This window comes from Variovorax paradoxus, assembly GCF_030811855.1.
Classification (GTDB): domain Bacteria; phylum Pseudomonadota; class Gammaproteobacteria; order Burkholderiales; family Burkholderiaceae_C; genus Variovorax; species Variovorax paradoxus_L.
Genome location: NZ_JAUSRN010000012.1, coordinates 111,128 through 164,661, shown reverse-complemented (window position 1 = coordinate 164,661; position 53,534 = coordinate 111,128). Strand labels below are relative to the sequence as shown.

Here is a 53,534-nt window from a genome sequence, read left to right as displayed (position 1 = left end):
CCCCGATCAAGCCGAAGTTCCCGCGTGACGCGCGGAACGCGTCGTCGCCTTCATCCAGGACCGTGACGTTCTTGCCGAGCTGGCCCAGCCCATAGGCCACTGCGGTGCCGACCAGGCCGCCACCGACCACGATCACATCGCTCGCGAGCATCGATGCTAGAACTCAGCGACCTTGCCCCATGCCGAGCCACTGAACCGCTCCGGCCGGTACGGCACGGGATCGACGATCGGTTCGCCGCCGCTGGCAATGTCCGCAATGAGGTGGCCGGCGCCGGGCCCGATGCCAAAGCCGTGGCCGGAAAAGCCCGCGGCCAGGATGAAGCCCGGCAGACCCGGCACCTCGCCGATGCCGGGAACACCGTCCGGCGTGCTGTCGATATAGCCAGCCCACGCGTGCGTGATCTTGGCGTCGCGAAGCTGGGGCAGCAGTTCGATCGCGCGGCGGTGGGTGTCCTTGATGCTCACGGGATCGGGCTTCGGATCGAGGATGCGCACGCGTTCCATGGGCGTTGGCGCATCGAGCCGCCATCGTGCCAGCGTTTCATGGCCACTCCGAATGGCTTCCAAACCGCCCGGACGCAGGTTGCGCCAGCGCTTGGCGAACATCGGCACGAACTGCGGGGCGAAGCGCAGGAACTGACCTGTCGGATCCACGCGCGCGCGGCCGCTGATGGCCAGTGCGTAGCGTCCGTCGTTGCGGCGCGTGGCGGACACGCCCGCGCTCACTACGGCATCCGGCAAGCGATGCTCCACGGCGGACACGCTCAGAATGGATTGACGGATCGAGGCCTGCGGAAAACGGATGCCCAGCTGCCGGCAGAACGATGAGGCCCAGGCGCCACCCGCCATCACGACCGTCCGGGTCTTGATGACGCCGGCTTCGGTCACGACAGCGCTGACCCGACCGCCTTCGGTCTCGATGCCGCGCGCGGCGCAGTTCTGATGGACGCTGCCCCCGAGCTTGATGAGCGCAGCGGCTACGGCCGGCGCGGCCTTGCCAGGATCGGCCGTGCCATCGCTGGGCGAGAAGACGCCGCCTTTCCAGGCGCGGCCGGTCGCTTGTCCGCGCTCGGCGGCCTCGCGGCTGCTCAGCATGTGGGTCGTCACGCCGGCGGTCTTCGCAAAATCGCGCCAGCTGGCCCAGCGGGAAATCTCGGCCTCGTCATTGCTGAGATACAGCAGGCCGCAGCGATGAAAGCCTGTGTCTTCACCGCTTTCCGCCGCAAATTCTTCCCACAGGTCGAGGCTCTTGCTCGCCAACGGAAGTTCGCGGGCGTCGCGGTTCTGCTGCCGGCACCAGCCCCAGTTGCGGCTCGATTGCTCGGCGCCGATCCTGCCCTTTTCCACCAGCGCCACCGAAAGGCCGCGTTTGGCGAGGTAGTAGGCGGTGAAGACACCGATGATGCCGCCGCCGATCACGACGACGTCCGCCGAAGCCGGTGGTTTGGGAGAGGTGTTGATGTGTTGCAGCGGAGGCGACATGATGAATCTCGCTCGCCTGTTCAAGCCGGGACGGTCTGGCACACGTAGAACTTCGCCACGCGATCGCTGCTTTCCCATCCGATCGGCGCGCCCTGCGGCACGAAAAGCGAATCGCCCGTGCCAACGGACAGCACGCCGCCGTCAGGGGCTGCGAAGCGCACGCTGCCTGCCACGAGATGCATGAACTCGTTCATGCGATGCGCGCGAACGATCCGGTGGTAGGGGGTCGAGTCCCAGACGCCCGCAAGGTACTGCGCGGCGTCATCGGTGAAGACCTTGTCGCTGCGGCACTCCGGCACGGGGCCCAGCAGCACTTCGGCGGGCAGCGTGCCGGTGGGCGTGAAGTTCGCATCGGCCTGCAGCGGGAAGACGCCGCGCTGGGTTGGTTTCTCGCAGGCGGCCGCGCAAAACACGAAGCGCACACGTGATCCGGCCTGGATACGAAGCGAGGTGCCGCATCCGATGATGGCACCCGCTTGCGGACCGACCACCAGCGGGGCCGCGCCTTCGGCCGTCAGGGTCAGCTCGCCCTCGACCACTACGATGGTTTCGATGTGCGGATAGCTTGCGACATCGAGCTCACCGATGAAGCTGGTGCGACCCGCGCTCATCTCGCCCGGTCCTTCCCACGCGATCTCGCGATGCCGCGCAAAGGGATCGTCCTTGCCGAACGGCGCTCTGCGGAAAGCGGTTGAAACGGGCGCGCCATCGGCGCGATGAAGTACTAGGGCCACGGTCATGATTGCTCCTGCGCGATGCGCGATGTCTTCACTGAAAGTCGGTCAGTTGTTGCTGGGTTCCGAGGCATCCTGAAAGCCGAGAATGGCCTTCGTTTCAAGGTACTCCTCGAAACCTTCGATGCCGTATTCGCGGCCATTGCCCGAGCGCTTGTAGCCACCGAACGGGGCGTTGGGGTTCCACGCCGGATAGTTGATGTGCACCTGCCCCGAGCGGATGCGCGCCGCCACGGCACGCGCCGCGGTCAGGTCCTGGCCTTGCACATGGGCACCCAGGCCATAGACGGTGTCGTTGGCGATCTCCACCGCCTCGTCCACGCTGTCGTAGGGAATGATTGCGAGCACCGGCCCGAAGATCTCCTCCTGCGCGATCTGCATCTGAGAATGCACCGCGCTGAAGATGGTCGGGCGGCAGTAGAAGCCGCGCTCCAGGCCCTCGGGCCGCCCGGGGCCGCCGCACAGGAGCCGCGCGCCTTCGGCCATGCCGATGCCGATCATTTCCTGCACCCGGTTGAACTGCGCGCGATTGGCCACCGGGCCGTGCGTGGTCTGCTGCGAACGCGGATCGCCCACCACGATGCTGGCGGCCGCTTCGAGCGCGAGCCGTTCCACCTCTTGCAAACGCGCGCGGGGGACGATCATGCGTGTCGGTGCGCTGCACGATTGGCCGACGTTGCGGAAGGCGGATGCCACGCCTTTGGGGACGGCCACAGAGAGGTCCGCATCCGGCAGCACGAGGTTGGGCGATTTGCCGCCGAGTTCCTGGGCCACGCGCTTGACCGTCGGGGCGGCCGCCTGGGCCACCAGGACGCCGGCGCGGGTCGAGCCGGTGAACGAGATCATGTCCACATCGGGATGTTCGGCCAGGGCGGCGCCGACTTCCGCGCCGCTGCCGTTCACCAGGTTGAACACCCCCGGCGGAACGCCCGCGTCGTGCATCACCTCGGCAAAGAGCAGGGCGCTCAGGGGCGACAGCTCGCTGGGCTTCAGGACCACCGTGCAGCCGGCCGCCAGCGCGGCGCCGACCTTGGCGGTGATCTGGTAGAGCGGCCAGTTCCAGGGGGTGATCAGGCCGCACACGCCGATGGCCTCGCGCACCAGGGCCATGTCGCCGCGATGGGTGACGAACGCATAGCTGCTCGCGTTGCCGCGGGCCACGCGGATGTGCTCGGCCGCGGAGGGCACCTGGGTAAGGCGCGCAAAGCCGATGGCTGCGCCCATCTCCAGCGAGATCGCCTGAGCGAACAGTTCGGCGCGCTCCAGGATCAGGGCGTGGACGCGATCCAGCAGCAAGGCGCGGCTTTGGGCGGAACTCACGGACCAGGTGGCGAAGGCGCGCCGTGCGGCCACCACGGCCGCGGCGACATCTCTGGCGCTGCCCAGCGCGATCTCGGCGACAGGCTCCTCGGTGGAGGGGTCGATGACGGCGCTGCGCGCCTGCGTGTCGGGCAGGACCCATTCGCCGTCGACGAAGATGCGGTCCAGGTGGCCAGTGCGCCTGAGATGCTCGGCGATGGAGGAGTTCATGGAGTGGGCCTTTTCGAAACGAGGTCAGGGTTGTTCACTGCCATCCATGAAGCGTGGCTAGGAATGTTGGGCAATGCGGCGGTGTGCGACATGAAGGGGCTGAGGTCGGGCCTTTGGATGCCTAAAAGTTTAGGCCGCGGTTCCCTCGCGCCGATGCTGCAATGAGGGTCTTGCACGAAGCAGGCTGCGGTTGTGCGCGTGGCTACAAGCAGATCCTGCCGTCGCGCATGGGTCAGAGGCCTTCGCATCGGACGCACTCCACCTGTTGCGGCGAACAGGCGGCGTTGACGCCGCCATCGGCCGAGGCATAGCATCTGTCTGCACGGCAATTTCCAATGCGCCCGGCCGTGCGGAGGGATTGCCATGAGCACCACTTCTTCGACCTTCGTCGCCACCGACGGCGAGGGCTATGAACGGTTGATGGGCCGATGGAGCCGCCTCCTCGCGCTGCCTTTTCTAGACTTCACCGGGACTGCGGACGGCGACCGCATCCTCGACGTTGGATGCGGCACCGGACACCTGGCCTTTGCCGTGGCGCGACGCACCGGCGCCGGCGAAGTGCGGGGCGTGGACCTCGCGCAGCCCTACATCGAACATGCCAGGCACCACAACGAGGACGCGCGCATCGCGTTCGAGGTGGCCGACGCCTGCGCGCTGCCGTACGCGGCGCAGAGCTTCGACCGCGTGCTCTCGCTGCTGGTGCTGCACTTCGTTCCGGAGCCGGGCAAGGCCATTGCCGAGATGCGGCGCGTCGCGAAGCCCGGCGCCGTGGTCGCCGCGGCGGTGTGGGACGTGAGGGGCGGCTGGGTCTCCAACCGCATGTTCTTCGACACCGCCGCGATGCTCGATCCCGAGGCCGGTGCGCGACGCGCCCGCAACTACACGCGGCCCATGACGCGGCCCGGCGAACTCGCCAAGGCGTGGCGCGAGGCCGGGTTCAAGGGCGTGGAAGAAACGACGCTCACGATCCGGATGGAGTTCGCCTCGTTCGCGGACTATTGGGGACCCTACGAGGGCAGGGACGGTCCCGGCGCGGAATATGTCGCCACGCTGGATGACGATGCGCGCGGGCGGTTGCGCGAGGCTGTGCAGGCGGCTTATCTCGACGGCGAAGCAGATGGCCCGCGTTCGTATGCGGCGCTGGCCTGGGCCGTCAAGGGCAGGGCGCCCGCGTAGTCGACCGCGCGCGCTAGTCAGGCAAGCGCACGTGCTCGTCCGTGTGGCCGCCTGCAGCCGGACTTGGGATCGCCGTGAGCGCTCGCCGCTGCAGGAGGTAGAGCCGGCCGCCGGCGAACGCCCACTCGATGTCGTGGCTCCCACCGAACACCTCGTCGCAGCGGAGCGCCAGCGCATGAAGCGCGGCGAGCTGTGCATCGTCGATGCAGAGCACCCGGGTGAGCCCTTCGGGAACGTGTGTGCTGCTTGTGCCGCCTTCCGGGTCGATGCGTATGGCGACGTCCTTCAGTCCCGCGATTCGCTCGGCGACGGTACCATTACGCCTCAAAGTGAACCGATCTGGGATGACGAGACCGGCAACGACCGACTCCCCGAGCCCCCAGGCCGCCTCGATCACGAGCTCGTCCGAACCGTTGACGGGGTTGCGGCTGAAGAGCACGCCGGCGGAGTCCGCATCGACGAGCTCCTGGATGACGACGCCCATTCTCGGTTCACTGGGCAGCTGCAGGCGCTCGCGGTAGGCGAATGCTGAAGGCGAGCGCGCCGAGCGCCAGATGGCGGACACGGCATCAACGAGTTCGGGCTCGGAGCAAAGGTTCAGCTGCGTCAGATGCTGTCCTGCGAAGCTCGCCTGCTCGGAGTCCTCACCCACTGCGGACGAGCGCGCCACGAGCGGGGCACCGAGCGTGCGAAAGACTGCAGCCAGCTGCTGCTTCGCGTCGCGTTCGTCAGCAGCGACTGCATCCACAAACTCGTACGGAAGCGCGACACCCGCGGGAACCGGCAGGCCCGCACGCATGGCGGCGGCCAGCTGCGCGGCCTTGCCGCCGAACAGGCTCTCCTCGAGTTCCTCGGTAAGCGCCGCCGGTTTCATGGTCGCCTGCTTCCGTCATGCGACGAGCTCGACCTCGCCCGCGGTGCCATCGACGATGATCTTCGCACCGTCCAGGAGCACGGAGGTCGCATCGGTGCACCCGACGACCGCTGGCAGTCCGTACTCGCGCGCGACGATCGCGGCGTGCGAGAGCAGCCCGCCCCGGTCGGTCACGATCGCGCCGAGGAGCGGCAGCACGATGTTGAATGCCGTCGTTGTGGAGTTCGTGACGAGGATGTCGCCTCGCTCGATGCGACCAAACTCCTCGGTGCCGCGAATCACCCGTGCGGTGCCCTCGTAGTGGCCCGGGCTGACGCCCAGACCATGAACCTTTCGCTCCTCGGTGCGCGGCTTCGGCGCGGCGAAGATCGCCTGCACGGCCGCACCGATCGCGCGCTCCAGCCTTGCCGCCGACGGAGGCAGCCACTCGGGCGGCAGCGGATCGCCCGGCTCGCCGCCGAGAAACGCCGGCGCATCCGCGTAGCGCGCCTTGAGCCGGTAGCGCGCACGCTCTGCCAGTTCCTCGCCAGATGGGCCGTCGCCGGACGCGACAAGGCTTCGCAGCTCCGCGTAGCCAGCCTCGACGAGATGGCCGGGATCGGCGAGCCGTCCCGCCGCCCTAAGCCGTTGGCCGGCCGCCAGGATCGCGCGCCGCATGATCCCGATCGCCCAGAGGTCGGCGTAAATGCCCCGCTCGTCGCGCAGCCGGTAGGTCGCCCGAGCCTCCTCGAGCAGCGCGTCGAAAGCGTCGCGATGCCGAGCGGGCACTGCGTCGCGCAACGCAGAGGTCTTTCGGTCCAGGTCGTTCGCCGGTGGAGTCTCGAGGCGATCGAATGCTGTGTGGATCGCTCCGACGATCAGCTCGGGAAGCTCGTGCACCGACGGGTCGCCCACGTCCTCGCCGTTGACCGGCCGCCAGGCGACACGATCGACGTAGGCCGAAGCGAGCCGGCCCGTGTCGCCGGACAGCGAGCGAAGCGCGGCGATCACCTCGCCCGGCTCTCCGGCCGACGTGAGCAAGGCCGTCGCCGTCGCATCCAGTCGGAGCGCGCCGACCAGTCGCTCGAGCTCATCGTCTGCACCGAGCGGGTCGGGGTTCGCGCCCTGGAGGAGACCGAGCAACTGGGCCGGCGAGCGGCCTGTCCACTCTTGCGCGTGCACGAGGAAGTCGCCCACTGGCAGGAGCGCCGGCACGTTGAAGAGGTGATGGATGTACGCGCCATGGATCTGGTTCTCGCGGCAGCGATCGATGTATGCGAGGAGCGCAGGCGTGTCGAGCGCCGCCGGGTCAACCGCGAGCAGCGCGAGGTGGGCCCGGATTGCCGCGGGCTTCACCTCCCGGTCCCAGCGCTCGAGGTCCTCACGCCAGAGCTTGCGCTCGAACACGGTCGCGCTTGTCTCGAGCCGGCGCTGAATCATTGGGTGACTGCGCGCGAGCTCGTCCCACGCCTCTTTCGGCGGGTGACCGACCGCCTCCCTCGGCGCGCCGACGGCGCGTGCGCAGTAGTACGGAAAACCGTTGACGAAGCCCGCCTCCAAGTACTCGAGCAGCGATCCGTAGCGGCGGAGGCTCTCGCCGAAGCCGCGCTGGAACGCGTCGGGAAAGATCTCCGCGTGGAAGCGGGTCACCGGCCGCGTCCAGTGAGTCGGGTCGAGGAACCACGATCCCGGACCGGGTGGGGCGAAGGTCTGCTCAGCGACGAGTGTCATCATGATCAATCTCCTTCATGCTTGCCGGATTGCGGCGAAGTTCGTCCGTCAGCACGCGTACGGCCCAGGCGGCGGCCTTGCCGGCCTCCTGGCCCTCGAGCCCCCACTGGTCGCGCATTGCCTGCCAAGCGGGCGCGCTCACGAGCAGATAGATCACCGCAAGGGCGCGTTGGCGCTCGGCCGGCCCGAGCCCGTCGGTGACCTCCCGCATTGCCTTCTCGAACGTCGCCAGTCGCCGGCGCCGCGTGCGAGCCCGGATCTCCTGGCCGCGCTTCGATAGGAGGGCGCGGATCAGCGGGGCTCGCTCGTCGTACATGCGATAGAGCGCAGGCGCCATCTCGCGGACGCCCTCGAGCGTGTCCGGGTAGGAAAGGAGGACGACCCGAAGATGCTCCTCCGCCCACTCACCGAACTCGTCGAAGAGCGCCTCCTTGGTCGGGAAGTGCCGGTAGACGGTACGGACCGACACGCGGGCGCGCACGGCGACAAGCGGAACCGTGACCTCGTTGACCTCCTCGTCCGCCAGCACATCCGCCGTCGCCTCCAGTATCCGAAGGCGCGTCTGCTCCATCTGTTCTGCGCGGAGCGGGCTCTCATACGTGGACGTGGTCGTGCTCATGACGGCAGAATAATAATGTCACGTTGTCGTGTCAAGAAGGCATGCTTACATGTCGTGAATTGCCGTACCCATGCACCTTGGTCGTCGTCGAAAGGCTCGATCCCCTATTTGCGCGCGTTCGATTTCCTGGCAAAAAGCCGCTCGCACAAACCACGCAACCAGCGATTCGCCGGGTCCTGGTTGTAGCGCGCATGCCAGTGCTGCTTGACGGTGAACGGCGGCACGGGCACCGGGCAATCAAAGACAGCGAGTCCGTTGGTGCGGGCCAGTGTCTCGCCGATCTGGCGGGGCACCGTGGCCACGAGGTCGGTGGTCGACACGATGGCGGCCAGTCCCAGGAAGCCGGGTAGCTCCAGCAAGATGCGCCGTTCGACGCGGTGCCGCAGCAGCGCCGCCTCCAGCAGTTGAACGCCCGTACCACCGACGATGCCGATGTGTGCTTCGGCCTTGAAGTCGCGCAAGCCCATGCCTTTTGCGGTGATCCGAGGGTGCCGGGCGTTGACCAGGCACACCCAGTTTTGCGGATACAGCACCTGTTGATAGAAGCCTGACTCGAGCCACGGCACCAGTCCGATCGCAAGGTCGGCCTGGCCGGACTGCAGCGCCTGTCCGGTTTCCTCATCGATGCGCGCAGCCTCCAGGCGGATGCCGGGGCCCACGGCGCGCACGTGCGCGAGCAGTTGCGGCAGCAGCGTGATGTGGCTGGCATCCGTCATGCAGATGCGGAAGCGCCGCCTTGAGCTCGACGGATCGAACGCTTCCGGTGGCGCGGCCACACGGCGCAGCGCCGCCAGTGCCTCGCGCGCCGGAACGATCAGCTCTTCTGCGCGCGGCGTCGGCTGCATGCCTGCCGCTGTGCGCACGAACAGTTCGTCGCCCAGATGCCTGCGCAGCCGGCCCAGCCAGTTGCTCACCGTCGGCTGGCTTTGACCGAGCTGGTCGGCTGCGCGCGTAACGCTCTGCGTGGTGTAGATCAGGTCGAACAGGCGCAGCAGCTTGAGGCTGAGCAAGCCCGCGCAATCGAGGTTGTCGTCGTCTGCGTTCATTTCAAAACGGAATGTAGACCATTCGCCCCATGTCATGGACGAAATGTTCATCGAAACCTATCTTCAAGGCATTCCTTCGAGACACCCCTTCGAAGCATCCCTTCGAGAGACAGGCATGAAAATCTACTTCCTTGGCGCTGGCGCCCTCGGCTGTGCCATCGGCGGCACGCTCGCGGCCGGCGGGTCGGACGTCACGCTCATCGATCCGTTCCAGGCGCACGTCGACGCTATCCATCGCGACGGCCTCCTCATAAAAGACGGCGACTCGGAACGCCGCGTCAAGGTGCGCGCATCGACAAGCGTCGAGGGCCTGGCGCCCGCCGACCTGGTGATCGTGCTGGTCAAGTCCTTCCACACGCGCGCCGCCATCAAAGGCGCGTTGTCAATCATCGGGCCCGACACCGCGCTGATGTCGCTGCAGAACGGCATGGGCCACGAGGAGATCCTGGCCGACGTCGCCGGCCGCGCGCACGTGCTGGCCGGCAAGACCTACGTTGGCGGCGTTCTGCTCGGCCCGGGCCACATCATTGCCGGCACCCGTGGCAAGCGCACGGTGATCGGCGAGCTCGACGGCAACGTGAGCGAACGCGCCAGGGCCATCGCAGCCGAGTTCGAGCGCGCCGGGCTGCCTTGCGAGGTCAGCGACAACATCATGGGCGTGATGTGGGACAAGCTGCTCATCAACGTCTCGACCGGCGCACTGAGCGGCATCACGGGCCAGGTGTACGGCAGCCTCTACGCGGTGCCCGAGATCGAGGCGACGGCCATCGCGGCCGTGACCGAGGCGATGGCCGTCGCGCAGGCGATCGGCGTGAAGCTGTCGATCAAGTCCCCGCGCGATGCATGGGTGATGGCCGCCGAAGGCCTGCCCTACGAATTCAAGACCTCGATGCTGCAGAGCCTGGAGAAAGGCTCCATCACCGAGATCGATTTCATCAACGGCTCGGTGGTGCGCGCCGGGCTCAAGCACAACGTGCCGACACCGGTGAACCAGACGCTGGTGGCGGCCATCAAGGGCATTGAACGCCGGCTGGAGGCGAAATGAGCACGCCGCGCGCTTATGTGGAACACGTCGCCATCTGGGTGAAAGACATCCATTGGCACATCAAGTTCTTCCACGACGTTTGCGCCATGACGATGCGCGAGGTACAGGGCACGCTAGAAGACCCGGTCCAGTACTGGACCCTCGGCGGCATGCAGTTCATGGCCAAACCGGACTACGCAGGGCCTGAAGGCCGCCTTGGCCATCTCGGCGTGATGTGCGAAGACCTCGAAGCCGCTCTCGCCGCAGCGCAGGCCTTCGATGTGACCGAAATGCCGCAGGGCCGCAACTGGCTGCGCCTGCCGGACGGACTGGCCGTCGAATTCATCCAGGCCAGTGCTGGCGCCGTGGCGCGCGCGCTCGCCATCGATCCCCGCGCCTGAAGAACCGTCGCCCGACGCATAGAGAGACACCATGACCGCCTTGACCATCGAAGACAAGTACTGGGACGACGCCGTCGTCGGCCAGGAGTGCATCAGCCCGCCCTACGAAGTGACAGAAGCCCGCGTGATGGCGTACGCCGACCTCACCGGCGACCACACCCCTGTTCACACCGACGAAGCTTATGCGCGCACCACACCGTTCGGCACCCGCGTGGCGCACGGGCTGTTCGGCCTCTCGGTGGCCGACGGGCTCAAGACCAAGAGCGACATGCGCTTCATGCCGGGCATGTCCCTCGGCTGGGAATGGAGCTTCGTCGGCCCCATCAAGCTCGGCGATACGGTGCGCGTGAAATTCCACGTCGGCAGCAAGCGCGAATCGAAGAGCAAGCCGGGCTGGGGCATCCTCGTGCTGCCGTCCGAACTCATCAACCAGCGCGACGAGGTCGTGCAAAAAGGCGAGCACCGCGTGATGGTGCCGAGGAAGCCGGTATGAGCACGTCGCAAAAGCAAGCGCTGCCGCTGGCCGGCTTCCGCGTGATCGACTACAGCCACTTCCTGGCCGGCCCCTATGTTGGGCGCTGCCTCGCCGCGCTCGGTGCGGAGGTCATCAAGGTCGAGCGCCCCGGCACGGGCGATGCCGGGCGTCAGCATGCGTGGTTCGTCGGCGATCACAGCGGCTACTTCCTGCAGCAGAACATGGGCAAGAAGGGGCTCAGCGTGAACACGAAAGATCCGCGCGGCCGCGCGTTGATGAAGAAGCTGGTCGACAGTGCCGACGTGTTCGTCGAGAACTACCGCCCCGGTGCGCTCGACAAGCTCGGCCTGGGCTATGCCGAACTCGCGGAAACCAACCCCGGACTCGTGTACTGCTCGATCTCGGCTTACGGCCACACCGGCCCCGACTCGCACCGCGCTGGCTTCGGCCTCATCGCCGAGGCCAAGAGCGGCATCATGCAGATGGTCGGCAACCCTGGCGAGGCGCCGCCATTGCTGCGCATCTCGCTGGGCGACATGTACACCGGCATCCATGCGGTCGCCGCGATCAATGCCGCGCTGCTGGGGCGCGTGAAGTCCGGCCGCGGGCAACACATCGACATGGCGCTGTACGACACGCTGGTGTCCATGCACGAGTACGCGGTGCAGTGCTACACGCTTTCCAACGGACAGGAAGTGCCGGTGCAGACCGGGCACGACATGCCCAATTCCACGCTCTACGGCGTGTTCCGCGCGCAGGACGGTGACCTCGTGATCGCCGCACAGGTGGACGACGCATGGAAGCGCTTTGCCGCGCTTGTCGAAAAGAATGGTGGCCCTGCGGGGTTCGGCGGCGACACGCGGCTGCACGCTTCGGCCGGGCGCAATGCCCATCGCGCGGAGATCCTCGAAGTGGTGAAGCCGTGGGTTGCGGCGCAGCCGGTCGCCCAAGTGCTGAAGATGCTGGACGGCATCGACGTGCCTGCCGCCAAGGTCCAGCGCATCGACGAAGTGCTGGCCGATCCGCAGATCCGTGCGCGCGGCATGGTGGTCGAGCAGGACCACCCGGTGCTCGGCAAGATCCGCCTGCCGAACCTGCCTTTTCGCATGTCGGGCTGCGACACCTCGATCACGCAGGTGGCGCCCGAACTGGGCGAGCACAACGCGGAAATCGCAGCCAGCCTCGGTTTCGATGCGGCACAGATCGCCGACATGCAGGCCGACGGCGTGCTCTACAGCAAGCAAGGAGACAAGTCATGACCGACAGGTACGCCGTGATCGGCAATCCGATAGGACACACCAAGTCGCCGATGATCCACGGCAGCTTCGCGCAAGCGACCGGCCAGGACATCGACTACAGCGCGATCGAGGGCTCGCTCGACCGCTTCGCCGACGACGTGCACGCATTTCGCAAGGCAGGCGGGCGAGGAATGAACGTCACGGCCCCCTTCAAGCTGCAGGCCTACGCGTTGGCCACCGAACGGCTCGAACGCGCCGAACTCGCCGGCGCCACCAATGCGCTCAAGTTCGAGGGCGACCGCATCATTGCCGACAACTTCGACGGCGTGGGCCTGACCAACGACATCCAGCACAACCTGGGCTTCGCGCTCAAGGGTGCGCGCATGCTGGTGATCGGCGCTGGCGGTGCGGTGCGTGGCGCACTGCTGCCCTTTCTCGCGCAACAACCGAACGAGGTCGTATTGGCGAACCGCACGGAAACCAAGGCCACAGACCTTGCAAAGCAGTTCGCCGGACACGGTCATGTGCAAGGCTGCGGCTATGGCGATCTGGCAGGAGAGCGATTCGACATCGTCATCAACGGCACCTCGGCCAGCCTCAAGGGTGAACTGCCGCCCCTGCCTGCCGAGACGCTTCAGGGTGCGAAGCTCGCCTACGAGCTCGCCTATGGCAAGGGTCTTACGCCCTTCCTGCGCCTGGCGCAGCACGCCGGCGTGCCCACGCTGGCCGACGGCGTCGGCATGCTCGTGGAACAGGCAGCGGAGGCCTTCTTGTGGTGGCGCGGCGTGCGGCCCGATACGCGAGGCGTCATCGACCGCATGACCATCCCTTTGGTCTGACGCGACGAGACGCAGACAACCCCATGAAGATACTCATGCTGCACGGCATCAACCACAACATGTTCGGCAAGCGCGACCCGAAGCAATACGGCACGATAACGCTGGCCGAGATCGACGCGCAATTGCAGGCACTCGGAAAGGAACTCGGCGCCGAGGTCGAGAGCTTTCAAACCAACAGCGAAGGCGCGATGTGCGAGCGCATCCACCGCGGCTTCGTCGAGGGCGTGGATGCGGTGCTCATCAACGCCGGCGCCTGGACGCACTACAGCTACGGCATCCGTGACGCGCTGGCGATCCTTACGGTACCGGTCGTCGAACTGCACATGTCGAACATTCATGCGCGCGAGAAATTCCGCCACCACTCGGTGTTCGCGGAAATTGTGAATGGACAGATTTGCGGATTTGGCGTCGACAGCTACCTGCTCGGTCTGCGTGCCGCGGTATCGGCCGCCGCGCAGGCGCAATGATGTTCATGTCGAGGTCGCTGCACGTTAAGCTCGCAGCTTTGATGTTCTTTCGTACTCCATGCTGTCTGCCGCCCGCCATCTCGCCTTCCACGGTGCCATCGTCTTGTTGTTCGGATTGCTGCTGGGCGCCCCCTATGCGCGAGCGATCAAGCGCAATGCAGCTGCTCACGTTGTGAACTCCTGGCGAGTCGCTCACTTGAGCCTGCCCATCGGTGCAACCTTGATGTTCGCGGTTGCGGCATGGCTGCCATCGGTCTCTGCTCCGGCGCCTCTTGCGTGGATCGTTGCCACCGCACTCATCGTGTCAGCATATGGATTCTGTGTCTCTACGCCGCTGGCCGCGTTGACTGGGCGTCGCGGGCTTTCGGCCGGCGAGGGAGTCGAACGCGTCGTTTATCTCGGCAATATGCTTGGCGCGGTCGCCTCAATCGTTGGCGGTGTGGCTTTGGTGGTGGCGGCGTTCATTTCTCTGTAGGCATGCCACGGAGCCGACCGGCTATTCCTGGCCATCACTTGCCCTTTGGCTTCATCGTTGTGACTTTGTACACCGCACCGTGCTTATCGTAGGTCGTCCATGTTCCTACTTGGGCTCCAAGCTCGAAATAGCCCGAGCGCATTCGAACGCCATCCTTGCGGAACCATTCCCAGTAGCCGCTCAACAGGCCATCGAGCATCTGACCGCGTGCGCGGACCGTACCGTCCTTGAAGTATTCAACTCGCTCTTCCGGTATTGTCATCGGGCCTCCTATCGGTCTCTATTCGGCATGCCCATTGGCAATGGGCAAGCACTGGTCTGCAGCGGTCTCTCGATTCGCCCGTGGGCAGCCTGTCGGTAGCAGCTAAGCAGGACATGCTGCATCCTGCAAGATCAACAACTGCAGTTTGACCTGGTGCCTCGCTTGCAACTCTTGTTGGAACTGCATGATTTTTGTCGGCTGCGTGGTCGTGCAAGCAACGAGCAGAACCTTGCTCGGCTTCATCCGAACCACTTCATCGACGGCCGGCGTGGCCAACGCAGTTCTAATCTCGCCTACCTGATACGCATCGTTCGTAACGCGCACTTCGAGGGGTTTCGCCGCGAAGCACCCGGCAAGCGCGACTACTGACATTGCGAGCAGGGCCCAGCGAATCATTGTTCTCTCCGCAAACGTATCGACCGTCAATGAGGTAATCCGCGTTTCGGACCGCCACAAAGCGAATGTTATCTTTCGGGAAAAGACCGTCGAACGGTGAGTATGCATGCCGGCTGGATGGCACATGCCGCAAGTGGGCTGGTGTCTTCTTGGTCCAGTCGCTGAACTCCACAAACTAACCCGTTCCGTTGGTGTCTAAATCGCCGGCGTTGGTGCATGAAGGCGGACTGGCATCTGCGGCACTTCACCTTGGAGTGGCGACGTTCGAACGCCCAGTATTCACTTGTCCACCTCTGCCACCCCGCCTTTCACCAGTGGCGAGTCTTGAAACGCATCGACCAGAAAGTCGACCATCACCCGCACCTTCGCGCTGAGATGCCGACGGCTTGCATAGATCGCCAGGATGTCGACGGGTGGCATGTGATAACCAGGCATGACCTCGACCAATCGACCAGCCCGCACATCCTCGCCAATCACGAAGCTCGGTTGCCAAATGACGCCGGCACCAGCGAGCGCTGCGGCGCGGGCTGTTTCGCCATTGTTGGCGCGCAAGGCCCAGCGTACGCGCACGGATTCCAGGGTTCCGCCAGGGCCGGCAAACTGCCATTCGTCCGAGGTCGCACCGTACGTGTAGCCCAGGCACGGATGCCGCGAAAGGTCCGCCGGCATCTCGGGCATGCCGTGGGCCGCAAGGTAGTGGGGCGAGGCACAGACCAGGTTCTGCGAGCTGCCCAGGCGGCGCGCGATATGGTTGCCCGAAGCGGTGCGCGAGATGCGGATGGCCAGGTCGTAGCCCTCTTCGACGATGTCGACCACACGATCAATGAGCGCGATGTCGAGCTCGACGTCGGGATACTTCGCCATGAACTTCGGCCACAACGGCGCCAGCACGAGACTGCCGAAGCTCAGCGGCGCGTTGATGCGCAGGCGCCCCCGCGGCTGCAATGACGCGGTGGTCGCCAGGGCCTCGGTCTCCGCCACTTCTTCGAGGATCGATTTCGCCCGGTCGAAGAGCGCTTCGCCGCCTTCGGTGAGCGACAGGCGGCGCGATGTGCGGTTCATGAGTCGCGTGCGCAGGTGGGCTTCCAGCTCGTTGACGTAGCGCGTTACGTTGGCCGGCGAGGTGTCCAGCGCGTCAGCCGCCTTCGTGAAACTGCCCCGCGCCACCACGGTGACAAACACCTCGTACGCACGCAGTCGGTCCATGGGTTCACCTCCAATCATTCATAAAAGCTGAATGAGTAAACCACTTTTGAGCTCTTTCTAGAAGTGAAGCTGAATCATAAATTCACCTCACCCGGAAACCAAACGAAAGGAAGTTCAACATGACCGAGATCGATTTCACCCCCGCCGCCCTCGCTATTCCCACCCGCCGTGCCCTGCTTGGCGGCGCAGTCGCCGTCGGCGCCGCGCTGACCATGGGTCGCGCCGCACACGCGGCACCCGCCGCCGATGCGGTGCCGGGCTTCCGCTCGGGCAGCGCGGAGGTGAACGGCACCCGCATCCACTACCGCATCGGCGGCAGCGGGCCGACCGTCGTGCTGCTGCACGGCTATGCCGAGACCGGGCACATGTGGAACCCGCTGATGCCGCTTCTGGCCAAGACGCACACCGTGGTCGTGCCCGATCTTCGGGGGGCTGGCGATTCCTCGAAGCCCCAGACGGGCTATGGCAAGAAGAACATGGCTGTCGACATTCACGAGCTTGTGCGCTCGCTCGGCATTCGCCGCGTCAGCATCGTCGGCCACGACATCGGCCTGATGGTGGCCTACGCATATGCCGCGCAGTTTCCTTCGGAGACCGACAAGGTGGTGCTCATGGACGCTTTCCTGCCCGGGGTCGGCGCATGGCAAAACGTCTGGCTCCTGCGCGACCTGTGGCATTTCCATTTCCACGGTGCGACGCCGCTGGCGCTCGTGAAAGGACGCGAGCGCATTTATTTCGAGCACTTCTGAAACGACTTTGCGGCCGATCCCAAGCACTCGGTGCCCGAAGCCGACCGCCAGTTCTACGCAAGGGCCTACGCGCAACCCGGTGGCATGCGTGCAGGGTTTGAATATTTCAAGGCTTTCGAGCAGGATGCAGCCGAGTTCGCCGAGCTGGGCAGAACGATGCTGCCCATGCCGATGCTGGTGCTCTCCGGTGAAAAGGCCGGCGGTACCTTTCTGATCGAGCAGGGAAAGATGGTTGGGACCACCGTGCAGGGCGTCATCGTCAAAGGCTCCGGGCATTGGTTGATGGAAGAGGCGCCAGAGCAGGTCATTCCGGCATTGGTCACCTTCCTGGGCTAACGGGAAGCTGGCGCGACATGGGAGCAGCATGGGCGCGAGAGGGACCTCGCCACCCTGTGGTGTCGCGAACTGCAGCTCAACGAACATGAACGTCAAACCACCACAGGAGAACCCAGATGGACCTGCAACTCGATGGAAAGCTCGCCCTGGTGAGCGGAAGCACCGCCGGCATCGGCTTCGCAATTGCGCGCACGTTGGCCCAGGAGGGCGCAAGCGTGATCGTGAACGGCAGATCGCAGGCGGCGGTCGACGAGGCGGTGGACCGCATCCGCTCGGAAACGCAACGCAGGGTGCTCGGTTATGCCGGGGACCTCAGCCGGGCCGACGCTGCCGAGGAAGCCGTGCGTCGCCACTCCGGCATTGGCATCCTCGTGAACAACCTGGGCATCTTCGAGGCCAAGGCTTTCGAAGATATTCCCGATGAAGACTGGCAGCGATTCTTCGACGTCAACGTTCTGAGCGGCGTTCGCCTTGCGCGCTTGGTACTGCCGGAAATGAAGCGGGTGAATTGGGGAAGAATCATTTTCATATCGAGTGAGAGCGCCGTGCAGATACCGACCGAGATGATTCATTACGGCATGACAAAGACCGCGCAACTCGCCGTGTCACGCGGGCTGGCGGAATCGGTCGCCGGTACCAACATCACAGTGAACAGCGTACTTCCTGGCCCGACGAAATCGCGCGGCGTCGGCGACTTCGTGGAAGGCATGGCGCGCTCGAGCGACAAGAGCTTCGAGCAGGTCGAGGCGGAGTTCTTCGACCACGTTCGCCCGACCTCGCTGATCAAGCGCTTCGCTTCGCCGCAGGAGGTTGCCTCGCTCGTGGCCTACGTGGCAAGTCCGCTCGCCTCGGCGACCACGGGTGCGGCCCTTCGCGTCGACGGCGGTGTCGTCAAGAGCGCCTTCTGACGAACACTTGATCGATACTCGAACTTCATGACACCAGCCAGTTGCTCACAGCGACCGCATCGCCGCAAAAGCGGCCGCCCGCCGCGACCATAAACGAGCAGCCGGACCAGCCGCGGTCAGTGCATCTCTGCCAAGGCTTCCTTGACGCCTTGTTCCTGCAGCGGTGTGTCAGCGCCTTCCAGATGTAGCGCCGCGTGCGAGGGCACAGGCGTGGCGCAGTCCTTGTGGATCACGCCATCTTTCATCACCAGTTGAACCTTGGCCGGATCCGTCAACAGCGAAAGATCCTTAAGTGGGTCGCCGTCGACGAGCACGATGTCCGCTAGAAAGCCCGCCTTCAACTGCCCCAGTTCATCGGGTCGCAACATAATCTGCCCGCCCAGGCGCGTCGCCGCCATCAGCGCCTCCTTTGGCGTCATGCCGATGTAGTCGACAAAGTATTGAAGGTCATTGGCATTGGTGCCGTGCGGCATCCACGCAAAGCCGTAGTCACCGCCCGGCAGGATGCGAATGCCGCGCTTGTGCATCTCGCGCAATGAGGCCGACGCAACCTCCAGTTCGCGCTTGTAGCCCATCTGCGTCGCCACGGCCTCGGTGATGCCGTATTCGGCCGCGTTGTATGTCGTGCGGATCAGCCAGCCGATGCCGGGCGCGACAAAGTGCTGGGCCTTGGCCGCCTCCAGCATGTCCAGCGCTTCCGAATCGGCAAAGCTCGCGTGGTAGACCATCTCGATGCCGTGGCGTACGCACTGCTTGACCGACTCACTCGAGCGCGCATGTGCGGCCATGCGCTTGCCGTAGCGCTTGGCTTCTTGCGCCAGCATGGCGACTTCGTCTTCCGCAAACGGCGACATCTCGGCCGGCAGGCCGGCGATGTACTCGCCCGAAAGGTTGATCTTCAGGTGGTCGACCCCGTACTTGATGAAGGTGCGGGCCGACTTGCGGATTTCTTCAGGGCCGCTGCATACGCTGCCGAAGCTCAGTTCCTCGAACTTCATGTGCGGTAGCGTGTTGTCGCCCAGCGCGCCGATGGTGGTGATCTCCTGGCTACCCGCCAGGTAGCGTGGGCCGGGGAATTCTCCCGCGTCGATGGCGTTGCGCAAGACCACGTCCAGCCGTGGCTTGGCCGCTGCCGCGCCGATCGCCGAGGTCCATCCCATGTCGAGGTACCGCTTGGCCACGCGCACGCACCAGAGCATGTGCTCTTCAGGCGGCATGAGCTGGATGGCCGCGAGGGAGGGTTGGTCGTTCCAAGAGAAGTGCGTGTGGGCCTCGGTCATGCCCGGCATGAGAAAGCGGCCCTTGCCGTCGATCACGCGCGCGTCGTCGGTGCTCACGCGCTTGGGAAAGCGAGCGACTTCTACGATGCGCTTTCCTTCGACGAGAAGATCGCCGGTGTACGGGTCTTCGCCCGAGCCATCGAAGATGCGGACATTGGTAAATGCAATACGGGTCATCGTTGTCTCCTCCGGCTTGTGCCGCCGGCCATGGGTTGTCGAAAGGGGGAACTGGCGCCGTCTCAGCGGAGCGCCGCGTAGAAGGTTTCGAGTTCTTTTATGCAACGCTGCGGCTGCTCGAAAGTCGTCCAGTGGCCGCATCCGTCGAGCACGACGAGGCGGCTGCCGACGATGCGTTCCTGCATGGCGCGAACGTTGGCCACTGGGGCTACGGCGTCTTGGTCGCCGGTGACCAACAGCGTCGGAACGTCAACGCGTTCGAGCGCGGCCGCCTCTGCATCGGCGAGCGCCGCACAGCTCTGCGCGTAGCCTTCGGGCGACTGGCGCATGACGCTCTCGCGCACCAGCGCGAGCACTGCTGGTTGCTGTTCCCTCGTCCGCGTACTCGTCGCGGCCTTCACGATCGCATCGGCGATCTCCTGCATGGCCGCCACACCGCCACGTGCCGCGTTGGCCCGGTCCGCGATGTTGGAGCGCGCGGCATCCGGAGGCGCAGCCAGCGGGCCGAAGAGCGCCAGCGATTTCACCGTACCAGGGCTACGCAGTGCCAAGTGCTGAGCGACGATCGTGCCCATCGAGTGCGCCATCACATGCACCGACCCGACGTCGAGCGCCGAGAGCAGCCGCGCCATCGCGTCCACGTAGCGCTCGATCGACAAGGCCTTGCCGTCATCCGGCAGAGGTGATCTTGCGCTGCCTGGCAGATCGGGCCTGATGCGGCGAAAACTGCCGAGCGCCGGCAGCACGGGCGTCCAGTTGTTCGACGAGCCGCCCAGCCCGTGGATGCACAGCAGTGCCTCGCCGTCGCCGTCGATTTCGACGGTCAAATTATTCAGAACTTGAGTCGTCATGCGAAGCCCTTCAGACGAACTTGTTCTCGATGGCGCCGAGCCGGTCGATCTCCACGCGCACCACGTCGCCGGCGCACAGGTAGCGCGGCGGGCTCATGCCCATGCCTACGCCGGCAGGCGTGCCCGTGGCGATGACGTCTCCCGGATAGAGCGTGATGCCGCGCGAGATAGTCTCGATCAGCGTGGGGATGTCGAAGATCATGTTCTCGGTCGGGCCGTCCTGGCGCAGCTCGCCATTGACCCAGCAGCGCACGCGCGTCTTGGTGCCGTCGAACTCGTCGGCCGTAACGATCCACGGGCCCATGGGGCAGAAAGTGTCGAAAGACTTGCCCAGGTCCCATTGCCCATGGCGCATCTGTACATCGCGCGCGGTCACATCGTTGACGACCGTGTAGCCGAACACATGCGACATCGCAGCGGCGCGTGTGATGTTCTTGCCGCCCTTGCCGATGACGACGGCCAGTTCGGCCTCGTAGTCGATCTGCGTGGACACTTCGGACGGCACGAGTACGTCGTCATGCGGGCCCACGACGCACTCGGGCACCTTGGTGAAGACAATGGGCCAGTCGTCGGTCTTGGCCGCGTTGTCCTTGAACACGGAGGCAGCCAGTTCCTTGGCGTGCGCGTGGTAGTTGCGGCCCACGCACCAGAGGTTGCGACGCGGCTTGGGCAATGGCGCATCGAGCACCACGTCGATCAGGTTGACGGGGGGACCGGCAGCCTCCGGAAGCGAGCCGCCCTCGGCCAGGGATTCGATCAGCGTCAGCACGCCGCTGTCGGCTTGGCCCTGCGTGAGCTCCAGTGGGGTGACGGTCTTCCCGTCTGCAGAGACGAGGCCGACCTTGCGGTGGCCTTCGCTCGTGAAAGTGGCGATTCGCATGAAGGTTTACTCCTGTGTTTTAGCGATGCGCCAACTTTAGAAATTGCGAGCCGAGGGCGCTTATCGGCCGATCCGGCGGCGTATCAAATCGTCTGGTGTGCTTCTAAGGACTTACCCGAGGCGCTGCGCCGGTCAGGGGTGCGGGGAGGAACAATCGCCGCAAACGACCTTGATGAAGCACGCAGATGCAGGAAGCCTATGCACTCCACGAAGGCGCGTTCGGCACGGCGATCGTCCTGGAGGCGAGCGCCAATCTGGTGTCGCACGCGCACTCGGAAACGCAGCTCGCCCTTTGGCTGGGCGGAGCACGCGCGTGCGCGCACGTCGGTACGGAAATCGTCCCCTACAGCGAAAGCGTGGCGCTGGGCGTGAACGCGTTCGAGGCGCACGACATGGTGCGCTTGGACGACAGTGGATCGAGCCTGTTCATCGTCTTCATGATCAAGAAGGATTGGCTGGACGAACTCAGCCAGGCGAAGGACCGCAGCTTCCGGTTTCCCTCGCCGCGCGTGCCTATTGGTGACGCATTGCGCCGTTCGTGCTGGCGCGTACTGGACCTGATGATCTCCGCCGGCAGCGGACGCGAGCAGATCGACAACGAGGTGGAGCGCTTGCTGGAGGCCGCCATCGCAGCCTCCACGACGGGCGGCGATGCCACCGCTATTGCGGGTGGCATTGGCGTTATGCTGGACCATCGCCTGCGCGCCGCCATCGCCCATATGCGTGCTCATGTGTCGGAAAAAACGACCATCGACGAGATCGCGGCCAAGGTTGGCCTGTCGCGCGCGCACTTCTTCGCGCTGTTCCGCGACCAGCTGCACACGACGCCGCAGGTGTTTTGGAGCGGGGTGAGAGTCGAGGAAGCAATGCGGCGCGTCAGTGAGGGCGGCGAGCTCACAGACGTGGCGCTCGATCTGGGGTTTTCAGCGCCCGGCAACTTCTCGCGCTTCTTCAAAGAGCACACAGGGATCTCGCCGTCGATCTTCAAGCGAGCCACACGTGCACCTTCGCCTGTCACTGTCACGGGAATACCGCGGGAAGGCCAGTCTGAGCGGGAATGAAGGGCTCAGCTCGGTGACACCAACGCGAGGTGCCCCCGGTCAGCTGATGAATGTGCCGTACCGCAAGGTTGCTTCACAGACGCCTCTTGAATTTTTTGCCGCCTGGTTGGAGGAACTCGCTCGTCGGCTCGCGCTCATACGGGAAAATGCCGCCGACATCAGGAGCCCCCGCAATGACGATCATCGTGTCTGCCGACAGGCGCAACGAAAGCATGTCCGCCGTGGCAGCTCGGCTGGCGCCCTATCTTGGCATTGCCTTCGCCGTTGTGCTGCTGGACCAGGCGTCGAAGTCGCTCGCCACGCGATTCCTCGGCGGGGGCGAAGTCCTTCCCATTACGCCTTTTGCCGACTTCGTCCTGGCGCACAACCGGGGTGTTGCCTTCTCCTTCTTGGCCGACGCCTCGGGCTGGCAGCGATGGCTGTTTACGGCGCTTGCCATCGCGGCGGCTGCGTTCATCCTCAAACTGCTGGTGCAGCCCAGCGGAACGCTGCTGTTCAGAGCGGCCTTGGCACTTGTGCTCGGCGGCGCGCTGGGAAATGCGATCGACCGCTCGTGGGAAGGGCACGTGGTCGACTTCATCCATTTGTATTGGCGCGACGTCTACGACTTCGCCATCTTCAACGTGGCCGATTGCGCCATCACTGCGGGCGCGGCGCTTCTGGTCCTGGCTGAAATCAGGCGGTCGCGAGCCGCTTGAAGCAGATCTTGCTATCGAGTCATAGAACCTCGGACGCGACGCCCGCCGTCGTCTCGCGCAATGCTTCGCGCTACTTCTCGACGAAGGCGCGCTCGATCACGTAGTCGCCCAGTTCGCCCTGGCGCGGGCTGATCTGGAAGCCGCGCGTATCGAGCAACTTGCAGCTGTCGGCCAGCATGGCGGCGCTGCCGCAGATCATGGCGCGGTCCACCGCGGGATCGAGCGGCGGCAGACCGGTGTCGTCGAACAGCCGGCCCGATTCGATGACCTCGGTGAGGCGGCCCTGGTTGCGGAACGGCTCGCGCGTGACGGTGGGGTAGTAGACCAGCCGCTCGCGCACCAGCTCGCCGATGTATTCGTTGTTGGGCAGGTCGTGCTCGATGAACCGCGCATAGGCCAGTTCGCTGACCTGCCGCACGCCGTGGATCAGCACCACCTTCTCGAAGCGCTCGTAGGTCTCGGGGTCCTGGATGATGCTGATGAAGGGGGCGAGCCCGGTGCCGGTGGACAGCAGGTACAGGTGCCGGCCGGGCCGCAGGTCGTCGAGCACGAGGCTGCCGACCGGTTTGCGCCCGACGATCACCTCATCGCCCGGCTGCAGGTGCTGCAGGCGCGAAGTCAACGGGCCGTTCGACACCTTGATGCTGAAGAACTCGAGGTGCTCGTCATGGTTGGCGCTCGCAACGCTGTAGGCCCGCATCAGCGGCTTGCCTTCGACCGGCAGGCCGAGCATCACGAAGTGGCCGTTGCGAAAGCGCAGGGCCGGATCGCGTGTGGTGCGGAATGAAAACAGCGTGTCGTTCCAGTGGTGCACATGCAGCACGCGTTCGGTGGCGAGTTGAGACATGGTGAGGATCGTGCGTGGATGGGTCAGGAGGTGATGGACAGGCCAAGCCCGCGCAGGTAGGCCCATGGAAAGATGCCGCGGCCGTGCCCGTCGGAGAACACCAGGTTCAGCCCCTTGTCGGACACCAGGTTGATCGCCACGAGCCGGACCGATGCCTGGGGCTCGGGATGGCTGCCGCGCTCGCGAAGGGCCTGCTCGCACGCGGCGCAGCGGCAGCGCGCGCGCAGCAGCCCGTGTGCGAGCCGGCTGGTGCTGCCGTCTTGCCAGCACAGCTCGAGCACCCCGCTCGCCTGGTGGTCGACGATGTCGACGGGGAACTCATGCAGCTCTTGCAACGCAGGTGGAAGCGTCGTGGCGTTCATGTCAGCGCCTTCATGCCGTCGCGGGCAAATTGGTGGTCCATGCCCTGCAGCCCGCCGCTGTGGAGCTCGCCGCCCATCGCGGCCAGGCTCTCCTCGCGGATCAGCGCCTTGAGCTGGCGCACCAGCGCCTGGAAGGTGGGCGAGGCCGTCATCTCGGGCGTGCGCGGGCGCGGCAGCGGAATCGGCACCTCGGCCTTGATGCGTCCCGGCCGCGCGGTCATCACGTAGACCTTTTCCGAAAGAAAGATGGCTTCCTCGATGTCGTGCGTGATGAACAGCACCGACAGCTGCAGCTGCTGCCACATGTTGGTAAGAATCTCCTGCATCACCGCACGGGTCTGCGAGTCAAGCGCGCCGAAGGGCTCGTCCATCAGCATCACCTGCGGGCTCGTGGCCAGCGCGCGCACGATGCCAACGCGCTGCTTCATGCCGCCGGAGAGTTGGTCTGGGTAGTGGTTCTCGAACGAGAGCAGACCGGTCATGCCAAGCAGCGTGCGCGCGGCCGACTCGCGCTGGTTGCGCCCGAGGCCCTGCATCTTCAGGCCGAACTCGACGTTGCGCCGCACCGTCATCCATGGGAAGAGCGAGTACTGCTGGAACACCACGCCGCGGTCCGCGCCGGGCCCGCCGATGGGCTTGCCATCGAGCAGCGCCTCGCCCTCGCTCGGTTTGAGAAAGCCCGCCACGATGTTCAGCAGCGTCGACTTGCCGCAGCCCGACGGGCCGATGATGCTGACGAATTCGCCGGGCTTCACCTCGAGCGACACCCGGCTCGCGGCCTCGGTCGTCTGGCCCTTGGTGCCAAAGCGCACCGACACGTCGCGGATCTGCACATGCCCCTTGCGCGGGGTGCCCGGTGTGGCGCTCATGGGTTGCTCCCGGCGCGTGCGCCATAGGTCAGCCAAGGCATCATCGCCTTGCCGATGAAACGGATCAGGCCGCTGCACATGAGGCCCAGCACGCCGATGGTGATCATGCCGAGCACGATCTCAGGGTAAGAGATCAGCGAGTAGGCCTCCCACGTGAAATAGCCGATGCCGAACTGCCCCGAGATCATCTCGGCCGCGATCAGCGACACCCAGGCCACGCCCATGCCCACAGCCAGTCCGGTGAAAATTTGCGGCGCCGCGCCCGGCAGCACCACGTACCACATGATCTGCCGCTCCCGCGCGCCCAGGCACTGGCTCGCGCGCAGCAGCACGCCGTCCACCGCCTGCACGCCGCTGACGGTGTTCAGCAGGATCGGGAAGAACGCGCCAATGAAGGTGATGAAGACGATGCTCACCTCGTTGTCGGGCCACAGCATGATCGAGATCGGCACCCAGGCAATGGCCGGGATCGGTCGGAACACCTCCATCGCCGGAAACAGGAAGCCGCGCGTCAGGCGGTAGCGGCCGATGAGCATGCCCAGCGCCACGCCCAGCACTGTTGCAATCGCAAAGCCGATGAAGATGCGCCGCAGGCTCATGCCGACGTTCTTGATGAACTTGGGCGAGCCGTTGACCTCGATCACCTTCGACAGCACCTCCAGCGGCGTCGGGATGTTGGCGAAGCGGATGTAGAAGTCCAGCCGGTAGGTGGTGGCCAGGTGCCAGAAGAGCACGATGCCCAAAAGAGAACAGGTTCCCATCAGGTAGGCCGGCGCCTGCTGGCGCAGCGCCTGCCAAGCGCGTTCGGCCGTGCCCACGGCCAACGGTGGAGGCGCAGGTGTGGGCAGCAGCGGCGCGCGCAGCACTTCCTCGGGGCGGGCCAGCCCGCGCGTTGGCGCTGCGGCCTCGTCGGGCTCGCCATGCTCGGGCACTTCGTGGAACAGGCGTTGCGTGGCGGTGGACATCGCGGCTCCTGGGTGTCAGAGGCCGGCCGCGGCCAGTGCCTCGGGGTAGGTGGCCAGCTTGCCGCCGATGGCCGCGGCCTCTGCCTGCGCGTCCTTCTTCAGCAGGAAGGGCACGATCTGCGGCTTGCGCGGATCGCTCGCGTTCACCGCGTAGAAGGCCTTGTCGGCAAACAGCTTGATGCCCAGCGTCTTGTCGTTGAGGTAGGCGACCTTGACCCTCTTGTTCTCGCCCTGTGCCTTGTGGATCGCGGCCAGCGTGCAGGCGGGCGACGAATAGGCCGCAATGGGCGCGCCTTCGAGCCAGACCTCGCCGGCCTCCTTGGGCCGAGTGATCGGCGTCTTGCACAGCGCATCATTGCCGCTCACGTCGTAGTTGGCGAGCGTCTGCTTCTGCGCGTCGTAGTCGAGCTTGAGTTCCTTGTAGGCCTGGCGCACGTAGCTCTCGTTGACCCAGGCATTGATGTCGAGCGGCTTCACGCGGTTCAATCGCGTGAGCACTTCATGCCCGGTCTTGATGGTGTCGAGCCAGCGTGGCTTGATGGTGGGGTCGAGGGTGTGGATGCCGCCCGGGCCGAGGTACAGGTAGGCCACTTCCTTCTCGATCTTCGTCCACTCCTCGATCTTGGCGCTGGCCGCCGCCGGGTTGGTGCGCACCCAGGTATTGGCCTCGACCAGTGCCTTGATGTAGGCCACCACCACTTCGGGGTATTCGGCCGCGAAGTCCTTGCGCACGACCACGCCGTGGAAGGTCGGCACCTTGGTCTCGGCGCCGTCGAAGATCTTGCGCGCAAAGCCGCGGTAGGGCAGCAGGTCGGCAAAGGGAACGAAGTCGGCGTGCGCCTCGATCTTCTTTTCCTGCAAGTTGGTGGTGCCCACCTCGGGACTCTGGCTCACCAGGTTCCAGTAGTCGTCTTTCCAGCCGCGCGATTGCATGGCCTGCAGCACCATGCCGTGCGCGGCCGAGCCGAAGGGCACCGAGATCAGCTTGCCCTTGAGATCGGCCAGCTCGTAATAGGGCGAGTCCTTGTGCACCACCACGCCGTTGCCCGAGCCGAAGGCGTTGTACGCGATGATGGCCACCAGTTGCGTCTCGTTGCCCGGCTGCGCCTGGCCTGTGGCGCCGTTCACCAGCAGCGGGTAGTCGCCCATCATGCCGATCTGCAGCTTCTTGGCCATCATGCCGTTGGTGATCGGCGGGCCCGAGGTGAAGTTCTGCCAGTCCAGCTTGAAGTCGATGTCCTTGTACTTGCCGGTGGTGGGCAGGTACTTCTCGATGAGCTTCATTTCCTTGAGCACCACGCCGCCGGTGACGGTGTTCGTGGTCGTGTTCTGCGTGCCGATGCCGATGACCACTTCCTGCCGCGCCAGGGCTGGCGGAACAGAGGCCAACGCGAGCGCCAGGACCGCGCCGATTCGCAAGATGATGTGCTTCATGGACTGGTTCTCCGTGGGATTTGGAAAAAGGGCGTGGGGTGGCGGCTCAGGCGGGTTCCGCCAGATCGAGGTGCTCGAGCTTCCCGTTCACCGAAGCCCATTCCTCGGCGTCGGGCAACGGCGCTTGCGCCTGGCTGATCACGGGCCACTGCGTGGCATAGCGGGCGTTCAGTTCGACGAAGTGCTCCTGCCCCGCGGGCACCTCGGTGTCGGGCACGATCGCGCCGACCGGGCATTCCGGCGCGCATACGGCGCAGTCGATGCACACGTCGGGATCGATCACGAGGAAGTTCGGCCCCTCATGAAAGCAGTCGACCGGGCACACGCTCACGCAGTCGGTGTACTTGCAGCGAATGCAGGCTTCGGTGACGACGAAGGTCATGGCGCGGCCCCTTCGCGCTTCGCCTTCTGCGCGAGGCCGATGCCGGTCAGCGCCAGGCGCGCCAGCTTGCGCACGTCGGGGTCCGGGTCGGACAGCGCGGTTTCGAGCGGTGCAATGGCGCGCGTGTCGCCGATCTCGCCGAGCGCAATCACCGCTTCCTTGCGCAGGTTGCTGATGGTGTGCGTGAGCGAGGCAACAAGCGACGGCAGGCCGGCCTCGGCCTTGAGCAGGCCCAGGCTGCGCGCGGCCTTCACGCGCACCTGCCAGTAGTCGTCCTGCATCGCATGCACGAGGTCGGGAATGGCGACCGACAGCCGAAGCTTGCCGACGGTCTGCGCCGCTTCCTCGCGCACCATCCAGCCGCTGTCGCCGAGCGCGCGCGTGAGCGCCGGCAGCACGCTGACGGAGGTCGCGTAGCCGAGCGCACCGATCGCGATGCGCCGCACCTCGGAGTCGGGGTCGTTGGCCGCCACTTCGGCCAGGTCGCCGATGGCCGCCGGGTCCTTCAGGTAGCCGAGCACGCCGACGGCTTCGCGCCGCACCGCCGCATCGGGATCACGCAGCGACAGCATCGCGGGCTCGAAGGCCTTGGGCGAGCGCAGCGCGCGAATGGCATGGAAGGCGAGGGCGCGCACTTCGGCGGCACCCTCGAGCAGCAGCGGCAGAAGCGGCGCGGCCGATGTGGCTTCCTTTAACTCGGCCAGAACTTCCCCGGCGGCCTTGCGCACGTCGGGCTCGGAATCGAGCAGCATCGGCGCGAGCGCCTGCACCACCTCGGGTTCCTCGAAGCCTTCGAGGGCGCGAATGGCTTCGGTGCGCACCTGCGCATCGCTGTCGGCAAGGCGCGGCAGCAGCAGCGGCACGATGTCGTCCTCGTCGCTGTAGGGCAGGTCGATCACCGCAAGGCGGCGCACGGTGGCGTCGGCATCGGCCAGCCGCTCGGCGAATGTCTGGAGTCCGGTGTCCATGGTGGTCCCTCTCAGCGCAGCAGGTAGGGGATGTCGACGGTGACGGCGCCGGTCGGGCAGTCCTGCTCGCAGGGCAGGCAATACCAGCACTCGTCGAACTTCATGTAGGCCTTCTTGGTCAGCATGTCGATCGCGAGCACGTCCAGAGGGCACACGTCGACGCAGACGGTGCAGCCCTTCTCGGCGATGCACTTGGACTCGTCCACGCGCACGGGGACCTGGGTGATGGTGGCGGCAATGGTCATTCGGAACTCCTTGGTTCAGGCGGCCTCGGCGCTGCTCGCGACCCGCAGGCGTTGGTAGGCGGTTCGTTCTTCGTCGTCGACCGGCACGATGTAGGGCTCGATCGCCTTCTTGCGCATGGCCATGCGGCCTTGCGCGTCGCGGCTCAGCAGCGAGTGGCAGAACCAGTTCTCGTCGTCGCGCTCGGGGTGGTCGACGTAGTTGTGGTACAGGCCCCAGCGGCTCTCGGTGCGGAACATCGAGGCGTGCGCGGCCATTTCGGCGCAATCCAGAATGGAGTGCGCTTCCATCGCGCGCATGAGCTCGTGCGCATTGCCGGCCGACATCGACTCGGTGTCCTCGCGGATCTCCGCGAAGCGGCGCAGGCCGATCTCGTACTTGCTCGTGATCTTGGGCGGCTGCAGGTAGTCGTTGACCAGGCGGCGCGTCTTGTATTCGATCTGGTAGGGCGTGAGGCCGCCGCTGCGCGAGAGCGGCGCGAGGATGCGTTCGCGCTCGGCCGCCGCGGCTTCGGCGTCCGGCGTGGCCTGGCCCACTTCGGCGCAGTAGGCCGCGGCGTTCTCCCCGCAGAGCTTGCCGTAGACGAAGGCGCCGAGCATGTAGTTGTGCGGCACGCTGGCGCAGTCTCCCGCGGCGTACAGGCCCTTGACGGATGTTTCGCCGCGCGCGTTGATGTGGATGCCCGAGGCGCTATGGCCGCTGCAGAAGCCGATTTCCGAGATGTGCATCTCGACCATCTGCTTGCGGTAATCGTTGCCGCGCTTCTCGTGAAAGCGCCCGCGGCTCGGGCGCTCGTTGCTATGCAGGATGGTTTCGATCTCCTGGATCGTTTCTTCCGCGAGGTGGTCGAGCTTCAGGAAGACCGGGCCATTGCCGCTCAGCAGTTCGTTGTAGAACTCCTGCATCATCGCGCCGCTCCAGTAGTCGCATTCGATGAAGCGCTCGCCCTTCGAGTTGGCCGTGTAGCCTCCCAAAGGACCCGTGACATAGGCGCAGGCCGGCCCGTTGTAGTCCTTGATCAGCGGATTGATCTGGAAGCACTCCAGGTTGGCCAGGTCGGCGCCCGCGTGGTAGGCCATCGCATGGCCGTCGCCGCAGTTGGTCGGGTTCTCATAGGTGCCCATGAGGTAGCCCGAGGCCGGCAGGCCCAGGCGCCCCGCCGCGCCGGTGCAGATCACCGCGGCCTTGGTGCGGATCATGTAGAGCTCGGCGGTGCGGCAGTCGAAGCCCATCACTGCCGCCACCTCGCCGTCGGCTCCGGTCAGCACGCGCGTGACGACCACGCGGTTGGTGATCTCGACCCGAGCACGCTTGAGCTGCCGGTAGAGAATGCGCTTCATGTGGTGCCCCTCGGGCATCGGCAGCACGTAGGCGCCCAGGTGATGGACCTTGCGCACCGAGTAGTCGCCGGTCTCGTCCTTCTCGAACTTGACGCCCCAGCGGTCCAGCTCCTGGATCATGTCGAAGCTGCCCGCGGCGTAGGCCATCACGGCCTCCTGGTCGACGATGCCGTCGTTGGCCACCGTGATCTCCTTCACGTACTGCTCGGGCGTGGCGTGGCCCGGGATGACGGCATTGTTCAGGCCGTCCATGCCCATCGAGATCGCGCCGCTGCGCTTCACGTTGGCCTTGTCGATCAGCAGCACGCGCAGCTTGGGGTTGCGCTCCTTGGCCTTCACCGCGGCCATCGGCCCGCCGGTACCGCCGCCGATGACGACGAGGTCGAATTCCATGTCGATAGTTTTCATGCTTCAGCTCCTGGCTAGATTCGGTCGATGCGCAGGCGGTACTGGAACGCGTCCCCGCGGTAATAGAGAAACTCGAAATCGATGGGGTGCTCGTCGGCATAGGTGAGCCGCTCGATGCGTAGCAGCGGCGACGCTTCCTCGATGCGCAGCTGGCGCGCCAGGAACGCGTCGGCCGAGATCGCCTCGATCTGCACGTCGGCATGCGTGAGGTGCTGCCCGAGGTCGTTCTCCAGAATCACGAAGATGTCGCGCGTGGCGAGGTCTTCCTGCACCAGCCGCTTGCCGAGCGCGAGCGGAAAGTAGCTCTGGTCGACCGAGATCGGCTCGCGGTTCAAGTAGCGCAGCCGCTGGATTTCGTACACCGGTTCGCCGATGGCAATGTGCAGGCGGCGCGCCACGATCTCGCTCGCGGCCACCTGGCGCGTGCTGAGCACCTGCGAGAAAGTTTCGTAGCCCGAGGGTCCCATCGCCTCGCCGAAGCCCTGCAATCGCGAGAGGTTCTGAAACGCCTTGGGCTTGGCGACGAAGCTGCCCTTGCCGGCCACCTTGAAGACCAGGCCCTCCTTTTGAAGGTCTCCCATGGCCTGTCGGATGGTGATGCGGCTGACCGAGAAGGCCTGCATCATCTGGCTCTCCGAAGGCATCTGGGAGTGCGGCGGATAGGTTCCGTCGAGCACGCGCCGCCGGATGATCTCGCGAATCTGCGTGTGCATTGGCACCGACGACATCGGTACCACGCGGGCTTCGGCGCTCGCTGGCTGTGCTGGCTTGCGGAGTGCGTTCATGAGAGGGAATGACCTGTTATGACGAGTCATACCTAGCAGAACGCGTGCCAGCGGGTGCGGCATGGCGATGCCGCACGGTTTTTTAGAGGGAAGACGCTGTTCTAGCCCTTGGAACAGCCGAAGAAAAAGGCCGGTGCGAACGCACCGAGTCGAAGCTCACGCACCGGCTGCGCGCTCGCTGATCACTGCGCCGGTGCACGTTCGCGAGTTTGCGAACTAGAGAGGGGGCCGCGGACCCCACGCCAGAGCCACGCGGCGAGGTGCGTGGCCCATTCATGCAAAAACCTTGGCGCCTCAGGGCGCCGGCGCCGCGCTCACTGCGCCACGCGGATGTTGGCGTCCTTGATGATCTTGGCGTAGACGGCGGCATCCGAGCGCACCACCTTCTGGAACTCTTCGGGCTTGCCGCCGGCTACCTGCAGCCCCAGCGCCTCGATCTTTGCGCTGACCTCGGGCAGGTGCACGATGCGGTTGATCTCGTCCGAGAGCTTCTGCACCACGGGCGCCGGCGTAGCGGCGGGCAGGAACACGCCGAACCAGCCGTACGGATCGAACGAGTGATAGCCCAGCTCGGCAAAGGTGGGCACGTCGGGCAGGGCCGGCATGCGCTGCGTGCCGGTCACGGCCAACGGGCGCATCGACTTGAGGTGCGGCCGCGCGGTCGCGCTGTCGATGAAAGCCGAGGCCAGCTGGCCGCCCACGAGGTTGGTCACAAGCGGTGCGGCACCCTGGAACGGCACGTGCACCAGGTCGATGCCGGCCTGCATATTGAGAAGGGCGCCCTGGATGTGCGAGGAGGTTCCCGCGCCGTAGCTGCCGAAGTTGTACTTGCCCGGGCTGGCCTTCACCATCGCGATGAAGCTCTTCAGGTCCTTCGCAGGAGAGTCGAGCGGCACGGCCAGCATGCTGGGGCTGCGCGCGATCATCGTGACCGGCGCGAGGTCCTTCAGCGGATCGTAGGGCAGCTTTTCCATCAGCATCGGCTGCTGGATCAGCGCGGTGATGCCAATGAGCACGGTGTGGCCGTCGGGCGGCGCCTTCGCGACGAAGCTGTTGCCGATGGTGCCGCCCGCACCCGGCCGGTTCTCCACCATGGCGGGCTGTCCCCAGGCTTCCTGCAGCTTCTGTCCGATGGTGCGCGCAAGCGTGTCGGTGGCGCCGCCGGCGGGGTAGGGCACGATCAGCTTGAGCGGCTGGGCCGGATAGGCGGTCTGCGCCAGGGCTGGCGCGGCCAGCAGCGCGGCCAGGCCGGCTGCCAGGCAGAGTCTTCGCATCATCTTCGATGTCTTCATGGTGTTTGTCTCCTCGGGTGGATCGGGAAAAACTCAGCGCATCGCTTCGCGCACGAGATTGCGCGCGATGACGATCTGCTGGATCTGGGTGGTGCCTTCGTACAGCCGAAACAGCCGCACGTCGCGATAGAACCGCTCGATGCCGTAGTCGGAGACGTAACCGGCGCCGCCAAAGATCTGCACCGCGCGATCCGCTACCCGGCCGCACATCTCGGAGGCGAAGAGCTTGCAGCACGAAGCCTCGGTGGCCACGTTGCGGCCCGCGTCGCGCTGGCGCGCCGCATCGATGACCATGCAGCGCGCGGCATAGATCTCGGCCTGGCTGTCGGCCAGCATCGCCTGCACCAGCTGGAACTCGGCAATGGGCTGGCCGAACTGGTTGCGCTCCATCGCATAGTGCAGTGCATCGCGCTGCATGCGTTCGGCCACGCCCACGCAAATGGCGGCAATGTGGATGCGGCCCTTCTCGAGCACCTTCATCGCGGTCTTGAAGCCCTGGCCCTCGCGCCCGCCGATCAGCTGGCTCGCGGGCACCTTGCAGTTCTCGAAGATCACGTCGGCGGTGTGGGCGCCGCGCTGGCCCATCTTGCGGTCCTTGCGGCCGATCGTGATGCCCGGTGTGTCCGCTTCGACGATGAATGCCGAGACACCGCCCGCGCCCTTGTCTTGCGGATTGGTGCGTGCCATCAGCGTGAAGATGCCCGCGTGCGGCGCGTTGGTGATGAAGCGCTTGGTACCGTTCACGATGTAGTGGTCACCCTCGCGGATCGCGGTGGTGCGCAGCGACGCCGCGTCGGACCCGGTGTCGGGCTCGGTCAGCGCGAACGATGCGATGAGCTCGCCCGTGGCCAGGCGCGGCAGGTATTTCTTCCTCTGCGCCTCGGTGCCGTCGAAAAGAATGCCCTGCGAGCCGATGCCCACGGTGGTGCCGAACAGCGAGCGAAAGCAGGGCGAGGTCTGGCCCATGGCCAGCATCACCATCACCTCTTCTTCCATTGTCACGCCCAGGCCGCCGTATTCTTCGGGCACGGTCAGGCCGAAGAGGCCCAGCTCCTTCATCTCGCGCACGATGTCTTCGGGGATCTCGTCGGTCTCGGCCACGATGGCTTCGGCCGGCACGAGCCGCTCGCGAACGAAGCGGTTGACGGCGTCGAGCAGGGCTTCGAGGGTTTGCGGGTCGCGGATCACTGTTTGGTCTCCTTGTTTTTCTCCCTCCCCTTCCGGGGGAAGGTTGGGGTGGGGGCAGTCCGAGCGCCGCGTGCCCCCACCCCCGCCCTCCCCCAGAGGGGGAGGGAGTAGATGCAATTCAAAGCGCCTCCTGCGTGCCCAGCACGGCAGTGGCCTGGCTGGACAACATGCCCCCGTTGCCATGTGCGACGGCGGTGCGCGCGTTCTTCACCTGGCGCTCGCCGCATTCACCGCGCAGTTGCCGCACCGCCTCGATCAGCGCGAAGATGCCGTACATGCCCGGGTGCACGCACGACAGCCCGCCGCCGTTGGTGTTGACGGCGAGCCGGCCGCCCGGCGCAATCGCACCGTCGGCCACGAAGCGGCCGCCTTCGCCCTTGGGGCAGAAGCCCAGGTCTTCGAGGAACAGCAGCGTGTTGATGGTGAAGGCGTCGTATAGCTGCACCACGTCCATGTCCTTGGGCGCGAGCCCGGCCATCGCGAAGGCTTCACGGCCCGACTGGCTGGCCGCCGTCGTGGTGAGGTCTGCCATCGACGAGATCTGCCGGTTCCACACCGCCGTGGCGTTGCCTAGCACATAGACCGGCTTCTTCGGCAGGTCCCTGGCGCGCTCGGCACTCACCAGAATGCAGGCGCCCGCACCGTCGGTGACCAGGCAGCAGTCGCGCACGCTCAGCGGGTCCGACACCATGCGCGCACCCAGCACCTCCTCGCGTGTGAGCGGCTCGCGCATGAAGGCTTCCGGGTTGAGCCCGGCCCAGGCACGCGCCGCCACCGCCACGTCGGCGAGCTGCTCGCGCGTGGTGCCGAACTCGTGCATGTGGCGCGAGGCCGCGAGCGCGTAGGCCGACACCGGCAGCATCGGCTCGTAGGGATGCTCATAAGGCTGCGGGTCGAGAAAGCGGCGCGCCGCCACGATCTCGCGCCGACCGAAGGCGGCGCTGCGCTGTGCGCTGCCGTAGCAGATGAGCACCGCACTGCACTGGCCCGAACGGATGGCCTGCATGGCAGGCAGCAGATGCGCGATGAAGCTGCTGCCGCCCAGCATCGTGCCGTCGATGTAGCGCGGATTGAGGCCCAGGTATTCGACCACCGGCAAGGCCCACATCGCGGCCGAGGCGCTCGCGGTGCAGAGGCCGTCGATGTCGCGCATCTCCAGGCCCGCATCCGCCACGGCCGCGCGCGCGGCGCGCGCCAGCAGCTCCATGTCGGTGAAGCCCGGCGTCTCGCCGCAGCCGAAGGTGGCGGCTCCCGCAATGGCTGCGCTGCCGCGCATTGCCTTGAGTCCGGCGCTCATGCAGTTGCTCCTTCAACGGCGTCGAACAGCACCAGCCCGCGGCCGTCCTTCACCTGCACCCGCGCCTTGACGCGCTGGCCGATGCGTACCGTACCCGGCGCCAGGTTCTCGATGCGGCTCATGAGCCGCACGCCTTCGTCCAGCTCGACCAGGCTGACGTTGAGGTCGCCGCCGTCGGCCGGCTTGCGCCGCACGGTCGTCACCGCATGCACGGTGCCGAGCCCGCCGGGCGTCTTCCATTCGAGTGACGCGCCGCCGCAGTGCGGGCAGCTCTCGCGCGGGTAATACACATGGCGGCCGCAGTCGCCGCAGCGCTGAAGCAGGAAGCGGCCGGCGTCCAGTTCGCCTTGGTGGAAGGCCTGCACGCCGGTGATGGTGTCGGTCATTGGTTGGGTTCCTTGTTCGCCGGCCACTGGAAGGCCAGCGGCTTCTTGTCCAGAAAACGGTTCACGGCGTCACGGTGCTCGGCGCTGCCGAAGGCCAGCGCCTGCACGTTCGCCTCGGTGTCGAGCATCGCGGCCAAGGCGCTCGCATCGCCAGTCGCGCGCTTCACCAGGCTCACCGCGAGCGGAGAGGCGCCGGCAAAGCTTTCGGCCAGCGCCAATGCGCGCGGCAGCAGCTGCTCGGGCGCATGCAGTTCCATGGCGATGCCGAGTTCGCGCGCCTCGGCGGCGCCAACCTCGCGTGCCGACAGCATCAGCTCGCGCGCGCGCTGCGCACCCACCACGCGCGGCAGTGTGTAGAAGGCGCCGCAGTCCGGCACCAGGCCCAGCTTCAGGAAGGACATGCAGAATCGTGCACGTGGGCTCGCCAGTACGAAGTCGGCCGCGAGCGCCAGACTGAAGCCCGCGCCATATGCGGCGCCATCGACCGCGGCGATCACGGGCTTGTCGAGCAGGACCAGTTCGCTGAACCAGCGCTGCGTGGCCTGCATGCGGCCGCGCCAGCCGGCGTTATCGAGCTTGGCATCGGCAATGCCGCGCAGGTCGCCGCCCGAGCAGAATTGGCCGCCGGCGCCGGTGAGCACCAGGGCGCGCACCTCGGTGTCCGCGCGCACCTCTGCAATGGCCCGTGCGAGGTCGTCGCGCATGGCGGGAGTGAAGGCGTTGCGGTTGGCAGGTGTGTCGAGCGTCAGCAGCGCGGTGCTGCCGTGTCGCTCGTAGCGCAGTGCGGTGAAATCGTTCATCAAGTTTGCTCCTGTGCGGCGGCGCGATGCGCTTCCTGCAGCTCGCGCCAAAGAATTTTTCCGGTGCCGGACTTCGGCAGGCGGTCGAGAAACTCGACCACGCGCGGCGCCTTGTACACGGCCATGCGTTCGCGGCACCACGCGACGATTTCTTCTTCGCGGACGAGGCCGCGCTGCGCGGGCTTGAGCACCACCAGCGCCTTGACCGACTCGACGCGCTTGCCGTCGGGCACCGCGATCACGCAGGCCTCGTGGATGGCCGGATGCTCGTACATCGCGTTCTCGACTTCGGTGGGCCACACCTTGTAGCCCGAGGCGTTGATCATTCGCTTGAGCCGGTCGCGCAGGAAGAAGTAGCCTTCCTCGTCCATCGAGGCCAGGTCGCCGGTGCGAAAGAAGCGCTGGCCGCCAATCTCGATGAAAGCCTCGCGGTCCGCCTCGGGGTTGCGCCAGTAGCCCTTCATGACCTGCGCGCCGCGCGTCACCAGCTCGCCGGTTTCGCCGGGCGGCAGTTGTTCGAACGTGACCGGATCGACGATGCGCGAATCGACACCCTGTGTCGGCATGCCCAGGCACTGGCGCTTGCCGCGCGCGGGCGGATTCGCGTGCAGGAACGAGGCGGTCTCGGTCAGTCCGTACCCTTCGTTGTAGGAGAGGCCGTGGCGTTGCAGGAGCATCGCGGCCACGGCTTCGGGCATGGCGGCACCGCCGCCCGACAGCAGCGCGAGGCTCGAAAGGTCGCGCTGCTCGGCTTCGGGATGCGAGAACAGGTCGATCACCATGGCCGGCGGCGCCGACCAGGCGGTGACCGCATGGCGCTCGATGAGGCGCGCGGCCATGGCCGGGTCCCAGCGCGGCATCATTACCGCGGTAGCGCCGAGGAACATCGGCATGTTCATGCCGTTCTGCAGGCCCAGCATGTGGAAGAGAGGCGCGACGGCAAGCGTCACCGTTTCCACGTGCAGCTGCTTCCATACTGCCGAGGAAGCGAGCGACGCCAGCAGCGTTGCATGCGTGTGCATGCAGCCCTTGGGATGGCCGGTGGTGCCCGAGGTGTAGGGCAGCACCGCGAGGTCGTCCGGCGACAGGGGCAGCTCGGCGGGTGCGAGGCCGAGCGCGATCGCCGCTTCAAAGCCGTGCAGCCGTGCGTCATCAAGGGACGCGCGCGGCGCCTTGACCCATTCGGGCAAGACGTCGTCGCTCGCATCGACCGCATCGGCATAGGCATGCACGACCACGCCACGCAGCTCGCCGTCATCTTCGCCGAGCGCAATCGCGGGCAACAGGTCTTGCGCGACGCAGGCGACGCGCGCCCCGCTGTCGAGCGCGTAGTGGCGCACCTCCGCGGCCTTGCTCATGGGGTTGACCGGCACCACCACGCCGCCGGCGCGCAGCACGGCATAGAAGGCGGTCACGAACTGCGGACAGTTCTGGCTCGCAATCATCACGCGGTCGCCTGGCGCCACGGCCAGGCGCTGCTGCAGATAGGCGGCCAGCGCATCGACGCGCTGGCGCAGTTGCGCATAGGTGACGAGGGTGCCGCAGTAGGCGATGGCCGGCTTGTCGGGATAGCGGCGCGCGGCCGTGTCCAGGTAGTCGAGCAGCGTGGCGCGCGGCACGCGCAGCTGGCGTGCCACGCCCTTGGGCCAGAAGCGGAAGTGCGGCGGCCGATCGGTCATGGGGGCGGTGCTCACTGCTTTTCGAGGGCGCGGGCGATGATCTCTTTCATCACCTCGTTGGCGCCGCCGTAGATGCGGCCGACGCGCACGTCGGCATACAGCCGCGCGATCGGGTATTCGTTCATGAAGCCATAGCCGCCGTGCAGCTGCAGGCATTCGTCGACGATGCGGCAGCAGGTGTCGGTGGTCCACCACTTGGCCATGGCGGCCGTCGGCACGTCGAGCTCGCCGCGCATCAGCCGGGCGATGCAGTCGTCCACGAAGGCGCGCGCCACCTGGGCCTGCGTCTCGCACTCGGCCAGCTTGAAGCGGGTGTTCTGCATTTTCAGTAGTGGCTGCCCGAACACCTGGCGGTCGCGCACGTACTCCAGCGTGTCGGCGATGGCGCGCTGCATGGTCGCCACCGCGCCGACGGCGATCAGCATGCGCTCGCGCGGCAGCTGCGCCATGAGCTGCGCAAAGCCGCAGCCCTCCTGGCCGCCCAGCAGGTTGTCGGCCGGCACGTGCACGTCGTCGAAGAAAAGCTCGGTGGTGTCCAGCGTCTTCTGGCCCATCTTGTCAAGCAGCGGCCCGCGGCGAAAGCCCGCTGTGCCTTCGGTTTCGACCATCAGCAGCGAGATGCCCTTGCCACCGGCCGCCGCATCGGTCTTGGCCGCGACGCAGACCAGGCCGGCATGCATGCCGTTGGTGATGAAGGTCTTGCTGCCGCTGATGCGCCAATGGTCGCCGTCGCGCCGCGCCTGCGTCTTGATGCGCTGCAAGTCGGTGCCGGCGCCAGGCTCGGTCATGGCGATGGCGGCCACCAGCTCGCCGCTGGCCATGCGCGGCAGCCAGCGCAGCTTCTGCGCCTCGGTGCCGTAGGCCAGCAGGTAGTGCGCGACGATGCCGCTGTGCACGTTGTTGCTGAAGCCCTGTGCCATGGCGCGCATCTGCTCCTCGCAGATCACCGCCTCGTGCAGGAAGCTGCCACCACCGCCGCCGTATTCCTCGGGGATGCTGGCGCACAGGAGGCCGGCTTGGCCGGCCTTGGTCCAGATCTCGCGATCAGCGTGGTGCTGCGCGCGCCAGCGTGGTTCATGGGGCACGCACTCGCGCTCGAAGAAGCGCCGCGCGCTGTCACGCAGCATCTCGAGTTCTTCGTTCATCCACGGCCGCGTGGCAACGGCCCCGCCGGTCATGGCCGCCCGCCTCCGCAGACCAGCACCTGGCCGCTCACATAGTTCGATTCGGGAATGCAGAACATGTAGACCGCACCGGCCGCTTCCTGCGGCGTGCCGCCGCGGCCGAGCGGGATCATGGCTTCGGCGTTCTTGAGGATCTGCGGATTGACGCCGACCTTGATCTGCCGGCCCTCGATGTCGATGCTCGCGCCCGCGCTGGCATCGGCCTCGGTCAGCCGGGTCTTGATGAGGCCGAAGGCCACGCTGTTGACCGTGACCTTGTAGCGGCCCCATTCCTTCGCCATGGCCTTGGTCAGGCCGTTGATGCCCGCCTTGGCGGCTGCGTAGTTGGCCTGGCCTGCGTTGCCGTACACGCCGGAGGTGGACGAGATGTTGACCACCTTGCGGAACACTTCCAGTCCTTCGTCGGCTTCGCGCTTGGCGACATCGCGGATGAAGTTGGATGCGGCGCGCAGGATGCGAAAGGGCGCCGTGAGATGCACGGCGAGCATGGCTTCCCACTGCTCGTCACTCATCTTCTGCACCACGTTGTCCCAGGTGTAGCCGGCGTTGTTGACGATGATGTCCAGCCCGCCATAGGTCTCGACGGCGGTGCCCACGAAGCGGTCGGCAAAGCCGCTGTCCGTCACGCTGCCGGCGCAGGCAATGGCGCTGCCGCCCGCAGCGACGATGTCGTTGACGGTCTGCGCGGCCGGCTCCGCGTCCAGGTCGTTGATGACCACGCGCGCGCCGTCGCTCGCCAGCTTGAGCGCAATCTCGCGCCCGATGCCGCGGCCGGAGCCGGAGACGATGGCGACCTTGCCTTCGAGTTTTCTGCTGTTGTTGCTGCTGCTGTTCATGGGGTGTCTCCTCGGGGATGTGTCAGGGCCAGGCGACGAGGGCTTCGCCGCTCAGTTTGATGCCGCCGTCGGCGTTGGCGGTCGCGATCTTGAGCCGCACGCTGCGGCGGCCTTCATGTTCGAACTTCTCGTCGACTGTGCCGGTGCAGCGGATGCGCTCGCCCACTTGGGTGAGCGCCGCAAAGCGCACGTCGAGCGAACGGATCGCCGTCTGCGGCACCCAGTTGCTCAACAGCCGCGCGAGCCAGGCCGCCGAGAGCATGCCGTGCGCGAACACGTCGGGCATGCCCGCTGACTTGGCGAAGTCGATATCGACGTGGATCGGGTTGTGGTCGCCTGAAGCGCCGCAGTACAACGCCAGGTCGAGCCGGCTGATCGGTGCGAGTTCGAGCGGGGGCAGCGCATCGCCGGGCTGCAGCGCGCTCCAGTCGGGAAGGGTGGTGGTACTCATCGTCGGGCTCCGGTCGTTCATTGGTTGCGCACCACCGTGACGCAGCGCAGCTCGGCCACGATCTCATTGCGCTGGTTGCTGACGCGCGTCTTGCGCACGACGAATTCGAGCGCGCCGTTCTTCTTGTCGTAGATGTCCTCGATGCGCTGGCGGAAGGTCAGCGTGTCGCCGGCGTAGGCCATGGCGTGGTAGCTGAAGCCCTGCTCTCCGTGCAGCAGGCTGCGGTAGTCCATGCCCAGCAGCTCGCGGATCGCGGCCGGGTTCGGCGCCTCCATCTCCAGGCAGAAGAGGAAGGTGGGCGGCACCGGCAGGCCCGGATGGCCCGCGTCGCGCGCCGCGGCCTCGTCGACGTAGACGGGATCGGTCTGCCCGGTGGCCTTGGCGAAGAAGCGCAGGCGGCCTTTTTCCACTTCCACCTGGAAGGGTGGGAGCTGGTGGCCGATGTGGCGGCGGTCGATCATGACCAGCCACCGCCGGGCCGCCCCAAGGCGGCTGGAGCCCTCTCGGGGGGCAGCGCAGTACACGAAGTGACAAGCGTGGGGGCTAACATGTCAAACCGCTTGGTACAGCGTGACGACGCAGGCGCCGCCGAGGCCCAGGTTGTGCTGCAGCGCGAGGCGTGCACCTTCGACCTGGCGCTGCTCCGCGCGGCCGCGCAGCTGCCACACCAGCTCCGCGCATTGCGCGAGGCCCGTAGCGCCGAGCGGATGGCCTTTGGACAGAAGGCCGCCCGAAGGGTTGGTCACCACGCGACCGCCGTAGGTGTTGTCGCCCTCGACGATGAAGCGCTCGGCCGTGCCTTCGGGCGTGAGGCCCAGCGCCTCGTAGGTGATGAGTTCGTTGGCGGTGAAGCAGTCGTGCAGCTCGACCACGTCCAGTTCCTCGGGGCCGATGCCGGCGTCCTCGTACACCTGCCGGGCCGCGGCGGCCGTCATGTCGTAGCCCACCAGCTTGCGCATGTCCTTGCTCTCGAAGGTGGAGGGCGTGTCGGTGGTCATGGCCTGCGCGGCGATCACCACGCGCTGGTCGAGGCCGTGCTTCTCCGCGAACTCGGCCGAACAGACGATGGCCGCGGCCGCGCCGCAGGTGGGCGGGCAGCACTGGAAGCGCGTGAGCGGATCGAACACCACCGGCGAGGCCATCACCTCGTCGAGCGTCAACGTCTGGCGGAACACCGCGAGCGGGTTGCGCGCGGCGTGCTGGCGCGCCTTCACCGAAATGCGGCCGAAGGTGTCGCGGCGGATGCCGTGCTGCGCGATGTAGTCGCGGCCGGCGCCGCCGAAGAACTGCGCGGCGCGCGGCGCTTCGGGAATGTAGCCCTGCTTCTCGGCCATCACGTCGGCAAAGCGCGCCATGGGCGAGGGCCGGTCGTCGTAGGCGCCCTTGAGTGCGCCGGGCTGCATCTGCTCGAAGCCGAGCGCAATCGCGCATTCGACCATGCCGCTTTCGACCGCCTGGCGCGCGAGGAACAGCGCACTGGAGCCCGTGGAGCAGTTGTTGTTGAGGTTGAAGACCGGAATGCCGCTGAGGCCGACGCCGTAGATGGCGGCCTGCCCGGCGGTGGAGTCGCCGTAGACATAGCCGACATAGGCCTGCTGCACCAGCGAATAGTCGACGCCGGCGTCATCGAGCGCGAGCTTGGCGGCGCGCGCACCCATCACGGTGTAGGGGTCGCTGGCACCGGGCTTGGTGAAGGGAATCATGCCCACGCCGACCACATGGACGGGGCGTTGCATACGTGTCATTGAAACTCCTGATGGGATGCGGTGACGATGGAATGAAGTCTCTGCCGATGCGCCGGATTCAACAATCGCGGATCGGCCCAAAACGATTGGCCGAAACGCTCACTGGTGCACTCTTTGGCGCTGTGCTCACGCGGGGTCGCGGTAGCGAAAGGTGCCCATGGCGCGCGCCGCCACTTCGCCGCTGGCGTCGGTGACGGTGGCTTCGCAAAAGCACACCGAGCGGCCGCCGCCGGTGGCCCGTCCCTCGGCCTGCAGCAAACCGCCTGAGGGCCGCATGAAGGCGATGTGCATGTCGACGGTAACGACCTCGCGCGCATAGCCGACGCGCGAGAGCGCGGCATGCGCCATGGCGCTGTCGAGCAGCGTCATCAGCACGCCGCCATGACCGGCGGCATGGTTGTTCAGCAGCTCGGGGCGCAGCGCCACCGATACCAGCGATTCGCCGCCTTCGGCCCGCTCGACCTTCAGGCCGAGGTGCTCCGAGAACGGTACATAGCGCTGCGGTCCGCTGCGCGGCCGGTCGTCGCCTTCCCGCGGCGCGCTCGCCAGGTGCAGGCTCATGTCGCGGCTCCCCGCTTCGACGCGGCGGCTGCCGCGGTGAAGTCGCGTGGCCCCGTCAGTGCGAGGCCGCCATCCACGGGAATGATGGCGCCCGTGATGTACGAGCCCCAGTCGCTCGCGAGCATCATCGCCATGCGGCTGATGTCCTCGATGCGGCCGAGCCGCTTGAGCGGCACGCGCTGCGCCATCGCGGCCATGGTGTCGTCGGTCGGTGCGAGCCGCTTCAGGCCCTCGGTGTCGGCGATGGGGCCCGGCACGATGGAGTTGATGCGGATGCCCTGCGGACCCCACTCCAGCGCCAGCACCTGCGTCAGCATGTCGACGCCTGCCTTGGCCGCGCACACGTGCGCTTGGAACGGCGTGGGCGTGAAGGCCTGCCCGGCGGAGATCTGGATCACACAGGCACCGGGCTTGCGCAGGTGCGCATGCGCCAGCCGGGCGACGTTGAAGCTGCCGAGCAGGTCGATGTCGACCACGGTCTTGAAGGCGTTGGGCGACATGTCGAGCGCGCTCGCGAGAAAGTTGCCCGCGGCGCCAGAGACCAGCACGTCGATCGGTCCGAAGCGCTCCGCGCCTTCGGCGAACGCGCGCTCCAGAGCCTCGGGCTGGCGCACGTCGGCCGGAATGCCGAGTGCCTCCGTGCCGAGCGCCTCGAGCTGCAGCGCAGCCCTGGCCACCTTGTCGGCCGAGCGGCTGAGCACCGTGAGCCGTGCCCCGGCACGCGCAAAGGCCTGCGCGATGCCGAAGTTGATGCCGCTGGAACCACCGGCCACGGCCACGTGGCGGCCCTTGAAATCGAAAGCGGAAAAGTCCATGAGGTTCGTTGCTCCTGTCATTCGGGTTTGAAGCCGATCTCGGCCAGCATCTTTCGCTCGCGCTCGAACTGGGCACGGGCGTAGTCGGCGTAGCTCTCGCCGGTCATCAGCTTGGGTTGCATGTCGAACAGCTCCAGCTGCTGGAGGTAGGTGGGGTCCGTCGCAGCCTTGCTGAAGGCCGCGTACAGCCTGGCGGCGACCTTCGGGTCGAGGTTCTTCGGCGCTACCAGGCCCACCGGCGACTCGATCACCATGTCATGGCCCAGCTCCTTCACGGTCGGCGCGTCGTAGCGCTTCAGGCGCTCCGCGGTAAAGGTGGCGAGCAGTCGCACCTTGCCGCCCTGGACCTGCGGCCCGAAGCCGGGATCGCCGTAAACGTCGAGATGGCGCCCGATCACCGCCTGGAAAGCCTCGCTGCCGCCCTTGTAGGGCACCAGGTTGAAAGAGGTGCCCGCCTGCTTGGCGAGCCGCTCGGCGTAGATGCGGTTGATGCTGATCGCACCGACGTTGCCCCAGCTGACGACGCCGGGGCGCTTCTTGGCATCGGCCAGGAGCTCGGGCAGCGACTTCCAGGGCGCGTCGGTGGCCACCACGATGCCGGTGGTGAGGCCGGCCAACCCGATCAGGTAGGTGAAGTCCTTGAGGGGGTCCCAGGTCACCTTCTGCACCAGCGGTGCGCGGATCACCGAGTTGTGCATGACCGCGATCGTGTAGCCGTCGGTGTCGTTCATCGTAGCCAGCGATGCGGTGCCGGTGACGCCGCCCGCGCCCGGCCGGTGCATCAGCACGATGGGCTGTCCCAGGTCCCGGGAGGCGGCCTCGGCCAGCGTGCGGAAGATCGGATCGAATGAGCCGCCTGGCGGGAAGGGCAGCACGAGCTGGATCGGCTTGTGGGGGTAGGGGTCGGCCGCCTGCGCGAGCGGCGCGGCCAGCGCGCAGGCGGCCACCAGGGCCAAGGCCGCGCGGCGATGCATCTTCGTCATGGTGTTGTCTCCTGTCGTTTGAAATTGGTGCGGCTCAGGCGGCCTGCGGCAGCGGCAGGTAGCGGAACGAGCCCTGCGCGCGCGCGATCACGCGGCCCGCGTCGTCGCTGACCGAGGCGCGGCACCACGCCACGCTGGCGTCGTGCTGCACCACTTCGCCGTCGGCCGTGAGGCGGCCGCGGCCCGGTTCGTGAAAGCTGGTGTTGAGGTTGAGCGTGACGGCGGTACGTTCGAAGTCGAACAGCGACACGGCCGCGCTGGCCATCACAACGTCGAGCAGCGTGACCAGCACGCCGCCATGCACGGCGCCGATGACGTTGCCGAGTTCGGCCCGCTCGTCGAGAACGAGGCGCGCGCGGCCGCCTTCGGAGAACTCGCGGCGCGCGTCCAGGAGCCGCATGAACGGCACCTGGCCGAACAGATGGCGGCGGTCCGCGCCCGTGACGGGTTTCATCATGGCTGCACCCGCTCGCGCAGCACGTTCTTCAGCACCTTGCCCGCGGCCGACAGCGGCAGCTCGCGCATGAAGCTGATGCTGCGCGGGCACTTGTAGCCGGCCAGCCGCTCGCGGCACCAGGCACGCAGCTCGTCGGCCGTTGCGACTGCGCCGTCTGTGCCTTCGGCCAGCACCACCGCCGCGTGCACCGCCTCACCCCAGCGCGCATCGGGCACGCCGATGACCGCCGCCTGCTTCACCTGCGGATGGCTGCGCAGCGCGGCCTCCACCTCGGCGCAGTAGACGTTCTCACCGCCGCTGATGATCATGTCCTTCAGGCGGTCGACGATGAACAGGTAGCCGTCGTCCAGCATGCGGCCGGCATCGCCGGTGTGCAGCCAACCACCCCGCAGCGCGGCGGCCGTGGCCTCGGGGTTGCGCCAGTAGCCCTGCATCACCATGGGACCGCGCGCGAGGATCTCGCCCACCTCGCCGCGCGGCAGCTCGCGTGCGCTCTCGTCCGCGACGATGATTTCGGCGCCGAGTCCGGCGCGGCCGACGGAATTGAGCCGGCCGAGCGGGCGCGCCTCGGGCCTGTGGTTGGCCGGCATGTTGATGCACACCGCACCCGCGGTTTCCGTGAGGCCGTAGGCCTGGAAGAACTCGGCATGCGGCCAGGCGGCCAGCGCGCGGTCGAGCAGGTCGGGCGGCATCGGCGCGGCGCCGAAGGCGATGCGCGTGAGGCTGCGCACCCGCTCGGGCGTGAACGAAGGATCGTCCAGCAATGACTGCAGCATGCTCGGCACAACGATGATGTCGCCGATGCGGTGCTCCGAGATCGCCTCGATCACCGCCGCGGGCCGAAACTGCGCCATCGTCACGCAGCTGCCGCCGACGATCAGCTGGCCCACCAGGCGGCCGAGCCCGGCCACGTGGAACAGCGGTGCCACCAGCAGCGACACCGAATCGGGCGCGTTGTTGAGCTCGGCGCCACGCGTCATCGACGCGGTCCAGAAGTTCGCGTGGCTCAGCATCACGCCCTTGGAGCGGCCGGTGGTGCCGCCGGTATAGAGGATGGCGGCCAGCACGTCGCCGCCGGTGCGCGTGTCGGCCAGGGGTTCCAGCGCGGCGCTTTCGTCTTCCAGCGCGGCCAGGCGCAGCAGCGCGGTCTCGCCGCCCGGCGCGAGCGCCTGCAACGTCTCGTCGACCAGCAGCAGCGAGGCTTCGCTGTCTTGCAGGGCATGTGCGAGCTCGGGCGTGCTCCAGCGGATGTTCAGGGGGCAGACGACGGCGCCCAGCCACCAGCACGCGAGGATGGCCCGCACCAGCTGGTCGCTGTTGGGTGCGAGCAGCGCCACGCGGTCGCCCCGCGCAATGCCGCGCCGTGTCAGCGCGGCCGCCTGCCGGGCCACGCCGCTGGCCAGCTGCGCATGGGTCTGGCGGCGCACGCCGCTGTCGCTGACGTGTGTGAGTGCTGCCGCGTCGGAGTTGCGCTGGAGCGCGCGATGCAGGCCTTGGGTGAGGTACACGATGGAAGCCGCCGACTGGTAACGAAGATGCGGCACAGCTTATGGCGCGCCGCGCGCCGCACCCATGGCGGGAAGCGCCAAAGGGCTTGGCGAAACCGCTCAGCGTTCGGGGCCGTGCGTCGCCCGGTACTCGCCGGGCGCCACGCCGGTCCACTGCTTGAAGGCGCGGTGGAAGGTGCTCGCTTCCGAGAAGCCCACGCGGTTGGCGATGTCTAGCAGCGGCAGCGGCGTGTGCAGCAGATATTCGATGGCGGCATCGCGACGCAGCTCGTCCTTGATCTGCTGGAAGCCTCGGCCTTCGTCGCGCAGCCGCCGGCGCAGCGTCTGCGGCGTGACGGCGAGCGCATCGCCTACTTCCTCGAGCGACGGCAGCTCGCTGCCCAGGCCCTTGCGCAGCAGCCGGCGGATGCGCTCGGTGAGGCTGCTGGTGTCGCGGTACTTCACGATCAGGTTGGCCGGCGATCCGGCGAGGAATTCGCGCAGGCTCTGCGGCGACTGCACCACCGGAAGATCGAGCCAGCGCGCCTCGAACGACATGCCGACGTGCGCTTGGCCGTAGCGGATCGGCACCTGGTAGACGCGCGAAGTCTCGGTGTTCGTCTGCTCGGCCGTGTAGTCGACCTCGAGCAGCGGAATGCGCCGAGCCACCAGCCATGAGGAGGCGTTGAAGGCGAACAGCATGAAAGCCTTCACCGCGTAGTCCATCCGCGCATCGGCGTCGCGGCGCAGCACGAACTGCACGCGCGCGCTGCCGCCCTGCACCGTGAGACGCGGCACGAAATCGTTCAGCAGCAGGTGGTAGGCGGCGAAGCCGTCGCGCAGGGCCTCGCCGAGGGTGGCGCAGCGCACCAGCTGGCGCATGCACTGGCCGAAGCTGCCGGGCGGCAGCGGCTCGCTCAGCAGGCCCCAGATTTCATCGCGGAGTTCGCGCCGCAGCGCGCGGATCAGCAATGCGTATTGACGCTGCGAAATGCGCGCGAGCGGCGACTCCAGCAGCGAGGCCGCGATGCCCGCCCGCGCCAGCACGCGCGCCGGATCGATGCCGCGGTGGCGCGCGCCCATCAGGATGCTGTGCACCTGCTGGATGGCAACGGTGTGGTGGGTGAGCGTCATCGTTCGCTGCTGCTGCAACGCAGCCGTTGGGATTGTAGGCAGCGCCCCCGCGGGGGAAGCTGTTGCCTCAATCGACGGCGCCGGCCGCGCGCAGTTCGGCCACGGCCGATGCGTCGAGACCGGCTTGGCGCAGGATCTCGTCGGTGTGCTCGCCGGCGCGCGGGGCGGGGCGCGGAACGGCGGGCTCGAAGCCGGTCATCTTGAAGGGACAGCCGAGCTGCGGCGGCGCCGCCTCATCGGCCGCAACGCGCATGCCACGCGCGTGAAAATGCGGATGTTCCAGTGACTCGTCGATGCGCAGCACTGGCGTCACGCAGCCCACGCCATCGTGGAACAGGGCGCGCCAGTGCGCGAGCGGTCGCGCCCCAAAGATGGCCGCCAGTTCGTTGCGCAGGCGCTCCTCGATGGCTGCATCGCCGCTGCGGTGCAGCGGTGCGAGATCGGGGCGCTCGATCAGGCGGCACAGGTCGTGCCAGAACTTGGGCTCCAGCGCGCCGACCGCCACCTGCCGGTCGTCGGCCGTGCGGTAGTAGCCGTAGCAGGCGAGGGCGCCCGTCAGCGCGCTCTGGCCGATTCGCGCCACCTGGCCGTGCTGGTGCAGGCCGGCCAGCGGCAGCACCGCATGGGCCAGCACGCCGTCGGCCATCGCGATGTCGACGTGCCGTCCGCGGCCGCTGCGCGCGGCGTCGAACAGGGCGGCCAGGATGCCGGCCACCGCGGTCATGGTGCCGCCCAGCAGATCGGCCACGGGCAGGTTCGACAGGGCCGAACCCGCAGCATTGCCGATCTGGTCGGCCACGCCCGCGAGCGACGCGTAGTTCAGGTCGTGGCCCGGCGTGTCGCTGAGCGGGCCGGTTTGGCCGAAGCCGCTGATGCTGCAGTAGACGATGCGCGGATTTACCGCCGCCACCGCTTCATAGCCCACGCCCAGGCGCTGCATCACGCCGGGCCGAAAGCCCTCGACCAGCACGTCGGCATCGCGGCACAGGCGAAGCAGCGTGGCCACGCCTTGCGCATGCTTCAGGTCGATGCGGATCGCGCGCTTGTTGCGGTTGACGAGCGCGCGCACCGAGGGGCTTGCGTAGTCGCCGGCGCCCGTGTCTTCGATCTTGACGACGTCCGCGCCCAGGTCGGCCAGGTGCATGGTGCCGAGCGGCCCGGGAAGCAGGCGGGTCAGGTCGAGCACGCGCACGCCTGCGAGCGGCGCACCCTTGGACGCGCTCGCCGTGGATTCAGGAGAAGTGGTCATGTGGGTTGGAATCTAGGCGGTGCGGGGCAGCGCGGCAATGGCAGCACCGCTCCGGCGGATTGGCGAAAAGCGTCAGGAGTGCGAACGTTGGCCGGCATTCTTGGACTTGTGCTGGCCCTGCTTGAGGTTCTGCCGCGTGTGCTCCTGGCTCATGGTCGCGCGCCGTCATGACGGTGCGGTGCCGCAGCCGAACTAACATCGAGGCATGACATTCAGCACCAAGGAGGACCATGCGCAGAGACTTATTGACATGGTGGCTGCATCGGCCGAGTTGATGGCCGCGCTGCGAGTGGTCCGCTCGCTTGAGCTTGCGTCCTGGTGCATTGGCGCCGGCGCCATCCGCTCGTTGGTATGGGACACCCTTCATGAATTCGATCGGCGTTCGCCCGTCGAAGACGTGGACGTCGTCTACTTCGATGCCGAGGCGGCTCCACGGCAGGATGCGGACCTCGAAAACCGGCTTCGTTCCGCCATGCCGAGCCTGCACTGGGAGGTGACGAACCAGGCCGGCGTACATCGTTGGTTTGCCGCTGCTCTCGGCCAGGTGGTGCCTCCGCTCGCGTCGCTGGAAGAGGGCGTCGCAACATGGCCGGAATATGCAACCTGCGTCGGTGTCTACATGAACGACGACGACTCGCTGGGCCTGGTCGCCCCGCATGGACTCGATGATCTTTTCGAACTGCGTGTCCGGCACAACCCACTCAGGGCGAGCGTTGCGACCTACCAGGAACGCGTTGCGACGAAGTGCTTTGGTGAACGCTGGCCGCGGCTTTCGTTCGGCGGGGTCCATCCGGCCGCAACCGAAGTCGCGCCAATCACACGGGAATCAGCGTGACCACTCGACGTGATGGAGGTTGCCTATGCGGGTCAGTCCGCTTTGTGGCCCTGGGCGAGCCCATGCGCACCTTGCAATGCCACTGCAGGTTCTGCCAGCGCATGACGGGTTCATCGTCTTACGCAGAGTCGATGTATTCGGTGGACGCGGTTCAGTTCTCGGGCGAGCCGATGGCCCGGTACTCGCACGCGTCGGAGAGTAGTTCGAAGCAGGTGCATGTTCACTTCTGCCCCAAGTGCGGCACCACGATCACCCTCACGTTCGAGCGCTGGCCCGAGTATCGTGCGATCTCTCGTGGGGCTTTCGACGATCCGAACTCCGTATCGATCAGCTCGCACATCTGGACCAGCTCGGCGCAGACGGGCGTAGTGCTGCCTGCCGGAACAGACTGCTTCCAGTTTGCCCGCGCGGACCTGACTGGCTCGCCTCAGATTCCTGCGCGCTTCGACACACCACAGATGGCGCGCACGAGTGATGGCTAGATAGATCTTCGAGCGTTGATGTTTGGCCCGATTGATGCAGCCAGCGCTCCCACGGGCTTCGATCGTGCAGCGCGGTATTCGCGATGAGGTCTATTTGGTGGTCGGTGCGGGAGCCGCTGCCGCTGCGGTTGTTGGCGCGTATTCAGGCCAGTAGAGCGCGACTTCCTGATTGGACATATAGCGGCACTGCTCTTTTGCGGATTCCAGAAAGAGCCGTTGTGCGGCGCCGAGTTTGGGTGATCGGCTGTTGTAGCAATGCACCGCATCGCACATGATTCCGTTCGTTTGACCGCCCGCCGCAGTCGACTTTGTCGGACAAAAATAGACGCTGCCATCATTCACATCGAGAGCGAACGCTTGCTGGTGGACGAGAGCGGCAAAGCCCAGGAATGCAGCGGTCAAGGGCCTTCTTGGGCCGGCCGAATGATGGCGGGAAAAATTCATGGCTTGTTCCTTCTTGTGGGTGGATCTGATCGCTGGAACATCGGCAACCTTCTTTGAAAGTTGCGAGTTCAAGCGTCGTGAGACTAAACAGACACGATCTGCGCCGCATCATCGTTTCAGATGACGGATGGCCAGGGTGGGATCAGAGCTTTAGACAAATTTGAGGAGTTCATCTTGGATCTGCGCGATCTTCAGTACTTTGAAGTCATTGCCGAGCTCGAGCACATGGGGCGCGCGGCCGAACGTCTGCACCGAACGCAACCTGCGTTGACAAGCTGCGTACGGCGGTTGGAAGAAGCGTGCGGGGCGCTGCTCTTCGAGAAAACAGGACGCGGGATCCGTCTGACCAGCGCGGGGAAGGCGCTTCTCAAATGGGCCCAGCGCACACGCTTCGATGTGGAAAGCGCGCGCCGCGAAATCAGCGACATCGGCAGAGGCCTGACTGGAAACATCAAGATCGGCATCGTGCCGACGGCCGCGCAGTTTCTCTTGCCCCCGGCCGCGCGCGACCTGATGCGCGAAGCGCCCGATGTCACGTTGCGGACCACCGTGGCGCTGGTCGACGTCCTGAAGCCGCTCCTGCGCGCCGGCGATATCGATCTGATGGTCGGCACCGGAGGCGCTACTGAACCGGGGTTCGCCTCGCAGAATCTGGCCGAAGACGTGATCGTGGTCGCTGCCGCCGACACGCACGCGATCTTCGACAAGCCGAAGCCGGGCCTCAAGGACCTGGCGGGCTATCGATGGGTGCTTCAGCCCGCTGGGGCACCGACGCGGGACTGGCTCGACCAGACCTTCGATCGCCATCGAATTCCCCGGCCTGTGGTACAGGTCGAAAGCACGATGCTGCTGATGCTGCCGACACTGATCGGCGAGACGGGGCTGCTGAGCTTCATCTCGCGTCTTCACCTGCAGGCGGGGCGTTCCGGCGCAGCGTTGCGCGAAGTGAAGTTGCCGGCCACGACGATGCGCCGCCGCATGGTCGTGACCTATCGCGACAGCGGCTACGTCTCCCCGGCGGCACAACGGCTGATCCACCTGTTGGCGAAATACGCCCACTCGCCTCCGGAGTAATACCCAAAGTCAAATCTATCGATCTTAAAAAAGTATCGATTGGACTGAATGGGCACCGCGCCGAATACTTGCCTCCATTGAACGCACCGCCCGCAATCGAGCAGGGTGGGCTAAACAGGAGACAAGTTCATGCCACATCGCGCCCTCATGGCGGCGGCTTCACACCGCCTCATCGGCATCGCCGCCACCACGCTCCTTGCCGGTGCAGCGCTCATGGCGCACGCACCGGCGTCCGCACAGGCCTATCCATCGCGCCCGATCAAGCTGATCGTTCCGTTTCCGGCGGGCGGAGGCACCGACCTGATTGCACGTGAAGTTGCCAACAAGGTGGCCGTCGCGAACGGGTGGTCGATCATCATCGACAACAAGCCCGGCTCCGGCGGAAACTTGGGAGTGGATGCCGCGGCCAAGGCTCCCGCCGACGGCTACACACTGGTGCTGGGCCAAACCAGCAACCTGGCGATCAACCCCACGCTCTACGCCAAGCTGCCTTACAACCCCGAGAAGGACCTGACGCCCATCGTCGAGGTTGCAAGTGCGCCGCTCGTCCTCGTAGTGTCGGCGGACTCGCCGTACAAAACACTCGCCGATGTAGTAGCGGCTGCCAAGGCCAAGCCCGAGTCGCTGAACTACGCCAGTTCCGGCAGCGGTACGGTGGCGCACCTCGCGACCGAGTTGTTCCAGAAGACGGCAGGAGTCAAGTTCACGCATGTTCCCTACAAGGGCGCTGCGCAAGGTTCGACCGACCTGATTGGCGGCCAGATCCAGATGTACATGTCGTCAGTGCCTACGCTGATCGGCTACGTCAAGAACGGGAAGATGCGCGCCATTGCCGTGACTTCGCCCAAGCGCACCGCCGACCTGCCCTCGGTGCCCACCGTTGCGGAATCGGGCTTCAAGGGATTTGAAGCCGTCACCTGGTTCGGTGTTGCCGGGCCGGCGGGTTTGCCGAAGGACGTGGTCGCCAAATTGAACGGCGCGTTCAACAAGGCGCTCCAGGATCCGGAAGTCAAGAAGAAGCTCGCCAGCCAGGGCGCCGACGCGCTCGGTGGAACGCCTGAGCACTTCGCCAAGCTGATCCACGACGACATTGGCCGCTGGGGAAAGATCGTCAAAGAGTCCGGCGCCAAGGTCGACTGATCACTTTCATCCTTCTCTTACATCGAACGAACGCCATGCCTTCCAATCTTCCCGACATCATCCGCAACTTCGAACGCGTGCCCGCGCACGTCGTGGCCCAGGCGGCCGAATTCCAGGCCGCGATCCTGGCCGACGTGGCCGGGCGCCGTGGCGCCGTGCATGGCCGCATCAAGGCACTGCGTCCGCGCATGAAGCTCGCCGGCAGCGCGATCACTGTGGAAGTACGACCCGGCGACAACCTGATGATCCATGCCGCCATCGCCATGGCCAAACCCGGCGACGTGCTCGTCATCGACGGCAAGGGCGACGAGGGCTCGGCGCTCATGGGTACGATCATGATGACCGCATGCAAGCAGCTCGGCATCGCCGGCGTTGTGATGGACGGTGCGTGCCGCGACAGCCTGGAGATCGATGAAATGGATTTTCCGGTCTTCTCGGTCGGCACCAACCCCAACGGCCCGACCAAGAACATCGGCGGTCGTATCGGACATCCGGTGTCGATCGGCGGCGTGACCGTG

General features: G+C 66.3%; 58 protein-coding genes and 2 pseudogenes (2 of these 60 running past the window's edge). 17 read left to right on the top strand and 43 right to left on the bottom strand.

Translation table 11 applies throughout. From position 1 onward, the window contains the following. From J2X92_RS21640 to J2X92_RS21625, 4 genes and pseudogenes are all read right to left on the bottom strand, one after another. Positions 1 to 151, bottom strand: a pseudogene (locus J2X92_RS21640) (FAD-dependent oxidoreductase); its annotated part reaches 157 nt to the left of the window's first position; the annotation flags it as partial. Positions 152 to 156: 5 nt separating this feature from the next. Then, a complete protein-coding gene (locus J2X92_RS21635; protein ID WP_307578582.1) occupies positions 157 to 1,482 on the bottom strand; it encodes an NAD(P)/FAD-dependent oxidoreductase in 1,326 nt (441 codons plus the stop codon). 20 nt (positions 1,483 to 1,502) lie between these two features. Further along, positions 1,503 to 2,222, bottom strand: a complete 720-nt coding sequence (locus J2X92_RS21630; protein ID WP_307578581.1) for a cupin domain-containing protein — start codon at positions 2,220 to 2,222, stop codon at positions 1,503 to 1,505. A 42-nt stretch (positions 2,223 to 2,264) separates the two neighbouring features. Beyond that, a complete protein-coding gene (locus tag J2X92_RS21625) occupies positions 2,265 to 3,746 on the bottom strand; it encodes an aldehyde dehydrogenase family protein (protein WP_307578580.1) in 1,482 nt (493 codons plus the stop codon). Between the two features lie 363 nt (positions 3,747 to 4,109). Here J2X92_RS21625 and J2X92_RS21620 point away from each other — a divergent pair, with 363 nt between their 5' ends. Next, entirely contained in the window at positions 4,110 to 4,922 is an 813-nt protein-coding gene (locus J2X92_RS21620) for a class I SAM-dependent methyltransferase (RefSeq protein ID WP_307578578.1), read from the top strand. Between the two features lie 13 nt (positions 4,923 to 4,935). On the opposite strand, the gene J2X92_RS21615 is transcribed toward J2X92_RS21620, so the two are convergent. The 4 genes from J2X92_RS21615 to J2X92_RS21600 form a co-directional block, all read right to left on the bottom strand. Continuing rightward, the gene (locus J2X92_RS21615; protein WP_307578576.1) at positions 4,936 to 5,796 is read right to left on the bottom strand and encodes a PEP/pyruvate-binding domain-containing protein; all 861 of its coding nucleotides are present in this window, start codon (positions 5,794 to 5,796) and stop codon (positions 4,936 to 4,938) included. Between the two features lie 15 nt (positions 5,797 to 5,811). After that, on the bottom strand, positions 5,812 to 7,509 hold the full coding sequence (locus J2X92_RS21610; protein ID WP_307578575.1) for a PEP-utilizing enzyme: 1,698 nt from the start codon (positions 7,507 to 7,509) through the stop codon (positions 5,812 to 5,814). After that, entirely contained in the window at positions 7,490 to 8,125 is a 636-nt protein-coding gene (locus J2X92_RS21605; RefSeq protein WP_307578574.1) for a TetR/AcrR family transcriptional regulator, read from the bottom strand. Before J2X92_RS21605 ends, J2X92_RS21610 begins: the two co-directional genes overlap by 20 nt. 104 nt (positions 8,126 to 8,229) lie before the next feature. Then, on the bottom strand, positions 8,230 to 9,171 hold the full coding sequence (locus J2X92_RS21600; RefSeq protein WP_307578573.1) for a LysR family transcriptional regulator: 942 nt from the start codon (positions 9,169 to 9,171) through the stop codon (positions 8,230 to 8,232). A gap of 115 nt (positions 9,172 to 9,286) precedes the next feature. Here J2X92_RS21600 and J2X92_RS21595 point away from each other — a divergent pair, with 115 nt between their 5' ends. The 7 genes from J2X92_RS21595 to J2X92_RS21565 are packed head-to-tail and all read left to right on the top strand — an operon-like array spanning position 9,287 to position 14,090. Beyond that, on the top strand, positions 9,287 to 10,216 hold the full coding sequence (locus J2X92_RS21595; protein ID WP_307578572.1) for a ketopantoate reductase family protein: 930 nt from the start codon (positions 9,287 to 9,289) through the stop codon (positions 10,214 to 10,216). Further along, a complete protein-coding gene (locus J2X92_RS21590; RefSeq protein WP_307578570.1) occupies positions 10,213 to 10,596 on the top strand; it encodes a VOC family protein in 384 nt (127 codons plus the stop codon). Before J2X92_RS21595 ends, J2X92_RS21590 begins: the two co-directional genes overlap by 4 nt. A 40-nt stretch (positions 10,597 to 10,636) precedes the next feature. Beyond that, positions 10,637 to 11,089 (top strand): MaoC family dehydratase, encoded by a 453-nt coding sequence (locus tag J2X92_RS21585; protein WP_307578659.1) that lies wholly within the window; start codon positions 10,637 to 10,639, stop codon positions 11,087 to 11,089. Beyond that, on the top strand, positions 11,086 to 12,330 hold the full coding sequence (locus J2X92_RS21580; RefSeq protein WP_307578568.1) for a CaiB/BaiF CoA transferase family protein: 1,245 nt from the start codon (positions 11,086 to 11,088) through the stop codon (positions 12,328 to 12,330). Before J2X92_RS21585 ends, J2X92_RS21580 begins: the two co-directional genes overlap by 4 nt. Continuing rightward, complete coding sequence (gene aroE / locus J2X92_RS21575; RefSeq protein ID WP_307578566.1) at positions 12,327 to 13,148, top strand: shikimate dehydrogenase; 822 nt, start codon at positions 12,327 to 12,329, stop codon at positions 13,146 to 13,148. Before J2X92_RS21580 ends, aroE begins: the two co-directional genes overlap by 4 nt. Before the next feature lie 23 nt (positions 13,149 to 13,171). Beyond that, a complete protein-coding gene (gene aroQ / locus J2X92_RS21570; RefSeq protein WP_307578564.1) occupies positions 13,172 to 13,615 on the top strand; it encodes a type II 3-dehydroquinate dehydratase in 444 nt (147 codons plus the stop codon). Between the two features lie 58 nt (positions 13,616 to 13,673). After that, positions 13,674 to 14,090 carry a hypothetical protein gene (locus J2X92_RS21565; protein ID WP_307578562.1) on the top strand — a complete coding sequence of 139 codons (417 nt, stop codon included), beginning with the start codon at positions 13,674 to 13,676 and terminating at the stop codon, positions 14,088 to 14,090. 34 nt (positions 14,091 to 14,124) lie between these two features. Here J2X92_RS21565 and J2X92_RS21560 read toward each other — a convergent pair whose 3' ends face one another. The 3 genes from J2X92_RS21560 to J2X92_RS21550 form a co-directional block, all read right to left on the bottom strand. Next, positions 14,125 to 14,352 (bottom strand): toxin-antitoxin system YwqK family antitoxin, encoded by a 228-nt coding sequence (locus tag J2X92_RS21560; RefSeq protein WP_307578560.1) that lies wholly within the window; start codon positions 14,350 to 14,352, stop codon positions 14,125 to 14,127. Positions 14,353 to 14,454: 102 nt separating this feature from the next. Then, entirely contained in the window at positions 14,455 to 14,748 is a 294-nt protein-coding gene (locus J2X92_RS21555; protein ID WP_307578558.1) for a hypothetical protein, read from the bottom strand. A 279-nt stretch (positions 14,749 to 15,027) separates the two neighbouring features. Then, on the bottom strand, positions 15,028 to 15,954 hold the full coding sequence (locus tag J2X92_RS21550; protein WP_307578556.1) for a LysR family transcriptional regulator: 927 nt from the start codon (positions 15,952 to 15,954) through the stop codon (positions 15,028 to 15,030). 119 nt (positions 15,955 to 16,073) lie between these two features. On the opposite strand from J2X92_RS21550, the pseudogene J2X92_RS21545 reads away from it, so the two are divergent. Both J2X92_RS21545 and J2X92_RS21540 read left to right on the top strand, forming a co-directional pair. After that, positions 16,074 to 17,039: pseudogene (locus tag J2X92_RS21545) on the top strand (alpha/beta fold hydrolase). Positions 17,040 to 17,155: 116 nt separating this feature from the next. Then, positions 17,156 to 17,947, top strand: coding sequence for an SDR family NAD(P)-dependent oxidoreductase (locus J2X92_RS21540; protein WP_307578554.1), 792 nt, complete (start codon positions 17,156 to 17,158; stop codon positions 17,945 to 17,947). A 116-nt stretch (positions 17,948 to 18,063) separates the two neighbouring features. Here J2X92_RS21540 and J2X92_RS21535 read toward each other — a convergent pair whose 3' ends face one another. The 3 genes from J2X92_RS21535 to J2X92_RS21525 form a co-directional block, all read right to left on the bottom strand. After that, on the bottom strand, positions 18,064 to 19,404 hold the full coding sequence (locus J2X92_RS21535; protein WP_307578552.1) for a metal-dependent hydrolase family protein: 1,341 nt from the start codon (positions 19,402 to 19,404) through the stop codon (positions 18,064 to 18,066). 62 nt (positions 19,405 to 19,466) lie between these two features. Continuing rightward, the gene (locus tag J2X92_RS21530) at positions 19,467 to 20,255 is read right to left on the bottom strand and encodes an alpha/beta fold hydrolase (RefSeq protein ID WP_307578550.1); all 789 of its coding nucleotides are present in this window, start codon (positions 20,253 to 20,255) and stop codon (positions 19,467 to 19,469) included. A gap of 10 nt (positions 20,256 to 20,265) precedes the next feature. Then, a complete protein-coding gene (locus tag J2X92_RS21525) occupies positions 20,266 to 21,135 on the bottom strand; it encodes a fumarylacetoacetate hydrolase family protein (RefSeq protein WP_307578548.1) in 870 nt (289 codons plus the stop codon). Positions 21,136 to 21,320: 185 nt separating this feature from the next. Here J2X92_RS21525 and J2X92_RS21520 point away from each other — a divergent pair, with 185 nt between their 5' ends. Together J2X92_RS21520 and lspA are read left to right on the top strand one after the other, a co-directional pair. Continuing rightward, the gene (locus J2X92_RS21520) at positions 21,321 to 22,196 is read left to right on the top strand and encodes a helix-turn-helix domain-containing protein (protein WP_307578547.1); all 876 of its coding nucleotides are present in this window, start codon (positions 21,321 to 21,323) and stop codon (positions 22,194 to 22,196) included. Positions 22,197 to 22,369: 173 nt separating this feature from the next. After that, positions 22,370 to 22,894 carry a signal peptidase II gene (gene lspA / locus J2X92_RS21515; protein ID WP_307578545.1) on the top strand — a complete coding sequence of 175 codons (525 nt, stop codon included), beginning with the start codon at positions 22,370 to 22,372 and terminating at the stop codon, positions 22,892 to 22,894. Between the two features lie 70 nt (positions 22,895 to 22,964). Here lspA and J2X92_RS21510 read toward each other — a convergent pair whose 3' ends face one another. The 28 genes from J2X92_RS21510 to J2X92_RS21375 form a co-directional block, all read right to left on the bottom strand. After that, on the bottom strand, positions 22,965 to 23,741 hold the full coding sequence (locus J2X92_RS21510; RefSeq protein ID WP_307578544.1) for a ferredoxin--NADP reductase: 777 nt from the start codon (positions 23,739 to 23,741) through the stop codon (positions 22,965 to 22,967). Positions 23,742 to 23,764: 23 nt separating this feature from the next. Continuing rightward, a complete protein-coding gene (locus J2X92_RS21505; RefSeq protein ID WP_307578542.1) occupies positions 23,765 to 24,103 on the bottom strand; it encodes a DUF971 domain-containing protein in 339 nt (112 codons plus the stop codon). Continuing rightward, a complete protein-coding gene (locus J2X92_RS21500) occupies positions 24,100 to 24,972 on the bottom strand; it encodes an ABC transporter ATP-binding protein (protein ID WP_307578540.1) in 873 nt (290 codons plus the stop codon). Before J2X92_RS21500 ends, J2X92_RS21505 begins: the two co-directional genes overlap by 4 nt. Beyond that, positions 24,969 to 25,937 (bottom strand): ABC transporter permease, encoded by a 969-nt coding sequence (locus tag J2X92_RS21495; protein ID WP_307578538.1) that lies wholly within the window; start codon positions 25,935 to 25,937, stop codon positions 24,969 to 24,971. Before J2X92_RS21495 ends, J2X92_RS21500 begins: the two co-directional genes overlap by 4 nt. Before the next feature lie 15 nt (positions 25,938 to 25,952). After that, entirely contained in the window at positions 25,953 to 27,371 is a 1,419-nt protein-coding gene (locus J2X92_RS21490; RefSeq protein ID WP_307578537.1) for an ABC transporter substrate-binding protein, read from the bottom strand. 46 nt (positions 27,372 to 27,417) lie between these two features. Continuing rightward, positions 27,418 to 27,753 (bottom strand): ferredoxin FdxA, encoded by a 336-nt coding sequence (gene fdxA, locus J2X92_RS21485; protein ID WP_307578535.1) that lies wholly within the window; start codon positions 27,751 to 27,753, stop codon positions 27,418 to 27,420. Further along, positions 27,750 to 28,721 (bottom strand): HEAT repeat domain-containing protein, encoded by a 972-nt coding sequence (locus J2X92_RS21480; RefSeq protein WP_307578533.1) that lies wholly within the window; start codon positions 28,719 to 28,721, stop codon positions 27,750 to 27,752. The genes fdxA and J2X92_RS21480 overlap by 4 nt, the downstream gene beginning before the upstream one ends. An 11-nt stretch (positions 28,722 to 28,732) precedes the next feature. Continuing rightward, positions 28,733 to 28,966 carry a 4Fe-4S dicluster domain-containing protein gene (locus J2X92_RS21475; protein WP_055797681.1) on the bottom strand — a complete coding sequence of 78 codons (234 nt, stop codon included), beginning with the start codon at positions 28,964 to 28,966 and terminating at the stop codon, positions 28,733 to 28,735. 15 nt (positions 28,967 to 28,981) lie between these two features. Then, positions 28,982 to 30,712 carry a fumarate reductase/succinate dehydrogenase flavoprotein subunit gene (locus J2X92_RS21470; RefSeq protein WP_307578531.1) on the bottom strand — a complete coding sequence of 577 codons (1,731 nt, stop codon included), beginning with the start codon at positions 30,710 to 30,712 and terminating at the stop codon, positions 28,982 to 28,984. Between the two features lie 14 nt (positions 30,713 to 30,726). Then, positions 30,727 to 31,497, bottom strand: coding sequence for a GntR family transcriptional regulator (locus J2X92_RS21465; protein WP_307578530.1), 771 nt, complete (start codon positions 31,495 to 31,497; stop codon positions 30,727 to 30,729). A gap of 314 nt (positions 31,498 to 31,811) precedes the next feature. Next, positions 31,812 to 32,789 carry a Bug family tripartite tricarboxylate transporter substrate binding protein gene (locus tag J2X92_RS21460; RefSeq protein WP_307578528.1) on the bottom strand — a complete coding sequence of 326 codons (978 nt, stop codon included), beginning with the start codon at positions 32,787 to 32,789 and terminating at the stop codon, positions 31,812 to 31,814. A gap of 33 nt (positions 32,790 to 32,822) precedes the next feature. Continuing rightward, on the bottom strand, positions 32,823 to 33,977 hold the full coding sequence (locus tag J2X92_RS21455) for an acyl-CoA dehydrogenase family protein (protein ID WP_307578526.1): 1,155 nt from the start codon (positions 33,975 to 33,977) through the stop codon (positions 32,823 to 32,825). 118 nt (positions 33,978 to 34,095) lie between these two features. Further along, positions 34,096 to 35,274, bottom strand: a complete 1,179-nt coding sequence (locus J2X92_RS21450; RefSeq protein WP_307578524.1) for a thiolase — start codon at positions 35,272 to 35,274, stop codon at positions 34,096 to 34,098. Then, positions 35,271 to 35,660, bottom strand: coding sequence for a Zn-ribbon domain-containing OB-fold protein (locus J2X92_RS21445; RefSeq protein WP_307578522.1), 390 nt, complete (start codon positions 35,658 to 35,660; stop codon positions 35,271 to 35,273). The genes J2X92_RS21450 and J2X92_RS21445 overlap by 4 nt, the downstream gene beginning before the upstream one ends. Further along, the gene (locus J2X92_RS21440) at positions 35,657 to 36,460 is read right to left on the bottom strand and encodes an enoyl-CoA hydratase/isomerase family protein (protein ID WP_307578520.1); all 804 of its coding nucleotides are present in this window, start codon (positions 36,458 to 36,460) and stop codon (positions 35,657 to 35,659) included. Before J2X92_RS21440 ends, J2X92_RS21445 begins: the two co-directional genes overlap by 4 nt. Then, a complete protein-coding gene (locus tag J2X92_RS21435; RefSeq protein WP_307578657.1) occupies positions 36,460 to 38,139 on the bottom strand; it encodes a long-chain-fatty-acid--CoA ligase in 1,680 nt (559 codons plus the stop codon). The genes J2X92_RS21440 and J2X92_RS21435 overlap by 1 nt, the downstream gene beginning before the upstream one ends. An 11-nt stretch (positions 38,140 to 38,150) precedes the next feature. Continuing rightward, positions 38,151 to 39,317: an acyl-CoA dehydrogenase family protein gene (locus tag J2X92_RS21430; protein ID WP_307578518.1), complete on the bottom strand. Its 1,167-nt coding sequence runs from the start codon at positions 39,315 to 39,317 to the stop codon at positions 38,151 to 38,153. Beyond that, entirely contained in the window at positions 39,314 to 40,159 is an 846-nt protein-coding gene (locus J2X92_RS21425) for an SDR family NAD(P)-dependent oxidoreductase (protein ID WP_307578516.1), read from the bottom strand. The genes J2X92_RS21430 and J2X92_RS21425 overlap by 4 nt, the downstream gene beginning before the upstream one ends. 22 nt (positions 40,160 to 40,181) lie before the next feature. After that, positions 40,182 to 40,610 (bottom strand): MaoC family dehydratase, encoded by a 429-nt coding sequence (locus J2X92_RS21420; RefSeq protein WP_307578515.1) that lies wholly within the window; start codon positions 40,608 to 40,610, stop codon positions 40,182 to 40,184. A 17-nt stretch (positions 40,611 to 40,627) separates the two neighbouring features. Continuing rightward, entirely contained in the window at positions 40,628 to 41,071 is a 444-nt protein-coding gene (locus tag J2X92_RS21415; RefSeq protein WP_307578513.1) for a MaoC family dehydratase N-terminal domain-containing protein, read from the bottom strand. A gap of 90 nt (positions 41,072 to 41,161) precedes the next feature. Then, positions 41,162 to 42,346, bottom strand: a complete 1,185-nt coding sequence (locus tag J2X92_RS21410; protein ID WP_307578655.1) for a lipid-transfer protein — start codon at positions 42,344 to 42,346, stop codon at positions 41,162 to 41,164. Positions 42,347 to 42,481: 135 nt separating this feature from the next. Beyond that, positions 42,482 to 42,916 (bottom strand): PaaI family thioesterase, encoded by a 435-nt coding sequence (locus J2X92_RS21405; protein ID WP_307578511.1) that lies wholly within the window; start codon positions 42,914 to 42,916, stop codon positions 42,482 to 42,484. Further along, on the bottom strand, positions 42,913 to 43,731 hold the full coding sequence (locus tag J2X92_RS21400; protein WP_093014749.1) for an SDR family oxidoreductase: 819 nt from the start codon (positions 43,729 to 43,731) through the stop codon (positions 42,913 to 42,915). Before J2X92_RS21400 ends, J2X92_RS21405 begins: the two co-directional genes overlap by 4 nt. A 17-nt stretch (positions 43,732 to 43,748) precedes the next feature. Further along, complete coding sequence (locus J2X92_RS21395; protein WP_307578509.1) at positions 43,749 to 44,714, bottom strand: tripartite tricarboxylate transporter substrate binding protein; 966 nt, start codon at positions 44,712 to 44,714, stop codon at positions 43,749 to 43,751. A gap of 34 nt (positions 44,715 to 44,748) precedes the next feature. Then, positions 44,749 to 45,171, bottom strand: a complete 423-nt coding sequence (locus J2X92_RS21390) for a PaaI family thioesterase (RefSeq protein ID WP_254787180.1) — start codon at positions 45,169 to 45,171, stop codon at positions 44,749 to 44,751. Then, positions 45,168 to 46,679 carry a class I adenylate-forming enzyme family protein gene (locus J2X92_RS21385; RefSeq protein ID WP_307578506.1) on the bottom strand — a complete coding sequence of 504 codons (1,512 nt, stop codon included), beginning with the start codon at positions 46,677 to 46,679 and terminating at the stop codon, positions 45,168 to 45,170. The genes J2X92_RS21390 and J2X92_RS21385 overlap by 4 nt, the downstream gene beginning before the upstream one ends. A 99-nt stretch (positions 46,680 to 46,778) precedes the next feature. Next, on the bottom strand, positions 46,779 to 47,792 hold the full coding sequence (locus tag J2X92_RS21380; protein ID WP_307578504.1) for an AraC family transcriptional regulator: 1,014 nt from the start codon (positions 47,790 to 47,792) through the stop codon (positions 46,779 to 46,781). 67 nt (positions 47,793 to 47,859) lie between these two features. Further along, the gene (locus tag J2X92_RS21375; RefSeq protein WP_307578502.1) at positions 47,860 to 49,041 is read right to left on the bottom strand and encodes a CaiB/BaiF CoA transferase family protein; all 1,182 of its coding nucleotides are present in this window, start codon (positions 49,039 to 49,041) and stop codon (positions 47,860 to 47,862) included. A 250-nt stretch (positions 49,042 to 49,291) separates the two neighbouring features. Here J2X92_RS21375 and J2X92_RS21370 point away from each other — a divergent pair, with 250 nt between their 5' ends. Both J2X92_RS21370 and J2X92_RS21365 read left to right on the top strand, forming a co-directional pair. After that, positions 49,292 to 49,876 carry a nucleotidyltransferase family protein gene (locus tag J2X92_RS21370; RefSeq protein WP_307578653.1) on the top strand — a complete coding sequence of 195 codons (585 nt, stop codon included), beginning with the start codon at positions 49,292 to 49,294 and terminating at the stop codon, positions 49,874 to 49,876. After that, positions 49,873 to 50,358 (top strand): GFA family protein, encoded by a 486-nt coding sequence (locus tag J2X92_RS21365; RefSeq protein WP_444875717.1) that lies wholly within the window; start codon positions 49,873 to 49,875, stop codon positions 50,356 to 50,358. Before J2X92_RS21370 ends, J2X92_RS21365 begins: the two co-directional genes overlap by 4 nt. Before the next feature lie 90 nt (positions 50,359 to 50,448). On the opposite strand, the gene J2X92_RS21360 is transcribed toward J2X92_RS21365, so the two are convergent. Then, positions 50,449 to 50,802, bottom strand: coding sequence for a hypothetical protein (locus J2X92_RS21360; RefSeq protein WP_307578498.1), 354 nt, complete (start codon positions 50,800 to 50,802; stop codon positions 50,449 to 50,451). Positions 50,803 to 50,976: 174 nt separating this feature from the next. Here J2X92_RS21360 and J2X92_RS21355 point away from each other — a divergent pair, with 174 nt between their 5' ends. From J2X92_RS21355 to J2X92_RS21345, 3 genes are all read left to right on the top strand, one after another. Beyond that, positions 50,977 to 51,876 carry a LysR family transcriptional regulator gene (locus J2X92_RS21355; protein ID WP_307578496.1) on the top strand — a complete coding sequence of 300 codons (900 nt, stop codon included), beginning with the start codon at positions 50,977 to 50,979 and terminating at the stop codon, positions 51,874 to 51,876. A 129-nt stretch (positions 51,877 to 52,005) separates the two neighbouring features. Continuing rightward, a complete protein-coding gene (locus J2X92_RS21350; protein ID WP_307578494.1) occupies positions 52,006 to 53,016 on the top strand; it encodes a Bug family tripartite tricarboxylate transporter substrate binding protein in 1,011 nt (336 codons plus the stop codon). A gap of 35 nt (positions 53,017 to 53,051) precedes the next feature. After that, positions 53,052 to 53,534: the 5' portion of an RraA family protein gene (locus tag J2X92_RS21345; RefSeq protein WP_307578492.1), read on the top strand. Its footprint extends 207 nt past the window's final position; 483 of the gene's 690 nt are visible here — the first part of the coding sequence; it begins with the start codon at positions 53,052 to 53,054; the stop codon falls past the right edge of the window.

What these genes read in the sequence shown, in the direction of transcription:
- J2X92_RS21635 (WP_307578582.1), bottom strand. Translation starts at nt 1,482, where the DNA reads ATGTCGCCTCCGCTGCAACACATCAACACCTCTCCCAAACCACCGGCT.
- J2X92_RS21630 (WP_307578581.1), bottom strand. Translation starts at nt 2,222, where the DNA reads ATGACCGTGGCCCTAGTACTTCATCGCGCCGATGGCGCGCCCGTTTCA.
- J2X92_RS21625 (WP_307578580.1), bottom strand. Translation starts at nt 3,746, where the DNA reads ATGAACTCCTCCATCGCCGAGCATCTCAGGCGCACTGGCCACCTGGAC.
- J2X92_RS21620 (WP_307578578.1), top strand. Translation starts at nt 4,110, where the DNA reads ATGAGCACCACTTCTTCGACCTTCGTCGCCACCGACGGCGAGGGCTAT.
- J2X92_RS21615 (WP_307578576.1), bottom strand. Translation starts at nt 5,796, where the DNA reads ATGAAACCGGCGGCGCTTACCGAGGAACTCGAGGAGAGCCTGTTCGGC.
- J2X92_RS21610 (WP_307578575.1), bottom strand. Translation starts at nt 7,509, where the DNA reads ATGATGACACTCGTCGCTGAGCAGACCTTCGCCCCACCCGGTCCGGGA.
- J2X92_RS21605 (WP_307578574.1), bottom strand. Translation starts at nt 8,125, where the DNA reads ATGAGCACGACCACGTCCACGTATGAGAGCCCGCTCCGCGCAGAACAG.
- J2X92_RS21600 (WP_307578573.1), bottom strand. Translation starts at nt 9,171, where the DNA reads ATGAACGCAGACGACGACAACCTCGATTGCGCGGGCTTGCTCAGCCTC.
- J2X92_RS21595 (WP_307578572.1), top strand. Translation starts at nt 9,287, where the DNA reads ATGAAAATCTACTTCCTTGGCGCTGGCGCCCTCGGCTGTGCCATCGGC.
- J2X92_RS21590 (WP_307578570.1), top strand. Translation starts at nt 10,213, where the DNA reads ATGAGCACGCCGCGCGCTTATGTGGAACACGTCGCCATCTGGGTGAAA.
- J2X92_RS21580 (WP_307578568.1), top strand. Translation starts at nt 11,086, where the DNA reads ATGAGCACGTCGCAAAAGCAAGCGCTGCCGCTGGCCGGCTTCCGCGTG.
- aroE (WP_307578566.1), top strand. Translation starts at nt 12,327, where the DNA reads ATGACCGACAGGTACGCCGTGATCGGCAATCCGATAGGACACACCAAG.
- aroQ (WP_307578564.1), top strand. Translation starts at nt 13,172, where the DNA reads ATGAAGATACTCATGCTGCACGGCATCAACCACAACATGTTCGGCAAG.
- J2X92_RS21565 (WP_307578562.1), top strand. Translation starts at nt 13,674, where the DNA reads ATGCTGTCTGCCGCCCGCCATCTCGCCTTCCACGGTGCCATCGTCTTG.
- J2X92_RS21560 (WP_307578560.1), bottom strand. Translation starts at nt 14,352, where the DNA reads ATGACAATACCGGAAGAGCGAGTTGAATACTTCAAGGACGGTACGGTC.
- J2X92_RS21555 (WP_307578558.1), bottom strand. Translation starts at nt 14,748, where the DNA reads ATGATTCGCTGGGCCCTGCTCGCAATGTCAGTAGTCGCGCTTGCCGGG.
- J2X92_RS21550 (WP_307578556.1), bottom strand. Translation starts at nt 15,954, where the DNA reads ATGGACCGACTGCGTGCGTACGAGGTGTTTGTCACCGTGGTGGCGCGG.
- J2X92_RS21540 (WP_307578554.1), top strand. Translation starts at nt 17,156, where the DNA reads ATGGACCTGCAACTCGATGGAAAGCTCGCCCTGGTGAGCGGAAGCACC.
- J2X92_RS21535 (WP_307578552.1), bottom strand. Translation starts at nt 19,404, where the DNA reads ATGACCCGTATTGCATTTACCAATGTCCGCATCTTCGATGGCTCGGGC.
- J2X92_RS21530 (WP_307578550.1), bottom strand. Translation starts at nt 20,255, where the DNA reads ATGACGACTCAAGTTCTGAATAATTTGACCGTCGAAATCGACGGCGAC.
- J2X92_RS21525 (WP_307578548.1), bottom strand. Translation starts at nt 21,135, where the DNA reads ATGCGAATCGCCACTTTCACGAGCGAAGGCCACCGCAAGGTCGGCCTC.
- J2X92_RS21520 (WP_307578547.1), top strand. Translation starts at nt 21,321, where the DNA reads ATGCAGGAAGCCTATGCACTCCACGAAGGCGCGTTCGGCACGGCGATC.
- lspA (WP_307578545.1), top strand. Translation starts at nt 22,370, where the DNA reads ATGACGATCATCGTGTCTGCCGACAGGCGCAACGAAAGCATGTCCGCC.
- J2X92_RS21510 (WP_307578544.1), bottom strand. Translation starts at nt 23,741, where the DNA reads ATGTCTCAACTCGCCACCGAACGCGTGCTGCATGTGCACCACTGGAAC.
- J2X92_RS21505 (WP_307578542.1), bottom strand. Translation starts at nt 24,103, where the DNA reads ATGAACGCCACGACGCTTCCACCTGCGTTGCAAGAGCTGCATGAGTTC.
- J2X92_RS21500 (WP_307578540.1), bottom strand. Translation starts at nt 24,972, where the DNA reads ATGAGCGCCACACCGGGCACCCCGCGCAAGGGGCATGTGCAGATCCGC.
- J2X92_RS21495 (WP_307578538.1), bottom strand. Translation starts at nt 25,937, where the DNA reads ATGTCCACCGCCACGCAACGCCTGTTCCACGAAGTGCCCGAGCATGGC.
- J2X92_RS21490 (WP_307578537.1), bottom strand. Translation starts at nt 27,371, where the DNA reads ATGAAGCACATCATCTTGCGAATCGGCGCGGTCCTGGCGCTCGCGTTG.
- fdxA (WP_307578535.1), bottom strand. Translation starts at nt 27,753, where the DNA reads ATGACCTTCGTCGTCACCGAAGCCTGCATTCGCTGCAAGTACACCGAC.
- J2X92_RS21480 (WP_307578533.1), bottom strand. Translation starts at nt 28,721, where the DNA reads ATGGACACCGGACTCCAGACATTCGCCGAGCGGCTGGCCGATGCCGAC.
- J2X92_RS21475 (WP_055797681.1), bottom strand. Translation starts at nt 28,966, where the DNA reads ATGACCATTGCCGCCACCATCACCCAGGTCCCCGTGCGCGTGGACGAG.
- J2X92_RS21470 (WP_307578531.1), bottom strand. Translation starts at nt 30,712, where the DNA reads ATGAAAACTATCGACATGGAATTCGACCTCGTCGTCATCGGCGGCGGT.
- J2X92_RS21465 (WP_307578530.1), bottom strand. Translation starts at nt 31,497, where the DNA reads ATGAACGCACTCCGCAAGCCAGCACAGCCAGCGAGCGCCGAAGCCCGC.
- J2X92_RS21460 (WP_307578528.1), bottom strand. Translation starts at nt 32,789, where the DNA reads ATGAAGACATCGAAGATGATGCGAAGACTCTGCCTGGCAGCCGGCCTG.
- J2X92_RS21450 (WP_307578524.1), bottom strand. Translation starts at nt 35,274, where the DNA reads ATGAGCGCCGGACTCAAGGCAATGCGCGGCAGCGCAGCCATTGCGGGA.
- J2X92_RS21445 (WP_307578522.1), bottom strand. Translation starts at nt 35,660, where the DNA reads ATGACCGACACCATCACCGGCGTGCAGGCCTTCCACCAAGGCGAACTG.
- J2X92_RS21440 (WP_307578520.1), bottom strand. Translation starts at nt 36,460, where the DNA reads ATGAACGATTTCACCGCACTGCGCTACGAGCGACACGGCAGCACCGCG.
- J2X92_RS21435 (WP_307578657.1), bottom strand. Translation starts at nt 38,139, where the DNA reads ATGACCGATCGGCCGCCGCACTTCCGCTTCTGGCCCAAGGGCGTGGCA.
- J2X92_RS21430 (WP_307578518.1), bottom strand. Translation starts at nt 39,317, where the DNA reads ATGACCGGCGGGGCCGTTGCCACGCGGCCGTGGATGAACGAAGAACTC.
- J2X92_RS21425 (WP_307578516.1), bottom strand. Translation starts at nt 40,159, where the DNA reads ATGAACAGCAGCAGCAACAACAGCAGAAAACTCGAAGGCAAGGTCGCC.
- J2X92_RS21420 (WP_307578515.1), bottom strand. Translation starts at nt 40,610, where the DNA reads ATGAGTACCACCACCCTTCCCGACTGGAGCGCGCTGCAGCCCGGCGAT.
- J2X92_RS21415 (WP_307578513.1), bottom strand. Translation starts at nt 41,071, where the DNA reads ATGATCGACCGCCGCCACATCGGCCACCAGCTCCCACCCTTCCAGGTG.
- J2X92_RS21410 (WP_307578655.1), bottom strand. Translation starts at nt 42,346, where the DNA reads ATGCAACGCCCCGTCCATGTGGTCGGCGTGGGCATGATTCCCTTCACC.
- J2X92_RS21405 (WP_307578511.1), bottom strand. Translation starts at nt 42,916, where the DNA reads ATGAGCCTGCACCTGGCGAGCGCGCCGCGGGAAGGCGACGACCGGCCG.
- J2X92_RS21400 (WP_093014749.1), bottom strand. Translation starts at nt 43,731, where the DNA reads ATGGACTTTTCCGCTTTCGATTTCAAGGGCCGCCACGTGGCCGTGGCC.
- J2X92_RS21395 (WP_307578509.1), bottom strand. Translation starts at nt 44,714, where the DNA reads ATGACGAAGATGCATCGCCGCGCGGCCTTGGCCCTGGTGGCCGCCTGC.
- J2X92_RS21390 (WP_254787180.1), bottom strand. Translation starts at nt 45,171, where the DNA reads ATGATGAAACCCGTCACGGGCGCGGACCGCCGCCATCTGTTCGGCCAG.
- J2X92_RS21380 (WP_307578504.1), bottom strand. Translation starts at nt 47,792, where the DNA reads ATGACGCTCACCCACCACACCGTTGCCATCCAGCAGGTGCACAGCATC.
- J2X92_RS21375 (WP_307578502.1), bottom strand. Translation starts at nt 49,041, where the DNA reads ATGACCACTTCTCCTGAATCCACGGCGAGCGCGTCCAAGGGTGCGCCG.
- J2X92_RS21370 (WP_307578653.1), top strand. Translation starts at nt 49,292, where the DNA reads ATGGTGGCTGCATCGGCCGAGTTGATGGCCGCGCTGCGAGTGGTCCGC.
- J2X92_RS21360 (WP_307578498.1), bottom strand. Translation starts at nt 50,802, where the DNA reads ATGAATTTTTCCCGCCATCATTCGGCCGGCCCAAGAAGGCCCTTGACC.
- J2X92_RS21350 (WP_307578494.1), top strand. Translation starts at nt 52,006, where the DNA reads ATGCCACATCGCGCCCTCATGGCGGCGGCTTCACACCGCCTCATCGGC.